The sequence below is a fragment of the Campylobacter hyointestinalis subsp. lawsonii genome (genome assembly GCF_013372165.1).
In the GTDB taxonomy this organism is placed as follows: Bacteria; Campylobacterota; Campylobacteria; order Campylobacterales; family Campylobacteraceae; genus Campylobacter; species Campylobacter lawsonii.
Genome location: NZ_CP053828.1, coordinates 1,151,485 through 1,209,155 on the forward strand (window position 1 = coordinate 1,151,485; position 57,671 = coordinate 1,209,155).

A 57,671-nucleotide genomic window follows, 5' to 3' on the forward strand; every position below is an offset into this window, starting at 1 on the left:
GAAAAGTAGTAGAATGAAGCTAGGTAAATTAAAATCATTTTTTATCAAGTCATAATTTTATATATCAAATTAAGCCATTTTTAGGTAGGATAAATAAAAAAAGTTGAAGTGAGATTATGCAAAGAGTTATTGAAAGTAAAATATATCGTGAATTTATTATCATTTATATTTCTATATTATTTATATTTTCTATTATATATTTATATTACGGGATAACATTTTTAGCATTTAACAAAATCACTACTTTTGTGATTGCAATTTTTATTTATATAGCGCTCCATAATCCAAAATATTTTCAACTCATAAATATTTATATGCAGTTTGGCGTCGCATACAATGTATCTTGCGATATCATCACATTTGGTTGGGGATACGGATTTGAACTGTATTTCATAGGCTTTGTTTTAGTTTATTATTTTTATATATTTAAAAATCAAAAACCAGAGATAATGCTTATAACGATTCAATGCTTATTGTGTCTATTTTTATATTTTATGACTAGAGATAAACAGATAATCTATGGAGATACTGGCTTTAAAGAAGCTATTTATATACTAAATTTTATCATCATAAGCTGTTCGCTTTTATATCTTCATAAAAATTTAAGCATAGTTCAAGCTACAAAGATAATAAATTTAGAAAAAAACAGAAGTAACTACCAAAAGATAGCAGAACACGACTTTTTAACTGGAATTTATAATAGGATTCCTATCCAAGAGATCATAAATCAAAATATTACGCTATTAAAAAATCATAAGATAAAGTCAATGTGTATTATACTTTGCGACCTTGATAATTTTAAAACAATAAACGATACATTTGGGCATATTTTTGGCGATGATATCCTAAAAAGCGTCTCTTCTTCGCTAAAAAGTAGTTTTTCAAAATACGGTGAGCTTGGGCGTTGGGGTGGAGAGGAATTTCTTATTTCTATAAAAGATATAGATGAAGCATATCTAAAAGAGATCATAGATTTAGCAAGGATAAAAATAGAAAATTTAAAACCTAATGCACTAAACGTAACTGCAACTTTTGGAGCTTTGTATATAACTGATATAAAGCCTGATATAAATCTATCAATGCTGATACATGACGTAGATCAGCTTATGTATCAAGGTAAAATAGAAGGTAAAAATAGATTGGTTTTCAAGCATTATGAATCAAAATAATAGAGACAATATAATTAAAAATTTACAAAAGATCATAGACGTATTTTGCATAATGTCTGTAGTGCATACACTTGTATTCTTTATAAGAGCTCAGTATGATCTGATGATCTTAAGCGTATTTAACATATTTGTTTATATGATCTGCTTATATCTATTTAGAAAAGAGAGTATAAATAACGCATTTTTGCTATTACATATCCAAATAATGATTTATATATCTATATGTATAATCAAGCTCGGATGGAACTGCGGATTTGATCTTATATTTATAGCGTTACTTTCTATCGTATATATAAACGTCTTTAAAAGCATATTTATATCTTATTTGGTCGCTTCATTAGAATCAGTAACTTACGTGCTACTTTATATTTTTACATTTGAAGAAAGAAGTTTTCATGATACACATCTGTTTTTAATAAATTTTGCATTTTTGATATTTCTTATGCCACTCTTATCCAAAACTCTTAGGATAATAGATATTGTGCATTTTTACAAACTACAAAATGAAGAGAATAAATTTAAAAATATGTCCCAAACCGATTACCTAACAGGGCTTTTAAACAAAAGAGCTTTAACTTCTATTATAAATGAAACTAGATATTTTGATATGATAGTCGCAATCTGTGATATAGATAATTTTAAAAAGATAAACGACAAATACGGACACAACGTAGGCGATGAGATACTAAAGCATATATCAGAGATACTCACGCAAAACTCTGCAAAAAATGACATAGTATCACGCTGGGGTGGAGAGGAATTTTTCATAGTATCATTTGATACAAAAAAAGAGATCTTTTTAGATAAAATTGAAAAAATGAGACGTCAAGCAGAAAAAATACGTGTAAATACACCTAATGGGGTTGTAAAATGTACTTTGACTTTTGGCGTATCTGATAGAAGCGATGATAAAGAAACGCTTATAAAACAAGCCGACGCAAGGCTTTATAAAGGCAAAAGATCCACTAAAAACTGCGTCGTATCAAGCGATGATGGCTCTACCCCCCCCCGTTTATTTCGCTGATGGATAAATTTAGATTATGATAGCTTATCTTTATTTGAGATAATTTCAAATGTCTTTTATATGTTCTAAAAACTCATTAGCACCTATAAATCCGACTATTTGCTTGTTTTTTAACTCTTTAGCATTTTTGTAAAAAATCAGAGCTGGCGGTCCAAAAACAGAGTATTTTTTCATCAAAGCAACATCATCTGCGTTGCCATTTGTTACGTCTATTTTTACCAAAGTAAAATCTTTTAGTCTTAGTAAAACTTTTGGATCCATAAATGTTATCTCATCTAGCTCTTTACAATTCACACACCAAGAAGCCCAAAAGTCTATCATTACTGGCTTATCGCTTAAAGCTAAGATATTATCAAGTTCTTTTAAATTTGATACTTTTATAAATTCTATATTATCTTGTTTTATAGCTGCATTTTTATTTATCAAATTTGGAGCGAATTTATTTATGCTGAAATTTACTACAAGCACTGATGAAACTATAAATATAAAAAGTCCAAAAGCTTTTATAAATTTAAGCCCTTTTGTGCTAGCTGGCTCAAACGCACCAAGACTTACTGCCCAAAATATTCCTAAAACTCCATAAAGAAAATAGCCTATCTCATCTCCTATCACCCTACTAAGCATCCAAACAGCCATACCTAGCATCAAAAATCCAAACGCTCTTTTTATCTCATCCATCCAAAATCCAGGCTTTGGAAGCAAGCGTGAGCTACCTATACCTACTAGCAAGAGAGGAATGCCCATACCCATACTCATAACAAACAAAGCGATACCGCCTAGCAGTGCGTCTCCGCTATTTGCTATATATAAAAGAGCTCCAGCAAGAGGTGCTGCAACGCAAGGCCCAACAACAAGAGCAGATAAAAATCCCATTATAGCCACACCAAGAATTCCACCTTTTTTCTCACTTTTTGAACTTATATAGCTTTGAAATTTTTTAGGAAGCTCTATATTATATAGCCCAAACATAGATAAAGAAAGCAACACAAATATAATACTAAAGCCTATAATAACAGCAGGGATTTGCAAAAGACCTTGAATGCTAGCACCAAATACACTTGCCAAAACACCTGCGATAGCGTAGGCCAAAGACATAAAAAATAGATAAACAAAGCTTATCCAAAGCCCGGTTTTTATAGATCTTTTCTCGCCACTTTTTGCGATGATTATACTTGAAACGATAGGTATCATAGGAAACACACAAGGCGTAAGCGATAGCAAAAGTCCATACCAAAAAAACGTTATGATAGTCATAAGTTTGCCATCGTTTGTAAATGAATTTGCTATTTTATCTTGATCAGAAACAGCTGCTTTAACTGGAGTTTCTGAACTTTGTGTTTTAGATATTTTTAGTTCTCCATCAGTGTTGCTTACTTCATAAGTAATTTCCATAGGTTTATAGCAAAATCCACTATAAGAACAGCCTTGATATTTTAGGTCTAGAGTTAGCTTATTTTTAGTAGTAAAGTTTGAAAGCAAACCAAATGGCACAAACAGATCAAACTCGCCTTTATATATCTCATAACCATCATATTTTTCATAATTTGGTAAATTTAAATACTCAGTTATATCATTCCCCAAAACGATAATTTTTAGTTTATCTTTATACAGATAAACACTCTCATTGACTTTAAAATTTAAATTTATACCTTGAGTTTTGTCGATACTTGCATTGATTTTAAAAGCATCATCTACACTAAGCACAGCACCAAAACTAAAGCTAAAAAATAAAAATAGCAAAACTAAAAACCTATACACTACGTTTCCTTTAAAAAATAAGTAAAATTGTACTTTATATTTATAAACATACTTTATCCTAAACGTAAATCAAATTTTAAATAATAAAATTTAAGTGTGTAAATTTTTATTAAATTTATATTTATTATTTTGATTTAAACAGAATTTTAATTAATAAACTATACAATAATATAATTATATTTTAAGGAAGTCATATGGAAAAAGATGATGATTTTGTGACCATCAAGGTCAAAAAAAGTAAAATAGAGTATGAAAAAGAGCTTAGAAAACTACAAATAGAATTCTTAAAATTTCAAAACCACGTAAAAGAAGCCGGCTTAAAAGTACTCATTATCATAGAAGGAAGAGATGCTTCAGGAAAAGGCGGAGTTATAAAAAGACTTACTGAACATCTAAATCCTAGAGGCTGTAGAGTCGTCGCTTTGGAAAAACCAAGCGACGTTGAGCGAACTCAGTGGTATTTTCAAAGGTATTCAGATCATCTTCCAAGTGCCGGCGAGATCGTGATATTTGATAGGAGCTGGTATAATCGTGCAGGAGTTGAGCCTGTGATGGGATTTTGTACGCAAGAAGAGCATAAAGAGTTTTTAAGGCAAGTACCTAAATTTGAAGAAATGTTGGTGAGTTCTGGAATTTTACTATTTAAATTCTACTTCTCAGTTTCAAAAGACGAACAAAAAAAACGTTTCAAAGATAGAAAAACAGATCCTTTAAAGCAGTTTAAACTATCTCCAGTAGATCAAAAAAGTCAAGAGCTATGGGATCAATACACAATAGCAAAATACTCGATGCTACTAGCTTCAAATACACCTTACGCACCATGGACTATCATAGTAAGCGACGACAAGAAAAAGGCTAGATTAAATACATTTAGATATCTACTAAACAAAGTCGATTACCCAAATAAGATAGAGGCCAAAGAGATAAAGATCGAGGAAAAAATCGTCAAAAGTGGATCTACTGAGATAAAGCTTATGGAAGAAAATCTAAAAAGTGAAAATTTAAAACAGATGCACGGATGAGTAAATTTAAGTGCCAAACAATCGGCACTTAAACCGATAAACTGAAGCAAATAAAAGGTTTTAAAGCCGTTTTAATCATTTTTAAAAGTAAAACAGCAGATCGAAAAATCCCAAAAAAATCGGCAATAAAAAGAAATATTCATACAAAACGCCATTGCTATCTCATCTATAAAAGTTTTTAAACAGACACAAAATGCCGATACGCACAGATACGCACCAAAAGCGAAAATAGTTAATATTATTTTATTGTTTATTTTTAGCCTATAGATTATATTATTACAACTATATCACAAGAATTACGAGTAAATTTATAAGTATTTTTTAAATTTAGAGTTACGAATTTAATCGCAACTCCATTTGCAGAATTTACAGAAAGCTTATTCGACTTCTGCGTCTATGACGTCATCATCTTTTTTCTTTTGCTCACCACTTGTCGCACCTGTATTTTGCTCTTTATACATAGTCTCAGCTAGCTTATGACTAACTTCGCTTAAAGCTTTTACTTTTACGTCAATTTGCTCTTTTGATGCATTTTCATCTTTTAACGTCTCTTTTAGATCATTTAATGCCGCTTCGATTTTAGCTCTATCTTCGTTTGGAAGTTTCTCACCAAGCTCATCAAGAGATTTTTGAGTTTGATGAGCTAAGCTATCAGCGCCATTTCTAGCTTCTACGGCTTCTTTTCTCTTTTTATCCTCTTCTTTGTGAGCTTCAGCGTCATTTACCATTTTATTTATCTCTTCTTCGCTAAGACCGCTTGAACCACTTATAGTGATGTTTTGAGCCTTGCCACTAGCCTTATCTTTTGCTGAAACTGTTAAAATTCCATTTGCATCTATATCAAATGTAACTTCAATTTGTGGCACTCCTCTTGGTGCTGGCATAATTCCTTCAAGATTGAAATTACCTAAGCTTTTATTGTCTTTTGCAAACTCTCTTTCTCCTTGAAGCACGTTAATAGTAACCGCACTTTGATTGTCTTCAGCAGTTGAGAAAGTTTGAGACTTTTTAGTAGGGATCGTAGTGCCTTTTTCTATCAATTTACTCATAACCCCGCCAAGAGTTTCGATACCTAGGCTAAGTGGTGTAACATCTAGTAAAAGCACGTCTTTTACGTCGCCTTTTATAACAGCACCTTGTATAGCAGCTCCGATAGCGACTACTTCATCAGGATTTACTGATTTGTTTAGCTCTTTACTAAATGCTTTTTTGACTTCTTCTTGTACTAGCGGAACGCGAGTCGAACCACCTACCATAACTACTTCTTTTATATCGCTTTTACTTATACCAGCATCTTTTACAACTTCATTGATTTTTGTGATAGTTTCGCTTACCAAGTCGTCTATCATACCCTCAAATTTAGCTCTGCTAATAGTTTTTGTAAGGTGTTTTGGGCCAGTCGCATCAGCTGTGATAAACGGAAGATTTATAGTTGTCTCCATAGCACTACTTAGCTCTTTTTTTGCATTTTCAGCAGCTTCTTTTAGCCTTTGAAGTGCCATTACATCACTTTTTAGATCGATTCCGGTTTCGCTTTTAAATTCATTTACCAAAAAGTCAATTAAGCGGTTATCAAAGTCATCACCACCTAAAAACGCATTACCGCCTGTTGCTAAAACTTCAACTACGCTATCGCCTGTTTCAAGCACAGTTACGTCAAATGTTCCACCGCCTAAGTCATAAACTACGATTTTTTCAGCCTCTTTTTTATCAAGACCATAAGCAAGAGCTGCGGCTGTAGGCTCATTTATGATTCTAAGTACATTTAGCCCTGCTATAGTTCCTGCTTCTTTTGTAGCTTTTCTTTGGCTATCATTAAAGTATGCAGGCACAGTTATAACGGCATCCACAACACTCTCGCCTAAAAACGCCTCTGCATCTTCTTTTAGTTTCATAAGAACTTTAGCAGAAATTTCTTGTGGAGTATATGTTTTACCAGCTATCTCAACAGCACACGCACCGTTTCTATCTACTATATGGTATGGAAGACGGCTTTTTGCCTCTTGTGCGTTTTTTTCGTTCATCATAAGACCCATAATTCTTTTTATAGAAAATATAGTCTTTTCAGGGTTTGTTACTGCTTGACGTTTTGCAGTATCGCCTACTAAAATCTCACCTTTATCAGTAAAAGCTACTACTGAAGGAGTTGTATTTTTACCCTCTTTGTTTGGTATAACTTTGCTTTCGCCTCTTTCATATATGCTTACGCATGAATTTGTTGTTCCTAAGTCTATTCCTATTACTTTACTCATTTTTTTATCCTTTTAAATTTAATTTACTTAATTTACTTGGCAATTACGACCATAGATGGTCTTAAAACCCTATCATTATACAGATAACCTTTTTGATAGACAGCAGCTATCTTACCGCTTTCTACCTCATCTGTTTCTATATAATTTATAGCGTTGTGAACTTCTGGATTAAACTCTGTATCGGTGCTAATCTCCTTAATTCCATATTTTTCAAAACTTTTCTTAAACTGCTCTATAGTTAAGTTTATACCATCTTTTATCTTATTTGCTATCTCATCATCTCCACTTTGTAAATTTGAAGCGATCTCCAAAGCATCAATGACTGGAAGAAGATCTCTTGCAAAACTCTCATTTGCAAATTTGACAGCTTCGCTCTTTTCTCTCTCTAAGCGTTTTTTGATATTTTCAAAATCCGCAGTAGCTCTTATCAAATTCTCTTTAAGAGCCGCTATCTCTTCATCTTTAGCATCGCAAATTTTTTCTTCATTGTCGTTTTGTATCTCCGTATCTTCTACAATCTGCTCTTTTATCTCTTCGCTCACGCTACCTCCTTTATGCTGGTTAAAAATTTTTCATAATCACTATAAACACTACCGGCACATATCATAACTGCACTTTTCCCCTCAAATATCACATCTGTTTTTAAGCCCATAAAACCAGGCTCAAACACTGGATTAAACGCTAAATTTGTTCTAAAAATATGCTCAAACGATGGTTCTAATATGCTTTTTATTCTATCGTCTTTAAACATTTCAAACGCAACTTTTTCATTTTCTTGAAAATATATGCGATTTCTTTTTAACTCTTTTATCTTGCTTCTAAGCTCGCTTAATCCAACTTGCATAGAAACTTTGTTTAAATCTTCTAGGCTAATGCCTATTATATTATTTAGAAATTTTTCTACTTTAGGGTTATACTTTAAAACAATACTCTCGCCTACAAAATCAAGAATCAAAAATCTATTTTCCACATTTAAAACTTCACTTAGAACTAATTTACTAACTCCAAAAATCATACAATAAAGACCGAAATCATAAACCAAAAAATTCAAAACATCGCTATTTGTGATATTTATAGGACTATTAAATTTAAGTCTGTCTTGCCAATAAAGTTTCATAGTAGCAAATGTAGGAATTCGCCCACCGCTTATGTGAAGTTGTGTTATAGCTCCCTCATCACTGAGCTTTTTAAAATATACTCTGATAGTTGATGCTGGGATACTAACGTTCATACGGATACCTAGCTCATTTGAGCCAATCGGCTCATTTTCTTCAAGATAAGCTTGTATGATAGACTCTAATATCAAATCTCTTTTATCTACTTTCACTTTTAGCACTCTTCCTATTCAATTGCTAAAAGAATTATACAACATTGAGCCTATATTTGTCAAGTCTTTTAAGTATAAAACTTTAGATATAGTTTATAAAATTTCATATTTTGGCAAAAATAAAATATATTTATACATTTTTCCGTATAATTTATATATTTTATTAATTTAAATATAATATATATTTTGTATTAAATAAATTATAATAGATATTATATAATTTTTAATATATATTTAATACAACTAAATGTATAATTACGCCCATGGCAGAAATCAGCAACATCTTTAATATTTTACATAACGCTGTTGAAAGTAATAACTTAGGTAAAAAGATATCTCAAGCACAAATGGCAGAGAAACTCGGAGTTTCTATGAGAACATATCAAGATTGGAAGCTAGGTATTGCTAAACCACAAGCAGCTCTTGCTGTGTGTAAAATGCTTTGTGAATTAGATGATGATGAACTAATCTATACAGTAAATAAACTAAAAAAAGTCATAGGGGATAAAGTTGGATAGACTAACAAATAAAGAAAGAAACGACTTAGAAGCAGTTTTTGCAGTTATTTATAGAGATAATAATTCTAAATTTATGAGCTTTTATAAGCAATTGCATCGTGATTTTTATAAAAAGATAAAATTATTTAAATTTAAAAACCTCTCAAAAAAGAGGTAGGCTGTTTTTATTTAAACAGCTCTTTGAAGTTTTTCTTCATAAACTCAACTGCTTCTATGATTTCATCTACGCCCTCTGATTTAGAGTTTTCTAAAGCATTATCTATATTTTCTATATAGATATCACAAGCATCTAAAAGTCTGTCTTTTTTAACTCCTGCAAAATAAAGCATACCTTGCATCATCAAGTCAAGCTCATAGCTCATCTCTTCTAGTGTTATTTCATTTTCATAATCTTTCATTTTACTCTCCTGTTTTTTTATTTATAAGTTCAACTATTTGAGCTTTTATAGGCTCATAAGCAAAGCCATCTTTAAATCCTACAAATAGACCTCCACTAGCATTTATATGCCCTCCTCCGCCTACAAGTTCTGCTGCCATTTTGCTAACATCTAGTTTGCCATTTGCTCTAAAGCTCATAGTCTTTTTACTAGTAATATCTAAAAAGAAATCATAATCATCATTTGCACTCAAAAAGTCATTACCTATAACAGAAGTACTTCCTATATTGTGAGTTAGTATGCCTTTATGACCTCTGTAAAGTACTGTAAATTTCTCTTTTGCATCGCTCAAAAGTCTAACTAAATACGCAGAATTTAGATTACTCAAAGTATCGTCATTTTTAAATTTAAAAAAATTTTTTTTGATCTTATGCGTGTCATTATCTAAAGCGATATGGGCGTTATTTAGTCCGATATAGTTCATAAAAGAGTTTATAAGATAAAAAACATACTGAATATGCTCGTTTTCAAATAGTATTTTATTTATCTCTTTTGCTCCTGATATGATACCCATACAGACTTTACCAAGCTCAAAATCTTCGCTATCTTTTAGCCAGATATCTACGGCATTTACTACATTACAGTAAGCACTAAGCCTATCATCTTTACCAAACAAAGAGCTAAAAAAATCATACGTGATCTTTGTAGCACTTCTAGAACTATCTAAATAGTACCATTTAAATTTATTTGAACACTCAAGCCCAGTTTGATGATGATCTAATAGCATAAGTTTGATATCTTTTCCACTTATAGCATTTTCAAAGTTAGCACATTGAGCTAGACTCAAATTTAGATCAGTTATCAAGATAACGGCTTTTTGTTCATCTATATCTTTTAGTATTTGACTAAATTTTTCGTCGATTTCTTTTCCGTAGTTTGAATTATAGAATTTAACATTTTTCAGATAAAAACTACTTACAAATTGACACGAATATCCATCTAAATCAGTATGACTAAGATGATAAATTTTCATATTTTTCCTTTTAAATTTCTGGTATTTCTATCACGCCAAGAGTCTCAAACTGAGTATTTGGCGCGATCTCTGCGAAACTAAGAACAACTATATCAATTCCAAAGTTTTGCACTATATTTGCTATAAATTTACGCAGACTAGGCTCTACGCAAAGTAGCATAGCGCCTTGTTCGCTCACACTTCTGTTTGCTCTTTTTTCTCTTAAAGCAGTAACTATAGCCGAAGTTTGAGCCACATTTATCATAAGATGATAAGCGCCGTCTTTGTAGCTTAGACTATCGATTAGTTTTTGTTGTACTGAAGCATCAAATATATAAAAATTCAGCTGTCCTTTTTCATCTGCGTAAAGAGATGTTATAACCCTGCAAAGCGCAGCTCTGACGTGTTCTATTATCATATCTAAATTCTTACTTACTTCTGCGACGTCACTTGTTGCTTCGAGTATGCTTAACATATCTTTTATAGGGATATTGTCTTTAAGCAATGCTTTTAGTATCTTTTGGATGAGACCTACGCTTGCGACTTTGAGCGTATCTTCTACAACGACTGGATAGTCTGATTTGAGCTTTTCTAGTATATTTTGAACTTCTTGTTTTGTTAGAAGCTCACTTGCGTTTTGTTTAACTAGTTCGCTCATATGAGTAGATATCACACTAGCAGGATCTACGACCGTATAACCACTTAAAATCGCGTCCTCTTTTACACTCCCATCTATCCATAAAGCATCAAGCCCAAAAGCAGGCTCTTTTGTAGCGATTCCTTCTATATCGTTGCTTACATATCCACTATCCATAGCTAAAAATTTATCCGCATAAATAGTTCCACTAGCTATCACGACCCCTTTTAGCTTAAACCTATACTCGTTTGGCGGAAGTTGTAAGTTATCGCGTATCCTGATCTTAGGCATCAAAAAGCCAAGCATCGAAGCTATGTTTCTACGCATAGCCCTTATCCGCTCTATAAGATCACTATCTGCTAGCTTTAATAGCCCATAACCAAGATCTAGTTCTAAGATCTCGATCTTTAGTATATCATCTATTTTGCTTTGCTCTTCTCTTGCTACTTCTTCGTCGCTTTTTTTGATAGGTTTTTCAGATGTTTCGTTTTTTAAATTTGGATCTTGTTGCTTTTTCGTGTTATCTTGTGTAACTGAAAAATTAAGATTTCCGTCTTGAATTTGCTTCATAAGATACCCTATACTTAAAAACAATACCGCCATAAAACCCAAAGAAAACGTAGGAAGTCCAGGAACCATAGCAAATATAAATAGTATAAAACCTACTATAAGCAAAGTTTTATACTCGCCAAGTAGCTGAGATACGACGCCATCAGCAAAGTTATCTTCATCTTTACTAGCTCTAGTTATGATAATGGCTGTTGCAGTAGATGTGATGAGCCCTGGAATTTGGCTTACTAAGCCATCTCCTATCGTAAGTATCGTATAGCTCTGAGCTGCCGCACTCATATCTAAACCATGCTGAAACGTGCCTATCAAAAAACCACCTATAATATTTATAATAGTGATGATAATGCCAGCAACCGCGTCACCTTTTATAAATTTAGACGAACCATCCATAGCGCCGTAAAAATTCGCTTCTGAGATGATCTCTTGACGGCGTGAGCGTGCTGTTTGCTCATCGATAAGTCCCGCATTTAGATCAGCATCGATAGCCATCTGTTTTCCAGGCATAGCATCAAGGGTAAAACGAGCTTGAACTTCGCTAACTCTTGTAGAGCCTTTTGTTACAACCATAAAATTTATAAGTACAAGTATGCAAAATACTATGACACCTATAACATAGTTACCGCCGACTACAAACTGACCAAAACTAGCGATGATCTCGCTAACTGCTTCTGGTCCGTTATGACCTTCACTTAGTATCATACGAGTCGTAGCGATATTTAAAGATAGCCTAAAAAGCGTAATTATAAGTATCAAAGTAGGAAATGTGCTAAGATCAGTAGGCTTTGGTATATATATCGATATAAGTACGATCAAGACTGATATAGAAAGTGATAACGCCAAAAAAAAGTCTAAAACTACGCTTGGAAGCGGAACTATAATAATGGCTAAAATAGCGACGATAACAAAAACAACGGTTAAACTTTTAGCTTTTACAAATGGCGCTAAAAATGGAGCGACCATTGTTAAGATATTGCGTTTTGCCAAATTTACTTCTTGATGATATCTGCCAAAGTAATGCCGTTTAAAAAGTCATCTACTTTAAGTTGTAAGGCATTAAACATAGGCCACATTTTGCATACACTTCCTTTATCACTCGGGCAGTCTTTACGATCGATACTGCACTCAAATACATAAGCTTTTCTTTTTTCAGCACTTTCTAAAATTCGTCTTATGCTGATATTTGAAGGCTTATCGGCAAGTATAAAACCGCCGTGTGCGCCTTTAAATGAATTTAATATGCCCTCTTTTGCAAGATTTTGTAGAATTTTAGCCAAAAAACTTTTTGAGATCCCTAGTTCACAAGACATTGCATCTACATCTTTTGGGGAGTTGCTTTGAGATAATAATATCAAAGAGAGTAACGCATATTCACTAGCTTTTGTAAAAAGCACTTGTGCTCCTTTAATTATTTAAATTCAGTAATTTTAGCAAATTTTGTTTTAATATTGACTAAGTTAGTCTAAATTTAAAAAAAGCTTCTATTTAAGCTATATTTTTGATTTATTTAGCTAAAATCACCATTCAAAAATTTAATACCGCTCAGGAGGTCAATTATGGCTTTAGATTCGGCTAAAAAAGCAGAAATAGTTGCGAAATTCGCTAGAAAAAGCACAGACACAGGTTCTCCAGAAGTTCAAGTAGCTCTTCTTACTGCAAGGATTATTGAACTTACCGAACATTTAAAAACAAATAAAAAAGATTTTAGTTCTCGTCTAGGTCTTCTTAAACTAGTCGGCAGAAGAAAAAGACTTTTAAAATATTTAAAAGCTAAAAACTACGAATCTTATACAAAACTTATAGCTGAGCTTGGCATCAGAGATAAGTAAAAGAGCCCTATTAGGGCTTTTCTCATGCTCTATAAATTCCCTAAAAATCAGCCTTTCATAGCTCTTATTAGCTACGATACCCCAGAGCAAAATATCATCACTCACCCCGAAAACGCAAAGAAATTTGGCATAGAATTTAAGCTAAATGTAAAAAAAGCTAGCCCTATAAATCATTTTATAAAAAAATATCCTATAAACTTTGATACATACAAAAAAAGCTTTGATAAAGTCATAAATCATCAAAAAAACGGAGATAGTTATCTTTTAAATTTATGTTTTTCTACCAAAATAGAAACAAATTTAAGTTTAAAAGATATATTTGAGCATGCAAAGGGCGAGGCTATTATCTATAAAAAAGATGATTTTGTCTGCTTCAGCCCTGAGCCATTTGTGACTATAAAAGATGGTTTTATCCATGCTTTTCCTATGAAAGGCACGATAAATGCAGCACTTCCAAAAGCCAAAGAAAGGCTTTTAGGCGATCCAAAAGAGTTTAGCGAATCAGCTATGATGCTAGATCTCATGAGAAATGATCTTGGCGCTATTTCTACTGAGGTTAAAGTAGAGAGCTTTAGATACATACAAAAAGTAGCGCAGCTATATCAAACTAGCTCACATATCAGCGCAAAGCTGAAAAAAGGGATAAGTTTTGATGAGATTTTCTCTAGCTTACTGCCAGCAGGCAGCATAACAGGGACGCCAAAGCAAGAGACAATGCGCATCATCAAAGAGTGCGAAAGAGAGCCTAGGGGATTTTACACAGGAGTTTTTATATATTTTGACGGAGTAGTTTGCCAAAGCTTTGTTATGATAAGGTTTGTCAAAGAGCGTTCTAATGGGCTGTATTTTTTCAGCGGTGGCGGTATTACGGTAATGAGCGAGGCAAAAAAGGAGTATGATGAACTCATCCAAAAAGTCTATTTTCCTTTTTGAGACTATAAAAATTCAAAACGGCAATGTTTTAAATTTAGATTTTCACATCAAAAGAGCTCAAAATTCCGTCTCAAATGAGCTTAAATTTGACTTTACAAAGATCTTAAAGCCAAAATCAGAGGGAATTTACAGAGCCAAAGTGATATACGATGAAAACGGCGAGCTTGTAAGTGTGGAGTATTTTCCATACAAAATGCGTGATTTTTACGAGTTTAAGCTAGTAAATATAAGCTTTAGCTACGATAAAAAATATTTAGATAGAAGCGACATAGATAAAGCCAAAAACGGCTTTGATGAGATAATTATGATGAAAAACTCTCTCATCACAGACACTAGCATAGCGAATTTGGCTATTTTTGATGAGAGTTTGGGCTTGTGGCTGACTCCAAAAACTCCGCTTTTAAAAGGCACTTTAAGACAAAGGCTACTTCAAAATGGCTTTTTAACACCAAAAGACATAAATAAAAACGAGCTCTTAAACGCCAAAAAAATCGCTTTAATGAACGCTATGATAGGCTTTGTAGAGTTGGATAAGTTTAAAATAATATAAAAAATGCATTTTGTCTGGTAGAAAAATTTCTAAAATTTTAGATAAAAATTTAGATATTTTCTATTTTAAATATTTTGGGGGTGTGGGGGTTTATTTTTTTATATTTTCTAGGAATTCCAGTTTGGAATTTTAGTTCGAAATTCTAGTTTAAAATATAGAATTCCTTAGAATTTGGAATTCCAAAAATCTTTTATTTATCACTTTTGCGTCTATTACACTCTTTACACAGCATTTGGCAGTTTTCATCATTTGTTTTACCGCCCTGGCTCCACGGCGTTATGTGGTCAGCTTCCATTTGTTCTATTTGAAATTTCTTTTTACACATAGGGCAAATTCCTTTTTGTTTTTCATAGGTTTTGCGTTTTTGGCTATCGCTAAAAGCTCTTAAATTTAAATGCCTTTCATCATGGCTTAAAGCGTAAGGATAAATGCCTTTTTTATTTGTTACTTCATCATCCATTATTAGTTTTTCTAGCAAGACTTCTAGCTTTTTAGCATCAAGGCTTTTATCTTTATATTTATTATATAGTTCGCCCCACGCTATACCTTTCATCTCTTTGCGATATTTTGGGAATTTCAGCTCCACCCAGTCTATCACAGCCCTAAAATACTGCCACAGCTCATCAGCATTATCATCTTGCTGATGTATGCTCATATATTCTTCTATTTTACCATTATTTATCCAGCTTATAGCAGTTTCTAGGTATTCTTGTCTTATGGGCGAGCCACTCATATATTTTTCGCCTATTTTATACGCCACGCAGCCAGTTTTGCTAAATTTTTGCTTTGCCGAACTTAGCCAAGGTCCAGTATAAACAGCATTTCTTAGCTCTTGATTACTTAATTTTTCACCAGCTATATTTATGGTTTTAAACCACTCTAATTTCTCGCTATCTGTCCCATCGCAAATATAAATAAATAATTTATAATCCAAAATTTGCTCTTTTTGGTCGTTTGTGAGATTGTGAAAATATTTTTCATCTACGCTGAAATTCCCCACCACATACTCACAAAAGCTAATCGTCCTTTGCTGACCATCTAGCACTTCGTAGTTATCATCATTTTTTACCCAGTACATTACATTTAGCGGAAAGTCCTTGCGTATAGTATCAATTACTGCGTTTCTTTGAGCTTCTTTATAGACAAACTCCCTTTGATACTTTGGGCGGATATCTAGTCTGCCACCAAAGGCTACCACGCCTTCTTCATCATTATTTTTATAGCCATTTACTATATCTCTAATAGTGAATTCTTTTGCTTCAATTTTCATGTTTTATCCTTTTGATTAGAATTCTTGCGTAAATGCTTTGGTATAAATCACCAGTTTCGCAATCTTTAAAAGCAGGTGGTTTTTTATCTATATTTTTATCCCATTTTCTATATAAAGTGCCTTTTGCGTTCATAGTAAATTTACCAGTAGCATTACCGAATTTATCTAAAATCTCCATTTTTTTATTACAAGTAAAATTACAGCTGCCGACAATACCTAATTCTAAAATTTCAAATTGCTCAGGATTATATTTATCCAAAAAAGTAATAGGCACGCCCATAGGCTCATAGTAATCACAGGGAATTTCAGAAGTTTTATCTACATTTATAGCATTATAATTATCGTATTTTGGGAATTCTTGCGGATTATATTTTTTGTATAAATCTAAAAATTCGTGGCGTTTTTTAATATCAAGGTTTGTAAACCAAGCGCAATTTCTAAATTTTACTAAGCCAGTATTTTCATCATATACACCACTAGCAAATTCTCTTAAATTAACACTTTTAAAATAAGCATTGCCACCTTTAAATCCGTGACCCAACCACAATTTATTATCTTTTATAAGTGGAAAAATTTCTTTGTAAGAAATAGCATTTAAACTACCGATAATTAGAAATTTTTTATCATACTCTATAAGCTGAGCTACATACTCTCTAAATAGTGAAAAAGGCGGATTTGTTACTACGATATCGGCTTGTTTTAGTAGCTCCACGCACTCAGCAGAGCGAAAATCACCAGCTAAATAGTAAGTTTTGTCTCTCTCGCTTGGCGTGTCGCCCCCCCCCCGCAATAATCTAGCTCTTGGCTTTATAATGGCTTTTAGCTCTTCTTTGCTAAGGCTAGATTTGTCCTTCATATCTTCAAGATAGCTTATTGTGACTTTATAGCTTTTCCCCGGACTAATCAAAAATTCTTTATTAGCAATGGCTGAGTCTGAATAACTCGTAGTAATTAGCTTTTTAAGCCCTAAATGGTTAAAATTTAGCACGAAATATTGAAAAAAATTGCTCTCATAAGGGTCATCGCAGTTACAAAAAACTACTTTATCTTTAAAATGTTCTTTGTAGTGTTTAAGCTCGTTTTCTATATCGCTAAGCTGAGTATAAAACTCATCATTTTTAGCCTTTTTGGCATTTCTTAAATTATCACCACCAGCCATTTTTTGCCTTTGTTATGAAGTTTTTATAAGATCAATTTTAGCATAATTTTAAAAATATTATAGAAGTTTATCTATTTTAAAATTGCCAAATTCCAAAATTTGGCGAAAATTTTAAAGATATTTTAACAATACAAAAAACTCATAAAAGCTATCCAAAAAGAGTCTATAAAAGGCGTAGATAGCTACCTAACCAAAAATATAGCCACCACAAAAGAGATAATCAAAAGGTAGATAAATTTAAAGATAAAATTCATTAATCCGCCGTTTTATAATTATCAAATTTAGCCTTAAATTTGATAATTTATCTCTTTTTATCCCTTTTTATCTCATTTATCTCAAAATATAATTTTATTAATCCGCCTTTATACCAAGTTTTGGTGGCTTTGATAAGGGCTTGGCCTAGTCTGTATGGTGCGCTTTGTTTTTCAGCTAGGGCCGATCTGTAATCTTCGTAATGATCTATTGGTGGAACTTTTAAATTTGGTTTGATTTGAATGATTTGGAGATATTCTATCTTTTGGCGTCTATGCTTTAAAGCGATAGCTAATAAAATAAAAGGCAATTTAATCTTGCCAAATATAGTTGTGTGATTTTCTATCATCGCATAACCAAGTTTGTAAGCTAGGTGATATCTTATTCTCTCTATGGCGTAATTAGCTTTACAAATGAAGCCACCTTTATACTCGCTGCCACCGCATTTTAGCCATTTTTGGTAGTATTTATCCCAAATTTCGCCCCAAAATTGATAAACTAGCTCATTATTCCAAAACCGCCCATCTCGCCCCCAAGCGTGGATTATCGATGCTCCTATGCTTTTACGCCAAAATGTGCTACTAGTGTATTCATAGCCTAGATTTTTGACTTTAAATTTATTATTTAAGATTAGTAAGCTAAGGACGCCCTGGTCGTTGGCGCCATATTTTGCGCTGTAATTGTAAATTTGATTATAGCACTCTTTTGGGTTTGGGATTGTATCATAGTAAGCCACAATCCCACTCCTATAAACTCTACAATCTTTAAATTCGCCATTATAATCCATAAGAGTTGGATTTAAAAGGCTCTTACCTCTATGAGCGCTAAAGTGATAACCCTTCAATCTAAATAGCTCGCTAATCCCTTTAAGTAACAAAATATCAAAATCAAGATACACTATACACTCACACTCATCAAGCAGCAAAAGTGGCTCAAACATCCCATAAGCCATATGTGTCCAGCGAGAGAAAAACGGCGAATTTAATATATTTTGGTTATTTGTGTGCGGCTTTAATCTCTTAGCAAAATCATCCTTGGTAAAACTAATAAATTTAATTTTCGCCCCATCACTGATCCTAGCAAAGGCATCTAGCTCACCTTGAGTAAATCCATCATGAACGATATAAAATATATCAACTTCACCGCTCATCACCTCAGTGATATTTACCACCATTGTCCCAATAGCAAAGGCGTAATTACTAGTGGCTGCTAATAAAATTCCGTTTTTATATGGTTTTTTGCTAAGCATTAATATCTATGTTCATCAACGATAGCACGAACTAGCCTAACAATCCCAAAAATCAGCGTCAAAATCACAAAAATCGTGACAATATTGTAAATCTTATCTGGATATTTAGCGCTTTGTGGCACATATGGACTTTGGATTATTACTACTTGTTTAGCCTTTCTGCCGATCTCAATTCTAGTCGTCTCAACCGCTGTGATAGCTGTCTTATAGACATCTTCAGCAAAGCTTAAATTTAGATACAAGGCCTCAAATTGTGCCACAACATCATTTAATTTATCTTGAGAAGCATTGGATGCTACCTTGCGTCTTTCTTTTTCTAACTGCTCTTTATTCGCTTTTAATTCAGCTTTCAAAGCTACAATTTCAGGTGCATTTTCATTTAAATAACTTCTCATAGTGTTTAATTCGGTCTCTTTTTTAGATATTTGAAGCTCTATTTCGGTGATAAATCCAGCCTTTGTTTTAGCTAGGCTTTGAGGGTCAAAAACTCCATATTGATTTTGGAATTCCAAAAGCTTATTTTTAGCATCTTTATACTTTTGTTTAGCACTTTCTAGCTCACCTTGGGCAAATCTTAGCTGCTCTCTAGCGATATTGTGCGAAATTTCGTTTATAAATCTCTCACACTCTTCTAAAATAGTAGCTGAAATAATGCGCGCATCTTCTGGGCTAAAGCCCTCTACAGCGACATTTAATAGCCCTGTCTTATCATCAAATAATATATGAATTCTATCTCTATAATACTTCAGATAGCTCTCTTTGCTAGTTGATGAGTAGATACGGAAAAATAGATCTATTTTTTGCTTTTCATAAAGCGATCTTAAATTTATCTTTTCATCAAGTTTTTGGAGCATATCGAGGGATTTTATATACTCTTGTAAAAGCTTGATATCCTCAGTTGAGCTAGATGCCACTCCCACTAAACTCGCTATCCCACTTAAAGAAGAAACTGGCGAACTACCACCATCTGTGGATTTAACGCTTAGAGATACCTCGCTCACATATCTATCAGCAGCGATAAAGGTATAGTAAAATATCACCGCAATCATTATATAAATAACAGTTTTAAAACTATCAAGTCTATTTAGACGCTCTTTGTGTTGTTTTATATCTTTAATTGATCTTAAAATCATAGCTCTTTTACTCAACTACATATCCTTTTATACATTTCAATTCCCTCTTTGACATCGTCATAAACCGTCGTCATACCGCAATTTACCAATATCACCTTATCGCACCACTGCTCTATTTCACTCATATTGTGAGAGACCATTATTACCTTAGAATTGCTTAATTTTTCTTGATAAATTGCGTCGCTTTTTTGTTTAAATTTAGCATCACCCACAGCCCCAGCCTCATCTATCAAATAATAATCAAAGTCAAAAGCCATACTAAGCCCAAATCCAATTCTTGATCTCATACCAGAAGAGTAAGTATTCATCGGCTCATCAAAGTATTTGCCAATCTCAGCAAACTCCTCTATATATCTCACCTTCTCTTCTAAAGCCTCACCCCTATATCCATAAACTCTAGCTACAAATTTAACATTATCCCTAGCTGAAAGTGCGTGTTGAAATCCACCAGCTAGACCAACCGGCCATGAGATTTTCTTATCCGTGATGACTCTGCCAGCATTTGGGATATCAGCTCCGCTCAAAAGTCGCATCAAAGTGGATTTACCAGCGCCATTTCTACCGATCAATCCAATACTACAATCATCAGGAAATGTAAAGGTAAATTCACGGAAAACAAAGTGCTTATCACCATTACTTAATGGGTAAAATTTGGTTAAATTGTCTAATTTTATCATGGTCTGCTCGCTACAAGTTCTCTTCTTTTATAATAGTAAAACCAAAATCCTATAAATAATAGCACTACATTAAAAACCAATGGATAGATCAAATTCACCCCATCAGCTAGCGGATATCCATCAAAATAATAATATTTTATACTCTCACAAATATGAAGCATAGGGTTATAAAGCATATATTTTAATATATTAGATGGAATTATCCAAATAGGAAAAATCACACAAGATAATATATACAAAGCAACTGTAAAATATGTCAAAACAATCTTAAGTGGCTCCATAAAATGCGTAATAATCGCAAAAATCACACCAAGGCTAAATCCAGATAACACCATTAACATCAAGCTAATAAACATAGCTAAAAAATCCCTAGGCACCACATCATAACCTACAAACCACCCAGCCAAAATCATCACGCACAAAAATATCAAAGAGTACATATAAAACTCAAGCAAAGTTCTAGCTAAAAATACATGAATTGGTCTAACAGGTTTATAAAAAAATAGAGTTAAATTCCCAGCTATCCCACCCATAAGCTGCGTAACGATATTTCTAAACATAAAAAATGGAATAATCCCACAAGCCAAAAACATAAAAACAGGAGTCCCACCAGGGACAACTAAATGAGTAATATGCTCACGAATTAAAGCTACTAAAGTGGTAATTACTAATATCTGCATCAAAGGCTCACCAACCACCCAAAAGTATCCTAGATGCCTATTTTTGCCAAATCTAGTCTTTAACTCTCTAAAAAATAGCGCCCTTATAACATTTAGCACTATATCCTCCGCAAAATTGTTTTAAGGAATTATATCAAAATAATGTTGTAAATAAATTCAAAATCTATTTAAATTCCACCCCATCTTTTAGATAATAACTCCCAATTATCTGTGTATTATCTATCAAATATGCCCTAAATTTGGCATAAAGCTCACTATCAACCTTAGATTGAATAGTCCAAAATTTATCTAAATTTATATCCTTAGTAGTAAGCCCCTTGATATCATACATAGATTTTCCAAGACAAATTACAGGCTTAGAGTAGCTTAGGGCATTTAGCCCAACGGTGCTATTGATTAAAATTACAGCTTTTGAGTTTTTGATTATCGTAGGCAAATGAGCCTCAAATACAGCCATCACACGCCCTTCAACCTTGTAAATTTGAGCCAAATACTTAATATATGAGCTATAATTTTTCTTGCCTCTATCCATAGGATGATGCTTAAAGATCAAAATCATATCCTTAGGCGCATTCTTAGAAAATGATGAGATGATATACTCTATAAAACTTTCCATAGTCTTAAATCTAGAGTGAGTTCTAACCTGAAAATCATCATAAGTCTGAAGCGCTACAAAATAATATCTCCCACTTAGCTCCCCATTTAAACGCTCATTTAAATCTTTTTCGCTAAATTTATATTTAATCTTTCTAAAAAGATTGCGAATTCCATAAAACCCCTCTCTAATAGGCGAAAAATCACGATGATGGATGTAGTTAGGATATAAAAAATAGAATATATTTGCTATGAGATAATACTGCGTCGCCCACCACGCCATCAAGGCATAAGTAGAGGTGGATTTAGCTGAAAATGGCTTGGTTATCGGCTTGTAAGCATCATAGAATTCCCGATTTCTAGGCATTTTAGAGTGGTTATTGACCCCGTAAGACTCCATTGTGATAAATCCAGGACGCAAATACCCCTCTTCAAAGACATAAACACTAATCCCCAAATTCCTAGCTATCTTAATAGCCATTTTGTGATAAAACCTACAATCCCCAAATAAAAAGACAATATCAATATTATTATCTTGATAAAATTTATTTATAAATTTAGGCCACTGCTTTGGCTTGGCTTTATATGCGATATAATTTTTGCTTTTAGAAAAATAGGCATCACCAGCATTAAAGCCAATTCTAGTTACAAAAGCGCCCTTTTTGGTACAAATATTATCAAGTTTATTAAAAAAATCCCCCATAGGACCTTGTAAAAGCAAGACATTTTTGCCTTTAATGCCAGTAATTCTCTCTTCTAATCTCATCTTTTGACCACAAATAAAACTACATATAAAATTTTCTGCCCTATTCTAGCATATAGCGACCAGATCTTATGTAATAACGCATTTATAGGCTTTTGAAGCTCTTGCTTTTGCTCTTGTAAAGCCAAAACCAAATCACTAGCCCCGCAAGGCTCTAAACTCGCCGGATGGATATATCTAGGATAGATTATATAGGCTCCAGCGATTAATTCATCTATATTTAAATTTCTACAACGCCTTGGAAGTGGCTTTTTATCATCGCTCAGCCCCCAACCAGCCCAAAACGGCCTACCATAGCAAATAACCCTTTTACCACGCAATATAGCCTCTAAGCCACTTGTAGAGGTCATCGTGTGAATTTCATCAGCTATATCAAGTAGCACAGGCATACTCACCCCAGTTACGATCTCATCGCAATATTTTAGCGCCTCGCTCTCATCTACTTGGCCTATTCTATTGCCACTTAGCACATCAGGATGAGGCTTGTAGATGATATGAGTTTTAGAAGAGCTTGATCTAGCTTGTTTGATTAGCTCGATATTTTTCATCCCATCAGCGCCGATTTTTACACTAGCGTCATCTTCGACTTGACCGATAACTAAGGCTATTTTTTTGCTATTTTTAGGCGCAATTATACCATCTTTATCATCATTATATTTTGAAATTTTGCTATTTATCAAATTTTGCTTTAAAACTCTAGCCTCTTCTAGCTCATAAGCGCTGAATTTATGATAATTTAATATATTTTCTAATCTACTTGGTTTTGTGGTATCAAAATATATCCCAACATCATCAAAAACCAAAGAATAAGGCCTAGTAAGATCGCTTCCTAGCCCGATTGATCGGATAAATCCATCTTCTACCCTTGTGATACTCACGCTATTTTCATCGCACCATTTTTGTAGTTTTGGATACTCTTTTTTGCCCCAGATATAGACTAGTGAGCTAGGATTTAATCCCTTTTTTAGTGCCAAAAGAAGTGGATCTTTGCTAAATGTGCTTATAAAATTTAAATTTCCACCCAAAAATGGCACCATAAATTTTCGCTTCCAAATAGAAAATCCAAATAAAAATTTTTTATTATTATCCATATTTAATTTAGAATTTTTTATGATATTTATCTGTGGCAAAAGGCTTTTTAAGCTAGTTTTCTCGCCTTTATATGGATCAATATATTTAGCATAAATCATATATGCCCCAGCAAAGAGCTGCTCTATGCTTAACTTTCTATTTCGCCTACTTGGGGCTTTTATCCTATCATCACTTAGCCCCCAACCAGCGTAAAATGGCATTCCAAAACAAACGCACTTACACCCACACATCAAGGCCTCAAAGCCCATGCCAGAGCTTTTAGTATATACCTTATCTATATGCTTTAATAGCGAAATTGGATTTATATCTTGAGTGATGATTTTGATTTGCGGGGGCAAATTTGATATATCTATATCAGATTTTTTCTTGCCATTTAGTGCGTCAGGATGGATCTTTAAAAGTATATTAGCACCGATATTTTCATCTATAGCAGCCCTTATCATCTCATCGCTACTAACCCTATCCCCAAGACCATAAATCAGCGACGCATCGCCTCTAGTTTGGGCTATTATAAGGATATTTTTGCCTTTATTTAGCTCATATTTTTCTATTAATTCTTGGGTGATATTTGGAGCGTTATTGTATTTTGAGATATTGTGCGTGATGATAAAATCCATACACCACCTAGCCTCTTGTAAAATCTCATCGCTAAATTTGAAATTTGCCAAAATCTCTTCTAGCCTGCTTGGCCTAGTGGCATCATAGTAAATCCCGATATCATCTTCAACTATGCTAAACGCCCTAGCACCATCAACTCCAAGCCCAACCGAGCGGATAAACCCATCTTCTAAAAGCCGAAATTCTCCATTAAATTTATCTGATAAATAGTTTGCGAATCTTCCGGTTTTCTTTCTACCCCAACCATAAAATTTTCTTTTACCAAAAATACTTAAAATATTTTTAATATAAAATATATAGCCATTCATTTGATTATTCTACCTATCACCGCTATAAGTATAGATGATTTTGATATTACCAGCGTTAGCTATTAAATTTGGATTTTTACTAGCATCGGCAATGACTATTTCAATTTTTGGATGATTGCTAAATTTGTTAATCAATTCCACAGCTCTATCATATATAAAAGAATTATAATCTTTATAAAATACAGGCACGATAAAACTAAGCAATCCAAATCCTTCAAAAATATAAAATTTGGCAATTATATCTAATAAAAAATAAAATAGATATAAATAAATTTAATACAAAATATATCCAAATTGACTAGATTGCTAACCAAATTCAGCCATATTTTATAAAAGTGCCATTATAATCCCTTAATCAAAAATAAATAGGATAAATATGTTTAAATTTAAATCTACAATTCTTATGCTATCTTTAAGTGCTACATTTGCTCTAGCTGATGGGTATTTCATCGGATTTAGTGGTGGCTTAAATCATAGCTTGGTCGATGAGGATAATTATGATTTAATATCAGACAATAATCTCTTATTATCACCTAAATTTGGCTATCAAATAGATAATACGCACAGATACTCTATATCATATGAATATGGCGGTAAATCAAGCGGTAGCAGAAGCTATGATATCGAACTAGGCGGCGTAGTCGTAGCAAATGAGTGGGAAAAATATGAATTTACTTCTCATAGATTTTTATTAGGATATGACTATACCCCATTAATACAGCCTAATTTAAGAGCCGATATAGGTGTATTTGCTGGATACTCTTTGGGTAAATTTGATGTAAAAAATAGCCTAATACAAGATATAGCCCAAGCAATTCCTAGCTATCTTGATGGGTTTAGCTATGGAGCAAAACTGGGTGCGTTGTATGAAATAGATGATAGATGGGATATAGAATTTGGTGCAAAAATTATGCGTACAATGTATAAAAGCAAAGATTTGGATATAAGCTTTGATTATGGTGGCAAAACCTATAAGATAGAAGATAAGCCATTTAGACTAAAACAGCTTGATATGGGGGCATATCTTGGCGTGAGTTATAGGTTTTAAATATCTACTATTAAAATAATAGGTTTTGATAGTTTAAATTAATGGCAAATTTAATAAATCAAATTTAAAACACATTAATAGCTTTTTAAAAGCCAAATTTAAACTATTCAAAAACATAGTATATAAACTAAAACCGCTCAATCAATCGGTTGTATGACAGCAGCTTCTCTGATTTCAGGCATAATAGCCCAAAGCTTTGGTAGATCTACACTAAAACCCTCTCTTAATTCGCATCTTAATATTCCTACTCTTTGCCATGGCTCTAAATTTGGGTTAAAAAATGTGCTTATACACTCCTTGCCACCTAGGACTAGTGACCTTATCTCTACAGCATCACTAAGCAGAGGTATTAGCTGAAATACAGTTTCAAACTTCTTTCTATCTAAATCCCCAATACAATTTTTTAAAGTAAAAAATCCACTCTCATCAATCCCAAGGCAACTATTTATATCATTAGCTGATACAAACTGAACATACTCTAAACCCAAATTCGCAAAGCTATCAACCCTTTTAATCTCGCTAATTATAGTTGGCTCAAATGCCTTAATCTCTCTTAGGTTATAATTAAAAGTTTCATCTGATTTACCTAAATTTACCACCAAAGGCATACCTGTATCAAGCGATCTTAGGCTTAGAGGCAAAGTAAATGGATCAAAGCCATCTTGATTATTTGAGTTGTTTGATTTTAAATTATTTGATTTTAAATTTGGTTTATCATTTAAATCACTGATTTTAATTCTATCTGGGGCTCTTGTTTCATATGGGGCTTTGCTTATATCTCCTGCAAATCCTTTAGAGCTATCAAGCTTTAAAAAGCTCATATTTTGCTTTGGTTGCTCTGGTTTAGCTCCGCTACAAGCGGTTATAAATATGGATATTATAGCTATTAAAGATATTTTTAAAGTTTTTATCATGGAAATCTCCTAAATGTTACAGGGAAGTGGTCGCTTGCTATATGAGTTCTAAATCCGCTAAAGAATGTGCTAGCTGAGATTTGAGGTAGCGGCGCTGGTGCGATAGCTCTATTAGAGTTACCTACTACAGCGTAATCTAGAGTTCTTCTAGCGCTTATTTGAGTGATGGCGTTATTTGTAATTATTCTAGTTCTAAGTCTTAATTCTAGCTCAAATGTGCTAAGTAGATCTACAGGCTCTCTATTAAAATCTCCCATTATAATCCAATTAGTATTAGCTAGGGTTGGTGTGCTTTGAAAGAATAGATCTATATTATGAACGATAGCTGAAGCATCAGCTCCACCATTAGCTAATGCGTGAATACTAAAAAATGCATCATTATTAATTCTAATTCCAATCATAGGTCTTGAAACTGTAGTTGGAGGTGGAAGTAAGAATACTTCATCAGCTTGTCTTCTACTAGCTAGAGCTAAATTTACTCTATTACCACCTAAATCTGTCCTAGCATAATATATAAAGATTAGATCAGGTCTTAGTCTTGTGCCGATATTCCACACATGCTCAGTTACAACTACTTGTGTGCCAAATGCTCTAAACTCCCTTCCTGTTGGCTCGGCTGTAGCGGGTAAGGTGCCAGCTTCTTGGATAGCTAAGACATCAAGCCCATTTGCTCCTGAGAACATTTGAGCTACGCTAATGCTCCATTTAGCCTCGCTACTAGCACTTGAGCCTTGCATATTCCAAGTGGCTGTTTTAAAATCGTCTATATTAGCATATAGACTTATAAAGCTAAATAATAAGATTAATAGATTTTTCATTGTTGGTATCCTAAGAGTGGAGAAGTTGGTGCGGCCTCAGGGATAAATACCCATTGTTGATTGAAATTTGGCTTAAAATTACACTCTCTCATGGCAAGACTATAATAGCTGCCAGTTTGAGTTAGTGAGCCAAGATCTGTTGTGATGCACTTGCTTGAAGCACTAGATTTTATCTGAATGGCACCATTGTCCATAGCTGATAGATGCCATTGTTGGGATTTGTTATTGATATCGCAATTTCTATGAGTGATACCACTACCTTCATCGTGAATACAAGTATTTGTAAGAAAATTTGATATTAATACTATATCATCGCCTAAATTTATAACTTGCCACGATCTAGCTGCTCCAAAATCCTTTGAGTTATCTAAGGTATATCCCCATAGCCAATTACCAGGAGCTAATGCCCAAACAGTTATTGCTGAGCCGCCCTTTGGGTTTATTATAGTTAGTGGAGCTGATTTAGACCCAAGAGATGTGGATAAAGATAAATTTAGCAGTGGGCTGCTATTTGAATTGTTTGAGTTATTACCCAAATCAAATCTATTAAATAAATTAGATTTTAGATTGTTTGTAGTAGAGTTATCATCTATCGCAAGTGGTGCGTATGGAGTTTTAGTCCCAGCACAAGATATAAAAAATATAGATATAAAGAGCAAAAATAGCAAATTTCTCATTTGTGGCCTTTGGGAATTTGATAATTGATTTTAAATCGGATTGTAGCTAAATTTAATTTAAAATAATATAAATTTTGGTACAGATGTATTAATTATATCTATAACCATATTTGCTATACAATATTACTTTTATGATTATATTTTTGTATAAATATTTTCTATACAATATTTTTATATTCAAACCCAAAATTGGATAGAAGCTGTTTGCTTTTGAAACTTAATATATCAGATATTATTATTCTAGCCGCTTCTCCCCATCTCCATTTTTCTAAGTCATTTTTTACTTCTAATTTAAGTGTAAATGTTTTATCTATTATTTTTATGCCATGATAACGCTTTGACATATCAATTGCCTCATTATTTAAATATAGATAAAATCTTTTGTTTAACTCATTGCTTGCGTTTATCATGTCTAAATGCAACAAATTATAAGACCAATTTGACATTAAATTCGCTTCTAGTAAATAACCATCTGTTTTCATTGGTGGATTTTTTTTAATATATATATCAATATACGAATTGGAATTATCCAAAACTATATCTTCATCTAATAACTTATTTAGCGTCAAGTTGCAGCTTTTTATATATGCTTTAGTGTAAGAGTTATTAAACGATGGCTTATAATTATCAGAGCTTGTTATAAGGTCATATATATTAACATTTTCTTTATTTGCATAATGAATAAATTCTGGTTGATTTTTTTGATTAAAATAACATATTTCATTACCTAAATGCATAGAAAAAGGTGGTTCATCTTGATTTATTATATCTTTTATATCCATAAACGCATAATCAATAAGTTCTTTTGGATAAGTATTGTACATAACTTTTGGGTAAAAAGCGTCTGGATTGCTTAAGTGTTGATTATTTCCATAACGATTTAATAAAATTTTAAAATTTTTATTTGCGTCATCTGTTTTAAATTTAAAATCACTTAATTTACTTAAACAAAACATAAAGCTATCAAAATGCAATATAAAATCTAGCTCTGCAAAATATTTTAAATTTGAATTTTCTTTTAGTTTATTTATTATTTTTAAAATATATGGACTTTTTGCAAAAAACCATTCTACATCTATGTCATTTTGCTTGATATCATAATACATACAATACAAAACAAACTCGGCACATTTTGTGCAGTTACAACAATATTTTACACTTTTATCAGCCACTGCTTCGCACATCACTATTTGTTTATAAAATAGTGGATTTTTCTTATAAAGATAGTAGAAGCTAGACATTTCACTCATATGTTCGTTTGCATTAAATATATCTACTTTGTTAAACAAACTAGTATAAAACTCACTCATAGCTTTCATAAAACTTTGTTGAGATCTCTTAAAACCATATTTGTTATTAATGCCTATCTTATAATAATAATGACAATATTCATAAGAAAAAGTAATATATCTAAAATATCCAAGATATATCAATACTCCGATCGGTGCTAGATATAAATCTAAATGATATCCGCTTATAATACCACGCAAATTGGTTCTTATTTTTATGATATCAATATCTTTAAAAATTTCTTTTGTGGGTTTTAACATATTTTCGTCTCTGCGTTTTTCTAATTCATTTATATTTACGCCGATTTCAGGTATAACGAAAGAGATAAGTGAAATTTTTTTAATAGCTTTATTGTTCATTAAGCTATATAATGCATAACTAGAGTCTTTGCCACCGCCATAAAGTATGCCGCACCCCCCCCCTATTTCTACATTTGCGTTTCGCTCGGCAATTGATTGTTTTGTAGTGTTTGCAAAAACTACATTATTTAGTTCATGATAAGATAGCCAAAAATTTACTATATCTAAATTTACTTCATCTTGAGTAATTACTATCGTTTGCATATCTAGCCCTCTTAAATGATTTAACAATAATCCTATAATAGAGTTATAATGCACTTGCAAAGGAACTTGGCTGATATCTACTGCGTCATAATCTATATAACCACTATTTGCGGCACTTTTTACGATATTACTATAAGTTGATTGCCATTTGAAATATACAATATTGCCAATAACTTGCGGTCTGTAAATAGATAAAATATTTTTCAATTCTATTCCTTATTTATTAAATTTATTTGCTATTTTTTTACATTTAAACCATAGAGTTAGGTAGCCTAGTTTAGACTTATCAGCATTTATTAAAGCCTCTCCAAGTTTGTAGCTTAGATGCTCTTTTATCTTTATAGCCTCATTGTAATCTGGATATAATTCAAGTGGCGGAAGCTTTAAGCTTGGGTTAGCTTTAATCTTTTCTTGATAGAATTTTTGATTTTTTTGGTGAGTTTCTTTGATATAACTTAGGATATAAGGCATTTTTATATATCCCCATATGCTTTTTGAGTTTTTAATCATAGCTTCGCCTAGCTTGTATGTTAGTTGGTTTTTGATGCGGGATTTGGCTGTGCCGTAATTTAAAACAAAATATAAATCGGTATTTAGCTTTTGTAGCTTTTGGTTTTCTGATTTTATATTGTCATTTTGAGATGATAAGCTTTTGATTTCTAATATTAATTTGTCATTTTGTAGTTTAATATTATCTAACATTTTAGATTTTTCAACTCTTTTTGTGATAATTCTTTAAGATTATCGATTTCCAAGCTTAATTGTTTTATTCTATTTTGAATAATTTTTTTTAATGTTGGATTTGTAATTTTATTATTTATTAAAGTATAAATAGCATTTGCACTTTGAGTTTCTTTTTTATACTCCATTATTCTTGCGGTTATATAGCAAGTGTATGGAAAATTTAAATCAATATTATTTATAAAGCTATCAAATACATTATCAAACCACTGCCCAAACCAATCTTTTGCAAGCAATAGCTTTATGATTTCTTCGCCATTTTTATATAACAATATTTTAGAAATCTCCTCTGCTTGAGTATAGTTTTTATTATCCAATAAAACTTTTATCATATTGATTGTATATTTGTGATTATGAGGATCGTAAAATAAAGCCATTTTTAGATGATTTATCAATTTCCCCCCCCCATTAGCTAATCGATATTCTGAAGTATTGTTACCAGCCAAGTAATGATGATACACCAAAAAAGCAAGCTGTGCTTCATTTAAATTTGATAAAATAGGCAGATTTCTAGAAATTTGCTCATATTGTTCTTTTTGACTAAAAACAGCCGATGAGTAGTTATTATAAAATATTAAATTAGCATTTAATAAGCGTGCAAATCTCACAAGAGCTGAGTTTGTCCCATAGAGTTTTGTAGCCATACTCATTAAAGATAAGATCATAATAAAAACTTTGCGCATTTGATATGTGTTCAATGGGTCTAAGAGTATCTGCAAATATCACATTTTTATTATTTATTATGCTAACAATCTCTTTACAAGCCCCAGTGTCATCGCCAAACAGGACAATCTTACTATCTCCATCTTTTAGGCATTTTCTAATGAGTTCCAAAATTAGACTAGCGTGAGTTGCGTGATATACTGACTTATTTCCTTCTAATCGAATTGAAGTATAAAAATGGATAATATCTCCGCTTCTAAAGTGAATCGCACTAAAGTTTCCAAGATTTAGAGCGTCATTTTGTGCTTTTTGGATATATTGTTTTATTTGCGGTGCAAAATCTATCTGTTGAAAGCAATATCTGCAACTATTTTTATACTCTTTTAACTCTTCTTCGTTTTGACATAGATAGTCAAGCTCTCCTAGGCCTACTGGGAAAAAAATTTTATCACTTTGTCTTATTTTTTCTTCTAATTCTAAAAAATTATTACATTTTCTTTCTCTTATCACATTATCGCTATATGGGTTAGTATTTATTTGGTTTTCATTTATTTCTTCATTTATATTTGCTTCTTTATAATCATTGTTGGTTATGAAATATTTATCTATAAAATTTTTATTAAAGATATTTTCTTTTGCTTCTATGCTCATTCCTATGACATTTATGCCATCTTTATCACCTCTAAAATTTTCGCCAAGTTCTTTGTGTAATCCTACCATATTGGGCCAAATAAATCTAAAATCTCCTATATTTTTAAATCTATTAGATAAGTACATAGCATTTACTAAACTAAAAATTCTAGAACCACTCCCATCACTCCTATTTGCTACAAAGTATTTCATCAATCTCTCCTTTTTTAAATCAATTTAATTGCTCTTATTGTTTATTATTAATTTTTCCAATATCTTATCTTTTTCATCAAATTCAGATTTGGTTACTAAAACTTTTTTAGCAAATTCATTAATATACCAATTATTAGTGTTTAATTTTGATACAATGTATTTTGCACATTGAATATTTCCAACATCATATAAAATTCTAGCACTCATATATGATAAATATAAATAATTAAGATTTGTATTTTCAATTAATACTTTATGACAATCATACATAGTATAACCATAATATAATTTTTTTAGCAGTATGTATAAAAAACCATCATGATCTAATAATATAGATGATCTAGCTATATATTCTGCCATCTCAAATTTATTATCTTGGATTAAATGTTTAATTTCGTAAATTTTGTATTTAAAATTTAAAGGATCTAGTAAAAATGCTCTATTTAAATTTAAAATAGCGCTATTAAGTCCCAAATTTAACTCACTCTATTAATAAAGCTAATGAAAAACATACTATAGCTATTCCTAATGAGTGTGAATATATCAAATTTGGATTAAAACTAGTTGGAGGTGGAAAAGCTCAAATAGAAAAATTGATCTTAGATAATCTTATTCTTAATCCATACGCCTTACTACCAAAATCAAAAACCCTAATCTTATCAAAACAATACCCAAGCTATGATGATCTATATAAATATGGATTTTTACATAGCAGAGTAAGGTCTTATAAAGATTCGAATTTTTTAGTAGATATATTTAGAATAAACAATCAATTTAATGAACCATTTAGAGAGTTTCAAGGTATAGATGTAGCTAGTGGAGACTCCACTCTTTTAGAAAACACCTTAAATATGGGTTATTATGATAAAGTCTTAGTTCATATGATTGACTCTAATATGTGGAAAATACTTGAAAAATTCATAGATAAAATAAAAGTTATAGTATGGATCCATGGTGCTGAGATACAAGTATGGCAAAGAAGAGCCTATGAGTTTGAAAGGCTTAATCCTGATGAGATAGATAGACAAAAAAGACTTAGTGCTAATAGAGTTTTTAAGATAAAAGTCAAGAATTTTTATACTTTTTTTTAAAAATTATACTTTAAATTAAGGATAATTTTTTAAAAGCATATCTATCTTGCCTTTTATCTCTCTAAGAAGTTTAAAAGCTTCTTGACTTGTCTTTTCAAAATCTTCAAGCCTTGTTACTCGTTGTTCAATAAGACTTATCCTTTGCTTTATGAGCCAATTTAAAGCGGTTAAGATAATAACCGCTAGAGTGATGATAGGCTCAATATATTTTAATAAATCCATAATTAGAACTTAAGACCTATAATATAAACTTCTTCAAACCTAACGTTATTAAACGTTTTATTTTTTAAAGCAGTTTTTATCTCATCTTCGTTAAAAGTACTTTTTGCTATAAAGCTAAAAGTATGTTTATTGCCTTGTGCATTCTTACCTGTTACAGTAACCTTTGTTCCATCGGCTTCGCCTTTATCAATAGTCTCTTTAGCTTCATATATCTCATAAAGACCATCGAGATTGTTTGCGCAAAAAGTTGAAGCTGTATCATAATCGCAAGGAAGATTATATCCAAATGTTTTTTCGCCTAGATAATTTCTAACTAAAACCTTACTCATTTTTCTATCCTTTATTATTTATCGAATTTAAGATTTACGTAATCAGCTTTAATAGCTGTTTCGTAATTCGCATTAAATTTATTTTTAATATCAGCCGCAATCTCATTTGACATTTTAGAAGCTTTTACGTGAGGAAGCGTAATCATAGTTGAAAGTCTTCCAGAATTTTCTGTTGATTTAGCACCCACAATAAACACTTTTTTATTTAATTCTTGTGGTAAATCAGCTCGTGTTCCACCTTGCCCTTTTAAATCAAATTGTGTTATTTCGCCAACCATAAGACCAAGTAAAGCGGTTATATCTTCTTCACTGCCATTTGCATTTATATTTATAGTTACGCCTTTTACCTTTTGTTTTAGCATATTTGCTCCTTAAATTTTTATTTTTTTTAAAGCCTTTTTATAAGGCACAGCCATTAAAAACCATTTATGATATATCATTTGTGAAAGTTTATTAAAAAATTTAAATATGGAATATTTTATTTTTCAAATACCCTTAAAAACTATGTTTGATAAGAATGAGTAGTAAACGAAAAATATAAAAAAATTTAGCAGATTAAAGACTATTTAGAAGATTTGACGAATTTAGAGAATTCTACCCGCTTTTACTTATTTCAAGCAAATATAACAAACGCTTTTTTAAAAAGTAAAGGACTGCGGCTTTTATGAGCTTTTAGGCGTAGAACGCCCGCAAGCTCATAACAGCCTTGCGAGTTAAAATCCTTGACTTTTTAAAAGCGTTTGTTCAATGCTTTGCATAAGCGAAGCGGGGAGAATAAGCCACTCTTTGCTCTGCAAAGAGAATATGTGTCAAGGGTTAGAGTGGTAAAAAGACAAAGATAGATATGCTACCTGGTAAGAGTGAAAAAAGATTTATTTCATAAAAAGTCTGCAAGTAATGCCCTTTATAGGAGTATTATTTACTTCAAGATGAGTTTTTATTAAATTAGCCATCTCTTTTTCATTAATTGCAGGTTTTACGTGATGAACTAAAACCTGTTTAGTGAAATTTTGGTTATCACTTACAAAGGCTTTATACTGCTTATAGTAGTTCATATCATCAACTGGAGTATTATCGCTAAAATCTTCATATTCTACTTTATATATGCAAGTTACTTTAGCGGTTGAAACAGCTTCTAAGAATGCTTTACAACTTGCAAGGTTTTTTGCTTCAAGTGTGGAAGTTATTGTTTTACTTCCTTGTTTTTGAGTTATTTTATAGGTTGGCATTAGGAATTCCCTTTAAGAGCATAATTTTGAAACAGGAAAAGATAAATCAATAGAAAAACCAAAAGTAAGACGCAAACGATCTTGAATAGTACTAGGTGGAAATTTAATAACAGAAGATTTACCCCAAGGAATATGTTTAGTAGAATAATTATAAGGTTCAAATTTATAATTTGAACGAACGAAATCAACCATTTTATCAAAAAAAGGATTAAGATAGCTAATAACAAAAGAATAAACATCAGAAAGCTTTACATAACCGCTAAAAGAAGGAATATCAATTTTGTAAGAGTCCTTAAGTTCATCAGAAACTTCCCACTCGTTAATCAAAGAATAATAATCAGTAAATTTAAAAACAAGACGTAGAGAATAAAAATCAATTTTACCTGTAATCTTTAAAAAAACTTCATCACCAAAAATTTTATTAGAAATACGACTACGACTATAAACATCAGAAAAAGGCAAAACAGTATTCCAATCAGAACCATCATAATCAGCAATTTTATCAACAGTTAGACAACTAAGAATTTCGTCTAAAGAAATTTCTGGAGGTATTGAATAAGTAGTACGAATATAGTAGCCGTCTCCCCGAAAGTCAGAAAAATCAACACCAGGATATTCAACTAAGAAACTTTTACCAACATAATAATCAACATAATCATAAGAAAGAGAACTGCAAATAATAGGAGCAACCATTTTAAGCCTTAAAATCTTCGCCACTTAAAATTTTATAAATAGCTTTTAAAAGATTAGTATTTAATTCCAAAAGCTCAATCTCTTTTTTTATATATTGTTCACATTTATTACTATCAACTGCCATATTTATCCTTTGTTTTGTTTATTGTTTAGGTAACCAAGTCCGTTAAGCATAGTCATAAATTGCTCTGTAAGACCTGTGATATTTCCGCTATCATCTGTAACATACATAAAATTTGCTATTTTATTGAGGTTATCTATATCGACACTCTGAGAACCAGTGATTTTTTTAATCATAGCTACATCATCAGCAGTAAATCTTTGAGTAAAAAGCTTTAAGAGTAAGCTTTTATGAGTGGCATCTAATTTAGCTTTAGCGTAGTCGAGTTTTTGGGTGTTGGAAGAAATATTAATATTAGGAATGCTTGAAAGACTACTACTAGCACCGCCGTAAGTATTAGAAACTAATTGACCATTATGAATCATAGAACCATATTCTACATAAAGTTTAGCCTTTGAGATACGTTCGTCCATACTAGCAGAACCAGCACGAGAAGCAATTTTAAGCTTACGACCAACCATACGAGATAATTTACCCTTAATTTTTGAACCAATACCACTAAGAGAAGATACTACAGAATAAGAAATAGAAGCAAAAATAGCAGTTATAAATTTATCTTGCCTTTGCATCCAAATCATTAAAGCACCGCTAAACATAACACTTAAACCACTTTGAACGGCATCTTTTAAATAGCCGTCATCGAGCGGAATTACTTTATTAAGTTTATTATAAATTTCTCCATAAGCAACATTGTAGGCTAAATCTTCAAAGACTTCATTAACGCCCATTTGAGCAATATTTTTTAAATCAGCCATTATTTAACCTTTTCATTTTTTATATCTTCTAGCTTTATAATATCAGAAGCTAAAAAACCATCAGAAATAAAAGTATAAACACTATAAACAATAATAAAAAAAAGAATTAAACCAACTAAAATTTCAAAAATATATTTAATCTTTTCGAGCATTCTTTATCCTTGAGTATTCTTAATATCAGAATTTAGAATAATATCAGTAGCAAGACCAGGCTTGAGAGTTTTAAAAAACTCAGGTATTTCCAAATCAAAATTGCCAAAATCTATATCATCAGATGTTAAAGTATTCTCATCAGTATAAGTCCTTGCAAGAGTAGCTTGATGAGTTAAAGCCATTTCACGAGGAATAGCGTTTGCAAGTTCATTTCCGTCCATATCTCTTATAACCCTTGGCTTTGTAAGGAAATCAGTTTTTTCTTTAAGTATATCGTGAGCCTCTTCTTCACGTTTAGCCCTTGCATCTTCTAATTCCTTTAAACCAGTTTGAGCGGCAACTAAATCGGAAAATCCCTCAATAGTCATCGGCTTACTCATATCAAGAGTAACGCTTTGATTTTTTTTGAGCTTCTAAAATAGAGCGTTGAACAGCAACTAAATCACCAAATCCGCTTATAGTCATAGGCTTAGAAAAATCAATATTTATAGATTGACTGCCACTAGAATAATCAGAAGTGTTTGTTTTAACAGAAGCATCTATTAACTTACTAAGCTCGTCGGAATTTGCTAACTTTAATTCACCTGTAAAAGAGCCAGTTTTACTTGCAACTTCTTCAGTAGCAGATCTTAGATTAAATAGAGTTTCCGAAATAGTATTTAATTTAGCGGTGCTTTGATTTATAGCGCCTATAAGACCTCCTGATGAAGTAGAACTATCAGAAGCACCCGTCCTAATAGAGCTTATTTGATTTTGTAAAGAAAATATAGAGTTGTTAAAAGTCTCTTTATCTATATAGCTCGATAAATTGCTTTGAAGCGAAGATATAGTATATTTTAAAACAGCGATATCCTCTTTTAAAGATACTATCTCGTTTGAAACCGTTGCGTTCGTAGTAGAATCCAAAGTATAAGAAGTTTTATCGTTGGTTGCGTTATGAATATTTACGCTATATCCGTATTTTTTTAAATGAGCTCCCTCAGACTCCGTCATAATCCCAGTTCGCTTAATTCTACTTAGCATACCTTGAATACCCATATACACATCACGAGTCATAGACAAACCATTAGGACTTATAATAGTATCATCGGAAGTAGCGGTATTATTCGTAATATTTGAATTTAGAGATGAAATTTTACTAAATTTAGATACAGCGCTTTCGTATTCACCTGGATTAAAATCGCCTTTATGCTCCTCGATTTGTTTATAAGTCATACCTACAACACCAGCACCCAAAGCAGAAAGCCCAGCGATAGCCGCAGGGTTGGAAAATGCGGAAATAGCAACAGCAATTAAAGGAACAGCCATAAATTAACCTTTTTTGCTTACTAGAGAAGACGGAATATAAACGATATTATGAACGTCTTTAACGCTGATTAAAACATATACAAAAGTATAATTGTTAAAATCAGTTTGTAAAATAGTAACTTTTTTAACCTTAAATTCATCTTTTGGATATAAAGAACAAGTTACGATTTCATCTTTAGAAAAATTACCCAATCTGCCACTAAAGTCATCATCAGCTACAAGAGAATTATTTTCAATAGCCATATCTAATCCTTACGAAATTATTTTATAAAATTTATCTAAAGCAGTATCAAGAGCTTTAAGATTATTTGATAAAGCTTGAAGTTCATCAAGCTTAGGTTTTTTACCAGCTTCTATATCAGTGATAATTCTATCCAGGATTATATTTGTAGAACTAAGTCCTATAATATCTTTTGTATCTTTATCATCAACTTTTGATAAATTTGATAAAACGTCTCCTGCTAAAGCAATAGGAGTACCAAGAGCCGGTTTTACAACACCAAGAATTTTACCCAAAGAACTTAACAAAGTTCCTGCACCATCAGCTAAATCAGATATTTTAGCTTTATTAATACTTTCCATATTTTAATCCTTTTACATTAATTTTATTATGGGCTCTTTTGTAGCCAAATCATAATCAAAATGCACAAAACTCTTATATATAAGTATCCTAGATTTACCAAGCGTATCAAAATCTAAAATACTTTTAATAATCTTATGAAGTTCTATACTATCTTTATAAGCAATATCAACCGCTAAACCTTTTAAGTGCTTAGAGTTTTTTGCGCCACCTACAGCTTTATTATGTTCTTCACAGCGATAAGCTGAATTAATTATAAATGGTATTTTTGCGTGTTCTCTGATATCAATTAGCAAAGCTAAAAAATTATCATCAATCTTATTAACACCGCAACATTTACAGCTTAACTCTTTATTACTAAAATAACTGTTTTTAAACATTTCAAATCCTTTTTTTATGAAAGTTTATAAAAAATTACTAATATGGAATATTTTATTTTTCAAATACCCTTAAAAATGATATTTGAACAAGGTAAGTAGTAAACGAAAAATATTAAAGAATATCTAAAAACAGCTTTATACAAAAAAATAAAATAGACAAATTTAGAGTTAATAAAAAAAATATATTATCAAATATCTTCATTAATAAGTTCCTTTATAGATATTATGCAAGATATCAAGAGTTGATTTTAAAGTGTAGTAGTTATCATTTTTTGTTTTTAGATTATATTTTAAATCTGAGAAGAGATTATAAATATCCAAAATGTTTTCTTCAATAACAGGTTTATAATGGTTACTTCCCTTTATTCCTTGCTTATTAAGTTTTCTTTCAGTGTCGACAAATCTTCCACAAACTTTTATAAGTCCATATTCGTGAAGAGTTAAACCCTCTTCTTCTAAATCTCTTTTCGTTTCATTAAACACATTAATAAAAGCATTCAGATCATAGCCAACATTTGAGTAAGTTGCAGATATGAAAGATTTTAAAGCGTTTTTTGCTTTTATCATATCTATTTTAGATATTAACTCACTTTTTTGCAAATTTGTAAGAGTATCATCTTCAAATCTATTTATAAAAGCCCATAAATCAAAGCGATTTAAGTCAGTTTCACATTTTTTGTAATAGTTATATATTGAAGTCCTAGCAAGTTTATTACTATTTATATTACTAATTTCTTCATCTTTTAAATCGTACCATTTAACAAAGCCTAAGCTATATCGCCAAAAAAAGCCCAAATTTGCAAATAAAAACTCTACTTCGTTTTTATAATCATCATTAGGAAAAACGATATCTTTTATGAATTTTCTAAATATAGGTCTATGGATCTCACTCTCAAATCTAAATACACTTTTATGAACCCCTGGATTAAAGCCGTTCATCTGCCATTTAAGCATTATTAGAGTGCTTATCTGTTTTTGGCTTATTTGCTTTAATTTATCGTATATCCTAAACATAAAAGGGCTTTTGCCAAAGCTAAAGCCATCAGTTTTTAAATATCTTGAATAATTCAGTCCGTCGGTTGATTTCATATCTAAATTTAGCTCTTTATCTACGTCATCAATTAGAAAATCTTTAATATCAGTATATTTAGCGACTTTGCGAAGTGTTTGAAACCGAAGCAGATCATCAGTTTGAAACATTACACCAGCAACGTCAGTCGCAAGGTCAAATCGTAATATAAAAACTTCATACCGAGTTAAAAATATTCTTTGAATAAACTTTTCTACATAATCATAAGCTTTTTTGTGACCAAACTGCAAAAGAAACTTTGAGCGAAACTCAATCTTTAGATGATATCTGTTTGATATAGAGTTTGCATTTGCAAAATATACGCTTATATCATTATTTTTTACATAAGCAAGGTAATCATTACTTGCGCGACTAGAAACAAAGAAATCTCCAAAGCCTAAATTAAGATCTGATTTTACAAATTTTTCGCCAAAAGTTTTTATTTGTTTAGCATTTTCCTTTAAAAGCCTGATTTCTTTAAGCAAATTTGCATAAGTTCCATTTATTATATTTGCATCAAAACACCTTACACCGATAACTAAAGTATCTAAACACTGATTTACTATTTTTATTGTCTGTTTGTCAAAAATCATCTCATAACATCCTTATTTATATCTTCTAAAGTTACCTTTGCTTCATTAATTGAAGAATTATAAATTTTTTTAGATTTTATAGATTGAGTAGGTAGAATAGACTTATTAGGCACTATTTGGTTTTTTCTATTAAAGAAGAGTTTTCTTTGGGTAGGAAGTTTATCTAATATCATCATAAATCCTTTTCTAAAGAAGAAATTTGTTTTTTAATTCTTTTAATATTTTTCTTGATAAATATAGTTTCATTAAAGCTTTTAGAAGTTTTTAGGGCGTCTTCTAAAAGGATTAAATCTTCTTTTAAAATTTTTATTTGAATATATTTTTGAATCATCTATTTTCCTTTTGTATAAGAATATTTTTTTGAAGTGTGGTAGTTCAGTAGACTATATTGTTAATCAGGGCGGAAGCAAAGTGCTAACGCCCTAATTTTCAAGCTTTGGAAGACTTTGGGCTATCCTTAAAAATAGCTAAAGCCTCAATTAGGTTATCTCTTTCAGAAACAAATTTATCAAAAACTATAACTGGAGTTGAGTTATAGTTATCGCCATATACTTTATATTCTATATGACCTTTAGCTATGTAGTTCTTACCAATTTCAAGTTCAACAAAAAGCGGTTGAGATACTGAAGTTGTATGACTTCCGCTAGAGTTTATAGAATTGTAAGTTACATAATACTTAGTATCCCAACGCTGAACTTCACCAAATTCATTTACTATTACCTTGCCGTCTTTGTCAGTTTTTTCCTTACCTTCTGCTTCTCTAAGACCAGTTATCTTTATTTTTTGTTCAAATTTGTCATTGTTTTGATTAAGGTTATCGTATAATGATAACAACTCATTTGCTGTATCGCTTAAAATAGGTTTCATTGTTTATCCTTTAAAATTAAATAATTGTTTTTTATTAACTTGCTTAAATAACTATTGCTTATATCGCAATGAACTAAAATATCTTTTCTTGTGCAGTATCCTTTCTCTTTGATGTTGTTCAAAGTAATGAGTAAAATTTCTTTATATCGTCTATTCATTTTTAATATCTGAAATATTGATTTTTTAGGTGTCTTATTATTTTATTGCAAACTGCGACTAAAGCGACTTTTTTGTTTTTGTTTTGAGTAAGTAAATGTTCATAATATCTTTTAAATTTAGGGTTATATCTAACGCAAGATAGAGATGATAAGAAAAGAGCTTTTCTTATATTTGAATTTCCTTTTTTATCGATAATACTTTTCTTTTTTACACTGCTACCGCTTTCAAAAACTTTTGGAGATAGACCTAGATAACTAATAATCTGTTTATAGTTTTTATCTTGATTGAAATAAAATACCGGGAAAAGGTATATTGCAAGATTTTTACCTATGCCTTTCTCATTTTCTAAAATAGTCTTTGTTTGAGGTAGTAGATCACAAACTAAATCAAAGGCTTTATCTTCAAGCATTCTTTTATTATCATTAGATATATCAAGAAATTCGTCTATTACGGATTTAATGTTTTCGTCATAAATATGAATTTGGCTATCATCGTAATTTTGTATTTGAACGTTTATTTTATTTAGAAGTTCGATAAGTGTTTGATAACTTCGTAAGAGCTTTGATTTATCATTGAATGAATCAAAAACGATTTCATTTTCAAATTTTAAAGAATAATAAGCTAAATTGTAACTATCTATTTTATCATTTTTCTTATTGCTTATGTATTTTAAAAAGTGAGAAACTTTTAAAGGATTAAGTTCTGAATATTTTATTTTTAAATCAGTTAAAACCTTTGCAATGTTATAGCTGTATGTAGAAGTCGTTTCAAAGACAACAATTAAATCATTTAGATTTTCAAAAGATATAAAAAAATCTTTGATATCTTTTTTATCGTTTTTTATTTGTTTAAAATCTTTACTATCTAAAGATTTTAATATGCAGATATCTAATTTAAGCTTAGATACATCTATACCAATATAATACTTCAAAAATAACTCCTTTTATAAATTTAGGGAAAACCTATACTTATATGCGGTCTTTTTACAGACAAAGTTTTTAATCAGATTTATCCCCTTTTAGGCTTAGACTCTATTGCTGTCTTGTTACAGACATAGTAAGTTAACAAACCATAAGGGGGATTTTAACTAAAAAATAACTTAAAAAGTATTTTTTTAGTTGGAAGAATTATATAAGTAAAGTTATGGCATAAACTAATCAATAAACCAAATCAAAATCTACATTTTGTGTTTGTTAGTGAGCATTTTAAAGATGAATCTTTGGGCGATTTGGGATTGAGCTTATCAAAAGATAGATACTCCATAATACATAATTATATAGATGAAAATATATTTAAATATCAAGAAAAATCAGAAAATTTACGAACCAAAATTTTAACCATACGGCCATATCATTCGCGTACTTACGCGAATGATATGGCCGTTAAGGCAGTGCAAATACTATCCACAAAACCATTTTTTAAAGATTTAGAGTTTTGTTTTGTGGGGGATGGGGAGTTATTTGATGATACTACAGAACCTTTGAAAAAATTTAATAATGTAAAGATAGAAAAAAGATTCTTAACTCAAGAAGAGATAAAGTCATATCATGATAATTATGGAATATTTCTAACCCCTACAAGAATGGATTCTCAAGGCGTAAGCAGAGATGAGGCTATGAGTAGTGGATTAGTAGCTATCACGACTAATGTAGCTGCTATACCTGAGTTTGTAGATAATAGCTGCGCTATTGTAGTAGAACCAGAAAATCCTAAAGCCTTAGCAGATGCTATAGAGTATCTATATCATAATCCAGATGCCTTCTTAAAACTATCAAAAGCAGGAAACAATAGAGTTAAATCTCAAAGTGGATTTAACCAAACTATATTGAAAGAATTGGAGCTTGTGAGTGGGTAAGGCAGATGAAATTTTAAAAACTGGTATATACAATATTGATTCAATTTATATTATAGATTTTAATAAACTTGATTATAATAAGTCTGATTATGGTATAAGTATCATAAATAGAACTCATTTATTTCATATACATAAAATGAGTTACATCAATATATTAATAGAATATGATAAAAGCCATATAGGTAATAATGGGTTGGAATTTGTTTTTAAATTTTTACAACCTTGGTGGAATGTATTTAAAAATAAGATTAATGACAATGCTGCTTGGCATGATCATGCCACTGCCTTGCGTGGGCAAAATTTAGTAAATTTATATAATCATATAATAAATATAAATTATATGGATATTTCAAGAGTAAATCTTCTAAAAGATATATTGTTATTCCATAAAAGTATATTATTAGACAATGAGTTTTATTCTGAATTTACAAATCATGGGTTAGATCAAAGTTTGGCTTTATACCAAATTGCTTGTTTGTTTAAGGATAATAACTCAATAAATATTGCTAAGAATAGAATTCAAAATGAGATAAATCACGCATTTTGCGAAGATGGAGGACATAAAGAAAATAGCCCTGCATATTTAAATTATGGCTTAAATCAATTGTTAAATGCGTTTGATGTTATCAAGCAAAATGGTTTTGATAATAATGGTATTGACTTTCCAGATAAAATTTTAGATAGAGCTATTCTTGCTCTTGGTTTTTTTACTCTGCCAAATAGAATGCTTCCACTAATAGGAGATACTAGAGATTTTATTGTTAAAGATATTTTTGGCAGTAGATTTGAGTCTAGTATATATTATTTAAATTTTCTTTACTCTATTTCATTAGGAAATAACGGCATTAAGCCTAGTAATAAAGATTTGCTACTACCTATTAGCGGATATGCAATATTTAGGGAAACTTGGGAGAAAGCAAATTTACCAAAGAGCTTACATATTGTTTTTAAAAGTGGATATTTAAGTCAATATCATAGACAAGATGATGATTTGAATATAACTCTTTTTTATGATGGCGAGGAGTGGCTTGTAGATGGAGGTGAGTATAAACATGACAATAAAGATCCATATAGGATTTATTTTAGATCAGCTGATAGTCATAATATAACAAGACCTAGGTATTGTGCAATTTGTAGATCAATTGATGAAATAAAAAATTATGGAGATAGCAAGATATATGATTACTACACTGATGGGGAAACATCGATTATTAATGGAGTTTCATATATTTTTAAAGGCTATAAAAATATAAGGAAATTAACCTATGATAGACGCAATCGTTTGATTGAATTACACGATGTATGTGCTCCAGTAAATATGAGCGATAAATTAGATGAGTTTATTACTAGATTTCATATTCCTATAGATAAAGCTATCAATGTAGATAATGTTAATAATACAATTAAAATAATTGGCAAAAACCGCACAATGAATTTATCGTCTCCAAATTTCAAAGGAAGCATAAGAGTTGTTAAAGGTAAGCAAGAGCCTAGGCCACTAGGCTGGAGATCGAGAAAAAGCGGAGTACTGGAAAAATGCTACACAATTGAATTTTATCATGAGAAATCTCAAAGTCTCGATCAAGTTTTCTTAATACACTTTACATAGGATTAAATATGTCAAATATCAATATACAAGCATATATAGATAACAATACATGTAAGGCTAAAATCTCTACTGATGTATTCTCTAAAGATGATAAGTATGCATTTTATCTTTATGAAGATGGAATTAAAATAGAGCAAAAATGGTATTCCAAAGAGAGCATAATCCAATTTGATACCAAACTTGATAATTGTAAAAATTATAGCATTACTGGTTTTGTAAGAGATAAAAACAATAATATTTTATTTAGAAAAACCATAAAAATAAATCATAATATGACTATAATATCAGCAAGAACCGATGGTATAGGGGCAAGGCTTAGAGCAATTATATTTGCGATTTATCTATCTAGAAAATTAAATTGTAAATTTAATTATATCTGGAGTAGTATAGATAATTATATTTACTGTCCTGAAGAAATGGAAATGATGCAAGGAAATAAAAAAAGGGATATTGATGATGAAAATTGTATATTTGATGAAGAATTTATACAAAAATACTCTTATAAAGATAAAATTAAAATTACAGCAGGGAATAATACAAAAATAGCCAAAATAATTAAAGGCGAAATCCAGAGCGATGAATCTATATATTTTGCTGATAATGTAGAAGTAGGATTGAGAGTATTAAAGGATAAAAAGGCACTTGAAGATTATAAAAAAATATTTGATGAAATAAAATTTAATAAAAATATTACTGATCTTTTTAATAAATCAAAAAACACCGTTCGTCAATATATGCCTTTTATTGCGTTACACTTAAGAACAGGCGATATATTTTATAGTCCTTTGAATTGGGATGTAGGAGATATATATATAAAGGCATAAATTTAGAAGTAGCATGTGAAATAATAGAAAATCAAATAAAGCTCAACAATAAGATATTAATATTTTCTGATAATAGCCATGTTGCTAATTATCTTACTTCTAAATATGGCAATAATCATATAATTGATTTTTATAATTTACAAAATGGGGGGTATAGCCTTACTTCTACACAAGAAGCATTATTTGAGTTAATAGCTATGAGCGAAGCAAAAATCATATATGGTACTGATAGTAATTTCTCTATATCAGCAAGCTATATAGGCGGGGTGGAATTTTTAAACATATATAGAATATTTGATCCAAAGCAATTATTTGACATAATAAAATTAAGAATAAATGATGATTTTATAGATAAGATATTTAAAGGATATTCTTATTATTGTTTGTATAGATTTGGTAAAAAAATAAATTTAAATTTAAAAGAATTGCTTACCTATATTAAAAAGGCAATATTTTACAATCCTAAAAACAATTCATATTACTTAGCAAAACTATCTCTTTTGCTAGAATTAAGAGACTTTAAAAGTGCTAATGAATATTTTGAGAGCTATAAAGATAAATTACTTGATTCTTATAGCTTGAAGAGAGTTGTTACAAACCATCATTTAAAAAAAGATATATGTTCTATTTTTTTTGATTATAAATTTATAAATATTTCATCGCTTGAAATTATTTTAAATATTAGAAAATTATTGGAGGATTACTATTTTACATCATCATTAGAGATGATTAAACATGATATTAGACATCATGTCGGTAGTTTATTTTTTAATTATAAAAAATGCTATATCAACATATTATATTTTACTTTTGAAATTAAAAAATTTCCAACTTATGATAATTCAATATTCTCATCCGAAGAAAAATTGAGTAAATTTAATGATTATAACACTTTGATAGTATCACAAGATTATTTTATATATAAAATAGGGGAAATTATATTTAAAAATATTAATAAAAATTTATATAAGCAGATAAAAACCTTAATTATTTTATATAAAATTATTAACAAAAAAGATAGCTATCAAGATAAAATTATTAAATTAAATAATATAAATATATAATTTTAATCATATATATAAATATTATTAATAATTAGGATATAAAATATTCGTGATAATGTGTTATAATACCTTATTAATATAACATATGAATTGGATTGTGTATGAAAATAGCATTAATTTCAGATAAACTCACTATGGACTCTCTATTTGCCGAAGATGGTATTAGCGTGGTTAATCTCACAAAGTATAACTATAAAAATATATTTAAGCAGTGGAAACCAGATATTTTATTTGTAGAATCTACTTGGCTTGGGTATAATAATCTATGGAAATACAAAATAGCTTCATATCCAGATTACCCTAAATGTAATAATAAACAATTAAAAAAAATTATAAATTTAATTAAGAAATTAGGATTTTTGGATCGCAATAATAATCAATTAAAAAAGTTAGTAGAATATGCTAAGGACTTAAAAATTCCAACTATTTTTTGGAATAAAGAAGATGGCGTACATTTCGATAGATTTATCAATAGTGCTAAATTATTTGATTATATATTTACTGTTGATGAGAATTGTATTGATAGATACAAGGCTATTGTTGGCAGCTCAGCTCAGGTTAATACGCTCATGTTTGCTATTCAGCCTAAATTTCATTATTTTACAGATTTTAATATTACAAATAATAGGGCTAATTTTGTAGGTAGTTACTCTACACATATTCATGACAATAGAAGACGATGGCAAGACATGATGTTTAAATTGACATCGCAAATATTTGGATTAGATGTTTATGATAGAAATTCTGAGAGAAAATCTAATATTTACAGATATCCCGATATAGATAATGTTAATATTTTTCCATCGGTGAGTTATAAAAAAACTGCCGATATATATAGAGATTACTTGATATCTCTCAATGTCAATACTATTGAAAATTCGCCAACTATGTTTTCAAGACGGCTAATTGAGATATTAGCATGTGGGAGAATAGCTATTACCAACAATACACCTGCTATAGAAAAATATTTTAAAGATTATTGCTATCCATTTAATGATGAAAGCCAATTACAAGATTTATTATATAAAATTAATGAATTTGGTATGGATAAACATACCAAAGAGAGATTGAGATCAGCAGCAGAGCATATAGCAAATAATTATACTTGGGAGCATAGAATTAAATATATAAAAGAGATAGTAGGAATTAAGTGATCAAATCTATATTTGGATAAATTTTGGTGTGTTCAAGCAGTGTTATACTGCTTGAAAGACTTAAAATCATTTACATCTCTTTTTATGCTCTTTTGTGATTTTTATTGCTTCAAATATAAATTTAATATATCCACCTTTATACCAATTTTTGCTAGCTTTTATCAAGGCTTGACCTAATTTGTAGCTTAGATAGTTTTTGGCATTAGACTTAGCGGCATTATAGGCCAGAGATAGATCGGTGTTTAGTTTTTGTAATTTTTGATTTTCTGATTTTATATTCTGTAATAAAATTTCATTAGATCTATTGATATCTATTTGTTTTTTTAAAGCTATTTTTTCATTTTCTAATTCAGATTTTAAATAGCTATCATTTTTTGTAGTAGTTTCAATTTGTGAATTTAATTGATTTATAGAGATATTTAATTTCTCGGCTATATTGATATAATGATTCAATAAATATTTTGATCCATCGTTTATCTCTAACCCCAATAAATAATTTTGTATATACTTCAATACACGACTTCTAGTTAATTTAGTATCTATAGATATTTTAGCAGCCATATATGAAATATTTAAATATTTTTCTTGCGAATATCCTATTATATTATTTACAAATACTTTATATATTGAATCTTTATGCTTAATAATATACTTATACATCCAATCAAAATCTTTTAAATCAAATAATAAACCTAATGTATTATTAGCTTCGTCGTATTTTTTTAAATACATGTAATGATTAAACATATGCACAAGAAATGCACAATTATTTCTATCATAATTTATACCCTGATTTAAAATTGATATCAATTCATCTCTAGATATATGTTGCATAAGACATAAATTATGTAAAAACAGTAAAGAGTAAGATTTTTGATATTGATGCAAATTTAAATTATAATTAAAATATTTTTTAATTATAATTATCATTTCATCTATTGAAAAGTGAGTAAAATAATATTTAGGTATTTTGCCTAAACCTATGTACGATGCTGTCTTAGCAAATGAACTGCCTCCAGAGTATATCTCTTTGGCTTTAGACATAAATACAATGTCAAATATTACTCTTTTAATATCTATTATTGTATCATCAATAAAATCCTCTATCAAATATATTTTATTTTTATAAAATTTTTTAAGTTCTCTTAGTTGTGTAAAATCATCTCCAAAAAGTACAATATCATTATTAATTTTTAAATTTTCATCTATAAGAGCCATAGCAATTTCATTTGGCATCATTTTTCTATAAAAAGCATCCAAACCGCTTCTAATATAATCATAAACTCCATCTCCAGCTCTGATATGTATAGCTATAAATTTATTTGGAAAATATTTTTGTACTTTTTGGTTTACATTATCTATTATATCATTAACTGGTTTAGTAAATTTTATAGATTTCCATAATTTTGGATATTCCCTTAAATAATATTTATCTAATCCATTTAGTTTCGATATATCATATGATATATGATATCCGAAATTTTCTTGGTGAGGTCTTTTTAAATAATCTTGTATATCATGATTTTCTGCGGGAATGTTTGCTGGAGAGATTTTACCTAAGTAAGAATATAAATTTAAAAATTCCTTATCAAATATAAACTCTTCATTTCCACCATATAGTCCTGCTAATTCATTATTATCTAATTTTTTTAAACTTGTTTGATCATAAGATGATTTTGGCCATACTATGCCAAACTTATATCCCAATTTATTAGATAAATACATTGCATTTAAAATAGGCATAAATCTAGCACCAAATCCATCGCTTCTAGACGCTACCATCAATCCTGGAAATTTTCTATTTAGTATTTCTATTTTTATTTTATTTATATAATTTTCATCTTTAATGTTTAATTTTATAAATTTTATTTTATATTTCTCATTAAGGTTAATTTCTATTCTATTTGATTTATCTAAAATAAAATTTTTATTAGAAATTTCTATCCACTCTATATTATCAAAAGAAATTTCTAATTTATTTATAATCTCCATCCACTCATTTAAGCTTGCTATCGTATCAGATGAGAGACGCACGCACTCAACTAATCTATTATCTATATTGAGTCTATGCCCATTGGCCTTAACATTAGATAAATCCAAATATATGTTGTTTTCTATAATATTAATTGTCGCTTGATTTGATATATCAAATAGATCTATATCTTTAAAAATCATAGTTTTAATCCTTATAATCTACATTTATTTAATTTTTTTTAATTGCTCTATTGTTGATTGATAAAGTTCATCGCAGTAGTGATACGGCGCCCCCCCCCATTTATGATTTGGGTCGCAAAAAAAGAGATTATTATCGTAGGTTATAAATTGACTCTTGGGTATATATTCTCTTATCTTTTCATACATTTTAGATAGAAAAGCATTTGATTGCTCGAGATAATCTTGTGATATTAAATTTAAATTATTACTCCAAAAAACTTCATTTATATATATTTTGTCTAGTTTGTTTAAGGCTTTTAAAATACTTATCAGTCTTGAAAAACCCCTAAACCATAAATTAAATTTCTTTTCATGATATCTATTAAGTAGCTTAACTTTATTTTTTTGTGCGTTTTTATACTCTGCAGAGTAGGTTAGCATAGAGCCATCTTCATTTAAAACTAGATGAAATCTCTCATCAATCAAATCTACAAGCAAAATATCAAATTCATTATTTTTAATATAATGATAAAAGCTCTTATTCATATCTTGTAAAACCATCTGTTTTTGAAATTTCGACTCAATAGAATTTATAACTTCTAAATCTATACATGGTTTTGAAATTAAAGAGGCAAAACTGCTTCTAGCAAAGTGTCCTACCAACTCAAATGAGTTATCTTTATCATATTCCAAAGCATCACGACTAACACAGGAGCCAAATATAAGCACTTTGCTCTTACTCATTTATTAGCTTCATCTCTTTCAATATAGTTTGGTTAAATCCACTTTGAGATTTAACTCTATTGTTTCCTGCTTTTGATAGTTTTAAGAAGGCATCTGGATTATGATATAGATACTCTATAGCATCTGCTAAGGCTTTAGGATTTTCTGGTTCTACTACAATAGCGCAGCTATTATCTACAAACTCAGGTATAGCAGCTACATTAGTCGTGATAGCTACTAATCCACTACTCATAGCCTCATCTCTGCTTACGCCTTGAGAATCCATTCTTGTAGGGGTTAGAAATATTCCATAATTATCATGATATGACTTTATCTCTTCTTGAGTTAAGAATCTTTTTTCTATCTTTACATTATTAAATTTTTTCAAAGGTTCTGTAGTATCATCAAATAACTCCCCATCCCCCACAAAACAAAACTCTAAATCTTTAAAAAATGGTTTTGTGGATAGTATTTGCACTGCCTTAACGGCCATATCATTCGCGTACTTACGCGAATGATATGGCCGTATGGTTAAAATTTTGGTTCGTAAATTTTCTGATTTTTCTTGATATTTAAATATATTTTCATCTATATAATTATGTATTATGGAGTATCTATCTTTTGATAAGCTCAATCCCAAATCGCCCAAAGATTCATCTTTAAAATGCTCACTAACAAACACAAAATGTAGATTTTGATTTGGTTTATTGATTAGTTTATGCCATAACTTTACTCTATTAGCACTAAGTCTTTTTTGTCTATCTATCTCATCAGGATTAAGCCTTTCAAACTCATAGGCTCTTCTTTGCCATACTTGTATCTCAGCACCATGGATCCATACTATAACTTTTATTTTATCTATGAATTTTTCAAGTATTTTCCACATATTAGAGTCAATCATATGAACTAAGACTTTATCATAATAACCCATATTTAAGGTGTTTTCTAAAAGAGTGGAGTCTCCACTAGCTACATCTATACCTTGAAACTCTCTAAATGGTTCATTAAATTGATTGTTTATTCTAAATATATCTACTAAAAAATTCGAATCTTTATAAGACCTTACTCTGCTATGTAAAAATCCATATTTATATAGATCATCATAGCTTGGGTATTGTTTTGATAAGATTAGGGTTTTTGATTTTGGTAGTAAGGCGTATGGATTAAGAATAAGATTATCTAAGATCAATTTTTCTATTTGAGCTTTTCCACCTCCAACTAGTTTTAATCCAAATTTGATATATTCACACTCATTAGGAATAGCTATAGTATGTTTTTCATTAGCTTTATTAATAGAGTGAGATATCTTATCGCCATTTATATCTTGAAATTCAAATACAGTGTATAAGTTTTCTAAAGTAAATGTTGAGATAAGATTAATTGTGCTATTTGTAACTAAATTTAGTTCTTCTTTGGTAAAGGCTTTATCAAAGTATATGTATTTATGCTTTTTTGTAGATAGGTTGCTTTCTATTATTAATTTATTATTTGATAGATTAATATTTAGATGTGAAGATGAGTTGTGCTTTAATAATTCATATAATCTATCAGATGGTATGTTAAATAGATTATCATCATTATAGATTTGGATTCTAGGCGGTATTTTATCAACTATAATAGATATGTTTTCATCAAAGCATATCCCACTATCAGCTATTAAAATATCTTGGATATAGGTTTGTATATCGTTAGTAGATGCTTTAATACCATTTTTGCAGTAATTAAACTCATCTATAGATAGCATATTTTCAAAATTTATGGTGTTAGTTGTGATGATATTTTCTAATTCATCATTGCTTAAATTACCAACTTTAAATAACGCAGATGTAGTATATAGATTGCTAGTATAGTTATATCTATGTTGTTCGTTGTTTAATTTTATTTGATTGTTGAATTCATAATGACAGAATTTCCCAATAGCATCGCATTTGCTATATTTAGTAGCAAGAATAATATCATTTATATAGTTTTTCCCATAGTAATCATTTGGGTCAAATAGACCAATAAATGAGTTGCGATCGTTTATAGCTTTTAATGCCTCTTTTATATTTTTAAATATATGAGTATTTTGTTGTTGATTTTTTATATTATTTGGACTAATGATAAATAGCGTTTTATTTGGGTAGGTTTGGCTATTAAACATATCTAAAATTCTATTATATTCATCGTTTGTATTTACAATGGATAATATAATTGTATTTATAGTTTGGTTATTTGCGTTGTGATTAAAAACTTTAGATAATATAAATGAAAGCCTATCATAATATGTATGTTCTTGCATTACTTTTCTAAGGCCAAGCAATCTAAATTTTTGATAGTAGAGCTCATCATCACATATAGACTTAAGTCTGCTAACTATCTGCCCCTTATCATCTGATGATATAACTAAATCACCAAAAAAATTTCTAACACCCCTAGAGAAATTACTAACAACAATGGTATTTGATGCCAAAAGCTCAAATACTCGTCTAGCAAACATAGTTTGAGATTGTTTAATAGTATTCATATTTATGCCAAATTTATAACCTTTATAGGCTTTATCAATCTCGGTTGGAGATAATTTGCCTAAAATCATAGGTTTAAATTTAGGTGGGAATGTATAGTGCGGATGTGGATTGTCAAAATTTCTATCATAAATTTCTATATCTTTAAAATCTTTAACAGAGTTTATTAGCGTGTTAAAATCTATCTGTCGTTGCGGATATCGCAGATAATATGAACCGGCAAAATTAAAAGCATCTTTTCTTTTATATTTTTCAATAGGATTATGAATATCTGGTTGAGCAGCAAATGGCAAGAGATAGACATTGTTGTGTTTGAGATGGTATTTGTATATTCCAATACAATCAATATCGGTAGTAAAAACATAATCTACTATTTTTGCTACATTTAAAAATGTATTAAAATGTACTGGGTCTTCTTTATTCCAAAAGATGGTTTTTATTTTATTATCATTACACCATTGGATAAGCTCTATAAGCTCTTTTGAGCAGTTACTTATTTTTGTCGCCCAAGAATCATCTTTGCCTTTCCAAGCAGACTCTATAAACACCATATCTGGATTAAAATTCGATATCTCATTTTTCCAGTTATTTAAGGTCAGTTGTAATAAATCACACTCATATTTGAATGAATTATAGGTAAATTCATCCATAATGGCAGCTATTTTAATCTTTTTTATATCATCTATGTGATCTATATTTTTTTTGGTTTTAAGATCTATTTTATTTTGTGTAATGTAATTTATATTTTTACTTGTAGATTTTATATATGATTTATATTTTCTATATTCATTATAGAAACTAAATGGGAGCTTTATAAAGCCTTTAAATGATTTAGTAGATTGGATAAGGGTATGCCCTAGCCTAAATGATAACATATTTTTGATTCTATAAATTTCATCATCTTTTTTGGATATAGTTTCTAATAGCTTTTTATTTCTAGCTTCCATGCCTTCGAAATTTGTTTTTAACTTTTCAATGCTATTATTTAGGGTTTTATTTTTGGCTGATACGCTATTTTTATCTTGTAATTCTTTTTGATATCTAGCCTTCATTCCAATGAAATTTGTTTTCATTTTGTCAAAGTCATTTTCTAGAGTTTCAATTTTGTCTTCTAATCTAGATTTTTCATACTTAATCTCTACTAATTCTTGATTTTTCTCATCTTTAATACTTAAAAAAGATTCTTTTTCTTTTTCTAGGGTTTTGATTTTGTCCTCTAATTTAGATTTTTCATACTTAATCTCTAATAATTTTTGATTTTTCTCATCTTGAATACTCAAAAAAGATTCTTTTTCTTTTTCTAGAATTTCAATTTTGTCTTCTAATAATTTTATACTTTTAGTAGATAAATCTATCACTTTATTAATATCATTTTGATGTCTTTTACTGTAATTTAATGATTGTTTGATTCTATAAGATTCAAATATCTGATGATTTAAACTATTAGTTAAAATATCTTTTTCGCAAATAGTTTCTTTAGGTAAAAATAGATGAGTAGGCGTAGCATTAAAAGTATCCCAATATACATAATTTAAATCATTTAATATATAAGATATATTTTTAAAAGAATCCATATTGATTGCTTCGACATAGAGCAATGGTCTATCTTTGGCGATTAGGTTTTTAGCGCCATTTAGAACATTACACTCCATCCCCTCAACATCTATTTTTATTACTGCTACTTTTCCATGGAAATCTACATTATCTAAAGGAATAGTAGGTATATCGCCATCATTTGAAATTTCTAATGACTGACCACCGAGATTTGTTTCATCAAATGTTACAAATTTAGCCTTAGAAACTGAGTCCGAAACTGCAATATTATAACATTTTGTAATATTTTCAAATTTGTTAAGTTTAATGCTATTTATCATTATGTCAAATAATATAGAATTTGCTTCAAATGAATAAACAAAAAGATTATTTGCAGCAAAAAATAGAGTATGGTTGCCAACATTTGAACCAACATCTAGTATTATATCATTAGATTTACATCTACTTATAATATCTTTAAGCATTGTCAATTCATATGGTTTAAGCTCTTCATAAATCTTTTTTTGTATGTAGTCGGTATCTTTATTTGGTAAATACATCATATATGAAATACCCCCCCCCATATCAATATTCACAACATCTCTATTATCTATATTCATACTATTTCCTTACAAATTCACAAAATCTACAATTTTATTTGATTTAAGTCCTATAAATTCATTATGTTTTACAAGGGCTACTATAACACCACAATCTTTTAATGCTATATCTAATGAAGTTAGATGAATGTTATCTTTGTTTAATTGTTTTGGTAGAGATTTTATATTTGGCTCAACTGCGTAAATTTGAGAATTTGGAATTTGTGATAACTCCTCTGTTATCAAAACAGCTGGGCTCTCTCTTAAATCATCAATATTTGGTTTAAATGCAAGACCAAGGCAAGCTATTTTTGGATTTTTTATATCTTTTATTTTTTCTTTTATTTTAGATATTACATACTTAGGTTTAGAATCATTTACCAATCTAGCTGTCTTTATAAGTTTAGAGTATTCAGGCACATTACTACATATAAACCAAGGATCTACTGCTATACAATGGCCTCCTACTCCACATCCAGGTGTCAAAATATTTACCCTAGGGTGTTTATTAGCAAGTTTTATAAGCTCCCATACATCAATATTAAGCTTATCGCAAATTAGTGATAACTCATTAGCAAAAGCTATATTTACATCTCTAAAACTGTTTTCAACTAGCTTACTCATCTCTGCTGTTTTAGCATCTGTTTGTAATACTTCACCCTTGACAAAGCTCTTATAAAATAGAGCTGTTTTTTCTGTAGCTTCTTTGGTTATACCACCTACTATTCTATCGTTATAAACTAGCTCTTTCATTATATGTCCTGGCAAAACTCTCTCTGGACAATGAGCTATAAATACTTTATCTATATTGATTTTATTATCTTTTAATATATTAGCTATCATATCTGTTGTCCCAACAGGTGATGTTGATTCTAATATTATTATGTTTCCATCTTTTATATAAGGAAGTATGGATTGTGTGGCGGCTGTTACATAGTCTAAATTTGGAGTCTTGATATCATCATTATTGTGATGAAATGGAGTTGGAACTGCTATTATAAATACATCTGCCTCACAAGGCTTGGTATCAGCTTTTAATTTGCCAGATTTTACAGCGTCATATACAAATTTATCTAACTCTGGCTCTACTATATGTATTTTACCTTCATTTATAGTATTAACTGCGTTTTGATTAATATCAACACCATGAACTACATAACCATTATTAGCTAGTAAAGCAGCAGTAGGTAATCCTATATAACCAAGACCTATTACGCAAATAGATTGTGGCTTATTCATATTTATCTCCTTATTTTTATCTAATCTGTTTTATAAATTTTGTTGTAAAAAAGCGATTATTTTTTTAGATGCTTTCCCATCTCCGTAAGGATTTATGGCATTTGACATTTTTTTATACTCGTTTTCATCGTTTAATAGGATTTGAGATTGTTGGGTGATTTTAATAATAATACAAGAATATATTTGCTACAATTACAAACTTAGTCTAAATATAGGGGGGGGGTAGTGGCGTTGCTTCGATTGCTATTCTTTCGTATTGGTACTAATATATTTTGTTTTGAATTTTTGGTATTTTGATTTATATATTACATAGCAATTATCGGAGAAATATATGAAAAAAATATTAGTTGTATTTGGTACTCGCCCTGAAGCCATAAAGATGGCTCCACTAATTAAAGAGCTTCACTCTATCTCGGATTTTCAAACCAAAGTTTGTGTAACGGCTCAGCATAGGCATATGCTTGATCAGGTTTTAGAATTATTTGATATTACTCCTGATTATGATCTTGATATAATGAAAAAAGGTCAAAATTTACT

Annotated in this window: 63 protein-coding genes (1 of these 63 running past the window's edge); 15 read left to right on the forward strand and 48 right to left on the reverse strand. The window is 30.4% G+C overall.

The features are described from left to right. Window positions 1–116 precede the first annotated feature (116 nt). Window positions 117–1,169 carry a GGDEF domain-containing protein gene (locus tag CHLWT_RS05845; protein WP_170253226.1) on the forward strand — a complete coding sequence of 351 codons (1,053 nt, stop codon included), beginning with the start codon at window positions 117–119 and terminating at the stop codon, window positions 1,167–1,169. After that, window positions 1,156–2,193 carry a GGDEF domain-containing protein gene (locus CHLWT_RS05850; RefSeq protein WP_112000308.1) on the forward strand — a complete coding sequence of 346 codons (1,038 nt, stop codon included), beginning with the start codon at window positions 1,156–1,158 and terminating at the stop codon, window positions 2,191–2,193. Before CHLWT_RS05845 ends, CHLWT_RS05850 begins: the two co-directional genes overlap by 14 nt. Before the next feature lie 45 nt (window positions 2,194–2,238). Here CHLWT_RS05850 and dsbD read toward each other — a convergent pair whose 3' ends face one another. Then, window positions 2,239–3,951, reverse strand: coding sequence for a protein-disulfide reductase DsbD (gene dsbD, locus CHLWT_RS05855; protein WP_112000309.1), 1,713 nt, complete (start codon window positions 3,949–3,951; stop codon window positions 2,239–2,241). 194 nt (window positions 3,952–4,145) lie between these two features. Between dsbD and ppk2 the strand changes: the two genes are divergently transcribed. Continuing rightward, window positions 4,146–4,973 carry a polyphosphate kinase 2 gene (gene ppk2 / locus CHLWT_RS05860; RefSeq protein ID WP_111948460.1) on the forward strand — a complete coding sequence of 276 codons (828 nt, stop codon included), beginning with the start codon at window positions 4,146–4,148 and terminating at the stop codon, window positions 4,971–4,973. Window positions 4,974–5,350: 377 nt separating this feature from the next. Here the strand turns inward: ppk2 and dnaK are convergent, their stop codons facing one another. The 3 genes from dnaK to CHLWT_RS05875 are packed head-to-tail and all read right to left on the reverse strand — an operon-like array spanning window position 5,351 to window position 8,552. Beyond that, window positions 5,351–7,225 carry a molecular chaperone DnaK gene (gene dnaK, locus CHLWT_RS05865; protein ID WP_112000310.1) on the reverse strand — a complete coding sequence of 625 codons (1,875 nt, stop codon included), beginning with the start codon at window positions 7,223–7,225 and terminating at the stop codon, window positions 5,351–5,353. Window positions 7,226–7,257: 32 nt separating this feature from the next. Next, a complete protein-coding gene (locus CHLWT_RS05870) occupies window positions 7,258–7,755 on the reverse strand; it encodes a nucleotide exchange factor GrpE (protein ID WP_373924813.1) in 498 nt (165 codons plus the stop codon). Window positions 7,756–7,763: 8 nt separating this feature from the next. Continuing rightward, window positions 7,764–8,552 (reverse strand): HrcA family transcriptional regulator, encoded by a 789-nt coding sequence (locus tag CHLWT_RS05875; protein WP_063998975.1) that lies wholly within the window; start codon window positions 8,550–8,552, stop codon window positions 7,764–7,766. Between the two features lie 263 nt (window positions 8,553–8,815). Here CHLWT_RS05875 and CHLWT_RS05880 point away from each other — a divergent pair, with 263 nt between their 5' ends. Continuing rightward, on the forward strand, window positions 8,816–9,070 hold the full coding sequence (locus CHLWT_RS05880) for a helix-turn-helix domain-containing protein (RefSeq protein ID WP_034962699.1): 255 nt from the start codon (window positions 8,816–8,818) through the stop codon (window positions 9,068–9,070). A gap of 164 nt (window positions 9,071–9,234) precedes the next feature. Here CHLWT_RS05880 and CHLWT_RS05885 read toward each other — a convergent pair whose 3' ends face one another. Genes CHLWT_RS05885 through CHLWT_RS05900 form a run of 4 tightly spaced genes read right to left on the reverse strand, consistent with a single transcriptional unit; the run spans window position 9,235 to window position 13,057 of the window. Beyond that, window positions 9,235–9,468, reverse strand: a complete 234-nt coding sequence (locus tag CHLWT_RS05885) for a hypothetical protein (RefSeq protein WP_111948462.1) — start codon at window positions 9,466–9,468, stop codon at window positions 9,235–9,237. A gap of 1 nt (window position 9,469) precedes the next feature. Beyond that, on the reverse strand, window positions 9,470–10,480 hold the full coding sequence (locus tag CHLWT_RS05890) for a DHH family phosphoesterase (protein ID WP_112000311.1): 1,011 nt from the start codon (window positions 10,478–10,480) through the stop codon (window positions 9,470–9,472). 10 nt (window positions 10,481–10,490) lie between these two features. Next, window positions 10,491–12,650, reverse strand: a complete 2,160-nt coding sequence (gene flhA, locus CHLWT_RS05895) for a flagellar biosynthesis protein FlhA (RefSeq protein WP_244948766.1) — start codon at window positions 12,648–12,650, stop codon at window positions 10,491–10,493. Between the two features lie 2 nt (window positions 12,651–12,652). After that, window positions 12,653–13,057: an Rrf2 family transcriptional regulator gene (locus tag CHLWT_RS05900; RefSeq protein ID WP_063997983.1), complete on the reverse strand. Its 405-nt coding sequence runs from the start codon at window positions 13,055–13,057 to the stop codon at window positions 12,653–12,655. 162 nt (window positions 13,058–13,219) lie between these two features. Between CHLWT_RS05900 and rpsO the strand changes: the two genes are divergently transcribed. From rpsO to CHLWT_RS05915, 3 genes are read left to right on the forward strand one after another with little or no spacing between them, the layout of a single operon-like run. Continuing rightward, the gene (gene rpsO, locus CHLWT_RS05905) at window positions 13,220–13,492 is read left to right on the forward strand and encodes a 30S ribosomal protein S15 (RefSeq protein WP_111949901.1); all 273 of its coding nucleotides are present in this window, start codon (window positions 13,220–13,222) and stop codon (window positions 13,490–13,492) included. A gap of 24 nt (window positions 13,493–13,516) precedes the next feature. Continuing rightward, complete coding sequence (locus CHLWT_RS05910; protein ID WP_112000691.1) at window positions 13,517–14,425, forward strand: aminodeoxychorismate synthase component I; 909 nt, start codon at window positions 13,517–13,519, stop codon at window positions 14,423–14,425. Beyond that, window positions 14,391–14,975, forward strand: coding sequence for an aminotransferase class IV (locus CHLWT_RS05915; protein WP_112000692.1), 585 nt, complete (start codon window positions 14,391–14,393; stop codon window positions 14,973–14,975). Before CHLWT_RS05910 ends, CHLWT_RS05915 begins: the two co-directional genes overlap by 35 nt. 190 nt (window positions 14,976–15,165) lie before the next feature. Here CHLWT_RS05915 and CHLWT_RS05920 read toward each other — a convergent pair whose 3' ends face one another. The 9 genes from CHLWT_RS05920 to CHLWT_RS05960 form a co-directional block, all read right to left on the reverse strand. After that, a complete protein-coding gene (locus CHLWT_RS05920) occupies window positions 15,166–16,245 on the reverse strand; it encodes an HNH endonuclease family protein (RefSeq protein ID WP_112000693.1) in 1,080 nt (359 codons plus the stop codon). Then, window positions 16,235–17,404 carry an adenine-specific methyltransferase EcoRI family protein gene (locus tag CHLWT_RS05925; protein ID WP_112000694.1) on the reverse strand — a complete coding sequence of 390 codons (1,170 nt, stop codon included), beginning with the start codon at window positions 17,402–17,404 and terminating at the stop codon, window positions 16,235–16,237. The genes CHLWT_RS05920 and CHLWT_RS05925 overlap by 11 nt, the downstream gene beginning before the upstream one ends. 301 nt (window positions 17,405–17,705) lie before the next feature. Next, on the reverse strand, window positions 17,706–18,905 hold the full coding sequence (locus tag CHLWT_RS05930; protein WP_112000695.1) for a DUF8374 domain-containing protein: 1,200 nt from the start codon (window positions 18,903–18,905) through the stop codon (window positions 17,706–17,708). Then, entirely contained in the window at window positions 18,905–20,053 is a 1,149-nt protein-coding gene (locus tag CHLWT_RS05935; RefSeq protein ID WP_373924823.1) for a KpsE/RkpR family capsule polysaccharide export protein, read from the reverse strand. Before CHLWT_RS05935 ends, CHLWT_RS05930 begins: the two co-directional genes overlap by 1 nt. Next, the gene (locus CHLWT_RS05940; RefSeq protein WP_111949891.1) at window positions 20,050–20,715 is read right to left on the reverse strand and encodes an ABC transporter ATP-binding protein; all 666 of its coding nucleotides are present in this window, start codon (window positions 20,713–20,715) and stop codon (window positions 20,050–20,052) included. The genes CHLWT_RS05935 and CHLWT_RS05940 overlap by 4 nt, the downstream gene beginning before the upstream one ends. Further along, window positions 20,712–21,494 carry a capsule polysaccharide transporter KpsM gene (gene kpsM, locus CHLWT_RS05945; RefSeq protein WP_112000696.1) on the reverse strand — a complete coding sequence of 261 codons (783 nt, stop codon included), beginning with the start codon at window positions 21,492–21,494 and terminating at the stop codon, window positions 20,712–20,714. The genes CHLWT_RS05940 and kpsM overlap by 4 nt, the downstream gene beginning before the upstream one ends. A 64-nt stretch (window positions 21,495–21,558) precedes the next feature. Continuing rightward, window positions 21,559–22,755: a capsule polysaccharide biogenesis protein gene (locus CHLWT_RS05950; RefSeq protein ID WP_112000697.1), complete on the reverse strand. Its 1,197-nt coding sequence runs from the start codon at window positions 22,753–22,755 to the stop codon at window positions 21,559–21,561. Beyond that, window positions 22,752–24,770: a capsule polysaccharide biogenesis protein gene (locus CHLWT_RS05955; protein ID WP_112000698.1), complete on the reverse strand. Its 2,019-nt coding sequence runs from the start codon at window positions 24,768–24,770 to the stop codon at window positions 22,752–22,754. Before CHLWT_RS05955 ends, CHLWT_RS05950 begins: the two co-directional genes overlap by 4 nt. 9 nt (window positions 24,771–24,779) lie before the next feature. Further along, complete coding sequence (locus tag CHLWT_RS05960) at window positions 24,780–24,974, reverse strand: hypothetical protein (protein WP_111949883.1); 195 nt, start codon at window positions 24,972–24,974, stop codon at window positions 24,780–24,782. A gap of 172 nt (window positions 24,975–25,146) precedes the next feature. Between CHLWT_RS05960 and CHLWT_RS05965 the strand changes: the two genes are divergently transcribed. Then, window positions 25,147–25,818, forward strand: coding sequence for a porin family protein (locus tag CHLWT_RS05965; RefSeq protein WP_112000838.1), 672 nt, complete (start codon window positions 25,147–25,149; stop codon window positions 25,816–25,818). Window positions 25,819–25,955: 137 nt separating this feature from the next. Here CHLWT_RS05965 and CHLWT_RS05970 read toward each other — a convergent pair whose 3' ends face one another. The 8 genes from CHLWT_RS05970 to CHLWT_RS06005 form a co-directional block, all read right to left on the reverse strand. Next, the gene (locus CHLWT_RS05970) at window positions 25,956–26,732 is read right to left on the reverse strand and encodes an RICIN domain-containing protein (RefSeq protein WP_112000789.1); all 777 of its coding nucleotides are present in this window, start codon (window positions 26,730–26,732) and stop codon (window positions 25,956–25,958) included. Then, complete coding sequence (locus CHLWT_RS05975) at window positions 26,729–27,550, reverse strand: cytolethal distending toxin subunit B family protein (protein WP_112000790.1); 822 nt, start codon at window positions 27,548–27,550, stop codon at window positions 26,729–26,731. Before CHLWT_RS05975 ends, CHLWT_RS05970 begins: the two co-directional genes overlap by 4 nt. Beyond that, complete coding sequence (locus CHLWT_RS05980; protein ID WP_111969454.1) at window positions 27,547–28,227, reverse strand: RICIN domain-containing protein; 681 nt, start codon at window positions 28,225–28,227, stop codon at window positions 27,547–27,549. Before CHLWT_RS05980 ends, CHLWT_RS05975 begins: the two co-directional genes overlap by 4 nt. 158 nt (window positions 28,228–28,385) lie before the next feature. Next, window positions 28,386–30,287 (reverse strand): hypothetical protein, encoded by a 1,902-nt coding sequence (locus tag CHLWT_RS05985; protein WP_112000791.1) that lies wholly within the window; start codon window positions 30,285–30,287, stop codon window positions 28,386–28,388. Between the two features lie 9 nt (window positions 30,288–30,296). Beyond that, a complete protein-coding gene (locus CHLWT_RS05990) occupies window positions 30,297–30,782 on the reverse strand; it encodes a DUF8374 domain-containing protein (protein ID WP_112000792.1) in 486 nt (161 codons plus the stop codon). After that, window positions 30,776–31,429, reverse strand: a complete 654-nt coding sequence (locus tag CHLWT_RS05995; RefSeq protein WP_112000793.1) for a hypothetical protein — start codon at window positions 31,427–31,429, stop codon at window positions 30,776–30,778. Before CHLWT_RS05995 ends, CHLWT_RS05990 begins: the two co-directional genes overlap by 7 nt. Then, the gene (locus CHLWT_RS06000) at window positions 31,401–32,327 is read right to left on the reverse strand and encodes a hypothetical protein (protein ID WP_112000794.1); all 927 of its coding nucleotides are present in this window, start codon (window positions 32,325–32,327) and stop codon (window positions 31,401–31,403) included. The genes CHLWT_RS05995 and CHLWT_RS06000 overlap by 29 nt, the downstream gene beginning before the upstream one ends. Window positions 32,328–32,351: 24 nt before the next feature. Then, on the reverse strand, window positions 32,352–32,801 hold the full coding sequence (locus tag CHLWT_RS06005) for a hypothetical protein (protein ID WP_112000795.1): 450 nt from the start codon (window positions 32,799–32,801) through the stop codon (window positions 32,352–32,354). A gap of 119 nt (window positions 32,802–32,920) precedes the next feature. Between CHLWT_RS06005 and CHLWT_RS06010 the strand changes: the two genes are divergently transcribed. Beyond that, complete coding sequence (locus CHLWT_RS06010) at window positions 32,921–33,418, forward strand: hypothetical protein (RefSeq protein WP_151062182.1); 498 nt, start codon at window positions 32,921–32,923, stop codon at window positions 33,416–33,418. A 15-nt stretch (window positions 33,419–33,433) separates the two neighbouring features. On the opposite strand, the gene CHLWT_RS06015 is transcribed toward CHLWT_RS06010, so the two are convergent. From CHLWT_RS06015 to CHLWT_RS06095, 18 genes are all read right to left on the reverse strand, one after another. Beyond that, the gene (locus tag CHLWT_RS06015; RefSeq protein ID WP_111949133.1) at window positions 33,434–33,640 is read right to left on the reverse strand and encodes a hypothetical protein; all 207 of its coding nucleotides are present in this window, start codon (window positions 33,638–33,640) and stop codon (window positions 33,434–33,436) included. 2 nt (window positions 33,641–33,642) lie between these two features. Continuing rightward, window positions 33,643–33,969, reverse strand: a complete 327-nt coding sequence (locus tag CHLWT_RS06020) for a hypothetical protein (RefSeq protein ID WP_111970600.1) — start codon at window positions 33,967–33,969, stop codon at window positions 33,643–33,645. Between the two features lie 14 nt (window positions 33,970–33,983). After that, entirely contained in the window at window positions 33,984–34,331 is a 348-nt protein-coding gene (locus CHLWT_RS06025; RefSeq protein WP_112000823.1) for a hypothetical protein, read from the reverse strand. A gap of 510 nt (window positions 34,332–34,841) precedes the next feature. Then, window positions 34,842–35,198: a hypothetical protein gene (locus CHLWT_RS06030; RefSeq protein WP_112000824.1), complete on the reverse strand. Its 357-nt coding sequence runs from the start codon at window positions 35,196–35,198 to the stop codon at window positions 34,842–34,844. Window positions 35,199–35,210: 12 nt separating this feature from the next. Then, a complete protein-coding gene (locus tag CHLWT_RS06035; protein ID WP_112000825.1) occupies window positions 35,211–35,891 on the reverse strand; it encodes a hypothetical protein in 681 nt (226 codons plus the stop codon). A gap of 1 nt (window position 35,892) precedes the next feature. Next, window positions 35,893–36,015, reverse strand: a complete 123-nt coding sequence (locus CHLWT_RS09580; protein WP_258521938.1) for a hypothetical protein — start codon at window positions 36,013–36,015, stop codon at window positions 35,893–35,895. Window positions 36,016–36,017: 2 nt separating this feature from the next. After that, window positions 36,018–36,767 carry a hypothetical protein gene (locus CHLWT_RS06040; protein WP_151062181.1) on the reverse strand — a complete coding sequence of 250 codons (750 nt, stop codon included), beginning with the start codon at window positions 36,765–36,767 and terminating at the stop codon, window positions 36,018–36,020. Further along, window positions 36,767–36,919, reverse strand: coding sequence for a hypothetical protein (locus tag CHLWT_RS06045; protein ID WP_155589538.1), 153 nt, complete (start codon window positions 36,917–36,919; stop codon window positions 36,767–36,769). The genes CHLWT_RS06040 and CHLWT_RS06045 overlap by 1 nt, the downstream gene beginning before the upstream one ends. A 3-nt stretch (window positions 36,920–36,922) precedes the next feature. Further along, window positions 36,923–37,300 (reverse strand): hypothetical protein, encoded by a 378-nt coding sequence (locus CHLWT_RS06050; RefSeq protein WP_112000800.1) that lies wholly within the window; start codon window positions 37,298–37,300, stop codon window positions 36,923–36,925. Window position 37,301: 1 nt separating this feature from the next. Beyond that, window positions 37,302–38,228 (reverse strand): hypothetical protein, encoded by a 927-nt coding sequence (locus CHLWT_RS06055; RefSeq protein ID WP_112000799.1) that lies wholly within the window; start codon window positions 38,226–38,228, stop codon window positions 37,302–37,304. 3 nt (window positions 38,229–38,231) lie between these two features. Further along, a complete protein-coding gene (locus CHLWT_RS06060) occupies window positions 38,232–38,471 on the reverse strand; it encodes a hypothetical protein (RefSeq protein WP_112000798.1) in 240 nt (79 codons plus the stop codon). 9 nt (window positions 38,472–38,480) lie between these two features. Continuing rightward, window positions 38,481–38,810, reverse strand: a complete 330-nt coding sequence (locus tag CHLWT_RS06065; protein ID WP_111970593.1) for a hypothetical protein — start codon at window positions 38,808–38,810, stop codon at window positions 38,481–38,483. 12 nt (window positions 38,811–38,822) lie between these two features. Further along, window positions 38,823–39,188 (reverse strand): D-Ala-D-Ala carboxypeptidase family metallohydrolase, encoded by a 366-nt coding sequence (locus tag CHLWT_RS06070; RefSeq protein WP_111970592.1) that lies wholly within the window; start codon window positions 39,186–39,188, stop codon window positions 38,823–38,825. A 201-nt stretch (window positions 39,189–39,389) separates the two neighbouring features. Beyond that, complete coding sequence (locus CHLWT_RS06075) at window positions 39,390–40,850, reverse strand: hypothetical protein (protein ID WP_112000797.1); 1,461 nt, start codon at window positions 40,848–40,850, stop codon at window positions 39,390–39,392. After that, entirely contained in the window at window positions 40,847–41,023 is a 177-nt protein-coding gene (locus CHLWT_RS06080) for a hypothetical protein (RefSeq protein WP_170253236.1), read from the reverse strand. Before CHLWT_RS06080 ends, CHLWT_RS06075 begins: the two co-directional genes overlap by 4 nt. Next, window positions 41,023–41,181 carry a hypothetical protein gene (locus tag CHLWT_RS06085; protein ID WP_170253235.1) on the reverse strand — a complete coding sequence of 53 codons (159 nt, stop codon included), beginning with the start codon at window positions 41,179–41,181 and terminating at the stop codon, window positions 41,023–41,025. The genes CHLWT_RS06080 and CHLWT_RS06085 overlap by 1 nt, the downstream gene beginning before the upstream one ends. Before the next feature lie 98 nt (window positions 41,182–41,279). Then, the gene (locus CHLWT_RS06090) at window positions 41,280–41,717 is read right to left on the reverse strand and encodes a hypothetical protein (RefSeq protein WP_176320867.1); all 438 of its coding nucleotides are present in this window, start codon (window positions 41,715–41,717) and stop codon (window positions 41,280–41,282) included. 160 nt (window positions 41,718–41,877) lie between these two features. Continuing rightward, window positions 41,878–42,807, reverse strand: coding sequence for an IS110 family transposase (locus CHLWT_RS06095; RefSeq protein WP_112000796.1), 930 nt, complete (start codon window positions 42,805–42,807; stop codon window positions 41,878–41,880). Between the two features lie 288 nt (window positions 42,808–43,095). On the opposite strand from CHLWT_RS06095, the gene CHLWT_RS06100 reads away from it, so the two are divergent. The 5 genes from CHLWT_RS06100 (at window position 43,096) to CHLWT_RS06120 (ending at window position 48,382) form a co-directional block, all read left to right on the forward strand. Next, window positions 43,096–43,731 carry a glycosyltransferase family 4 protein gene (locus CHLWT_RS06100; protein WP_176320868.1) on the forward strand — a complete coding sequence of 212 codons (636 nt, stop codon included), beginning with the start codon at window positions 43,096–43,098 and terminating at the stop codon, window positions 43,729–43,731. Continuing rightward, window positions 43,724–45,340 (forward strand): heparinase II/III family protein, encoded by a 1,617-nt coding sequence (locus tag CHLWT_RS06105; protein WP_112000774.1) that lies wholly within the window; start codon window positions 43,724–43,726, stop codon window positions 45,338–45,340. The genes CHLWT_RS06100 and CHLWT_RS06105 overlap by 8 nt, the downstream gene beginning before the upstream one ends. Before the next feature lie 8 nt (window positions 45,341–45,348). After that, window positions 45,349–46,164: a hypothetical protein gene (locus tag CHLWT_RS06110; protein ID WP_112000775.1), complete on the forward strand. Its 816-nt coding sequence runs from the start codon at window positions 45,349–45,351 to the stop codon at window positions 46,162–46,164. Then, complete coding sequence (locus CHLWT_RS06115; protein WP_112000776.1) at window positions 46,131–47,228, forward strand: hypothetical protein; 1,098 nt, start codon at window positions 46,131–46,133, stop codon at window positions 47,226–47,228. Before CHLWT_RS06110 ends, CHLWT_RS06115 begins: the two co-directional genes overlap by 34 nt. Window positions 47,229–47,329: 101 nt before the next feature. Continuing rightward, window positions 47,330–48,382, forward strand: coding sequence for a CgeB family protein (locus tag CHLWT_RS06120; protein ID WP_112000777.1), 1,053 nt, complete (start codon window positions 47,330–47,332; stop codon window positions 48,380–48,382). Window positions 48,383–48,448: 66 nt separating this feature from the next. Here CHLWT_RS06120 and CHLWT_RS06125 read toward each other — a convergent pair whose 3' ends face one another. The 5 genes from CHLWT_RS06125 to CHLWT_RS09585 are packed head-to-tail and all read right to left on the reverse strand — an operon-like array spanning window position 48,449 to window position 57,317. Continuing rightward, window positions 48,449–50,557: a DUF8374 domain-containing protein gene (locus tag CHLWT_RS06125; protein ID WP_112000778.1), complete on the reverse strand. Its 2,109-nt coding sequence runs from the start codon at window positions 50,555–50,557 to the stop codon at window positions 48,449–48,451. Window positions 50,558–50,581: 24 nt separating this feature from the next. Then, the gene (locus CHLWT_RS06130; RefSeq protein ID WP_112000779.1) at window positions 50,582–51,280 is read right to left on the reverse strand and encodes a DUF6270 domain-containing protein; all 699 of its coding nucleotides are present in this window, start codon (window positions 51,278–51,280) and stop codon (window positions 50,582–50,584) included. Further along, window positions 51,273–55,916 carry an FkbM family methyltransferase gene (locus tag CHLWT_RS06135; protein WP_176320869.1) on the reverse strand — a complete coding sequence of 1,548 codons (4,644 nt, stop codon included), beginning with the start codon at window positions 55,914–55,916 and terminating at the stop codon, window positions 51,273–51,275. The genes CHLWT_RS06130 and CHLWT_RS06135 overlap by 8 nt, the downstream gene beginning before the upstream one ends. Before the next feature lie 9 nt (window positions 55,917–55,925). After that, window positions 55,926–57,134 (reverse strand): UDP-N-acetyl-D-mannosamine dehydrogenase, encoded by a 1,209-nt coding sequence (wecC, locus tag CHLWT_RS06140; protein ID WP_112000836.1) that lies wholly within the window; start codon window positions 57,132–57,134, stop codon window positions 55,926–55,928. 30 nt (window positions 57,135–57,164) lie between these two features. Beyond that, the gene (locus tag CHLWT_RS09585; protein ID WP_176320882.1) at window positions 57,165–57,317 is read right to left on the reverse strand and encodes a UDP-N-acetylglucosamine 2-epimerase; all 153 of its coding nucleotides are present in this window, start codon (window positions 57,315–57,317) and stop codon (window positions 57,165–57,167) included. Between the two features lie 148 nt (window positions 57,318–57,465). Between CHLWT_RS09585 and wecB the strand changes: the two genes are divergently transcribed. Next, on the forward strand, window positions 57,466–57,671 hold the 5' portion of the coding sequence (gene wecB / locus CHLWT_RS06150; protein WP_176320870.1) for a non-hydrolyzing UDP-N-acetylglucosamine 2-epimerase. Its footprint extends 931 nt past the window's final position; 206 of the gene's 1,137 nt are visible here — the first part of the coding sequence; the start codon lies at window positions 57,466–57,468; its stop codon lies off the right edge, out of view.

Excerpts from the sequence above, each read along its gene's own strand:
- ppk2 (WP_111948460.1), top strand. The coding sequence starts at position 4,146 with ATGGAAAAAGATGATGATTTTGTGACCATCAAGGTCAAAAAAAGTAAA.
- CHLWT_RS05880 (WP_034962699.1), top strand. The coding sequence starts at position 8,816 with ATGGCAGAAATCAGCAACATCTTTAATATTTTACATAACGCTGTTGAA.
- CHLWT_RS06065 (WP_111970593.1), bottom strand. The coding sequence starts at position 38,810 with ATGGAAAGTATTAATAAAGCTAAAATATCTGATTTAGCTGATGGTGCA.
- CHLWT_RS09580 (WP_258521938.1), bottom strand. The coding sequence starts at position 36,015 with ATGGCAGTTGATAGTAATAAATGTGAACAATATATAAAAAAAGAGATT.
- CHLWT_RS05890 (WP_112000311.1), bottom strand. The coding sequence starts at position 10,480 with ATGAAAATTTATCATCTTAGTCATACTGATTTAGATGGATATTCGTGT.
- CHLWT_RS05845 (WP_170253226.1), top strand. The coding sequence starts at position 117 with ATGCAAAGAGTTATTGAAAGTAAAATATATCGTGAATTTATTATCATT.
- CHLWT_RS06085 (WP_170253235.1), bottom strand. The coding sequence starts at position 41,181 with ATGATTCAAAAATATATTCAAATAAAAATTTTAAAAGAAGATTTAATC.
- CHLWT_RS06080 (WP_170253236.1), bottom strand. The coding sequence starts at position 41,023 with ATGATATTAGATAAACTTCCTACCCAAAGAAAACTCTTCTTTAATAGA.
- CHLWT_RS06075 (WP_112000797.1), bottom strand. The coding sequence starts at position 40,850 with ATGATTTTTGACAAACAGACAATAAAAATAGTAAATCAGTGTTTAGAT.
- CHLWT_RS06130 (WP_112000779.1), bottom strand. The coding sequence starts at position 51,280 with ATGAGTAAGAGCAAAGTGCTTATATTTGGCTCCTGTGTTAGTCGTGAT.
- CHLWT_RS06060 (WP_112000798.1), bottom strand. The coding sequence starts at position 38,471 with ATGGCTATTGAAAATAATTCTCTTGTAGCTGATGATGACTTTAGTGGC.
- CHLWT_RS05885 (WP_111948462.1), bottom strand. The coding sequence starts at position 9,468 with ATGAAAGATTATGAAAATGAAATAACACTAGAAGAGATGAGCTATGAG.
- CHLWT_RS05990 (WP_112000792.1), bottom strand. The coding sequence starts at position 30,782 with ATGTTAGATAATATTAAACTACAAAATGACAAATTAATATTAGAAATC.
- CHLWT_RS05940 (WP_111949891.1), bottom strand. The coding sequence starts at position 20,715 with ATGATAAAATTAGACAATTTAACCAAATTTTACCCATTAAGTAATGGT.
- CHLWT_RS06090 (WP_176320867.1), bottom strand. The coding sequence starts at position 41,717 with ATGAAACCTATTTTAAGCGATACAGCAAATGAGTTGTTATCATTATAC.
- CHLWT_RS06000 (WP_112000794.1), bottom strand. The coding sequence starts at position 32,327 with ATGAAATACTTTGTAGCAAATAGGAGTGATGGGAGTGGTTCTAGAATT.
- CHLWT_RS06055 (WP_112000799.1), bottom strand. The coding sequence starts at position 38,228 with ATGGCTGTTCCTTTAATTGCTGTTGCTATTTCCGCATTTTCCAACCCT.
- CHLWT_RS05910 (WP_112000691.1), top strand. The coding sequence starts at position 13,517 with ATGCTCTATAAATTCCCTAAAAATCAGCCTTTCATAGCTCTTATTAGC.
- CHLWT_RS06070 (WP_111970592.1), bottom strand. The coding sequence starts at position 39,188 with ATGTTTAAAAACAGTTATTTTAGTAATAAAGAGTTAAGCTGTAAATGT.
- CHLWT_RS06015 (WP_111949133.1), bottom strand. The coding sequence starts at position 33,640 with ATGGATTTATTAAAATATATTGAGCCTATCATCACTCTAGCGGTTATT.
- CHLWT_RS06120 (WP_112000777.1), top strand. The coding sequence starts at position 47,330 with ATGAAAATAGCATTAATTTCAGATAAACTCACTATGGACTCTCTATTT.
- CHLWT_RS06125 (WP_112000778.1), bottom strand. The coding sequence starts at position 50,557 with ATGATTTTTAAAGATATAGATCTATTTGATATATCAAATCAAGCGACA.
- wecC (WP_112000836.1), bottom strand. The coding sequence starts at position 57,134 with ATGAATAAGCCACAATCTATTTGCGTAATAGGTCTTGGTTATATAGGA.
- CHLWT_RS06045 (WP_155589538.1), bottom strand. The coding sequence starts at position 36,919 with ATGCTCGAAAAGATTAAATATATTTTTGAAATTTTAGTTGGTTTAATT.
- CHLWT_RS06025 (WP_112000823.1), bottom strand. The coding sequence starts at position 34,331 with ATGCTAAAACAAAAGGTAAAAGGCGTAACTATAAATATAAATGCAAAT.
- CHLWT_RS05950 (WP_112000697.1), bottom strand. The coding sequence starts at position 22,755 with ATGAGATTAGAAGAGAGAATTACTGGCATTAAAGGCAAAAATGTCTTG.
- CHLWT_RS06030 (WP_112000824.1), bottom strand. The coding sequence starts at position 35,198 with ATGCCAACCTATAAAATAACTCAAAAACAAGGAAGTAAAACAATAACT.
- CHLWT_RS05850 (WP_112000308.1), top strand. The coding sequence starts at position 1,156 with ATGAATCAAAATAATAGAGACAATATAATTAAAAATTTACAAAAGATC.
- CHLWT_RS06135 (WP_176320869.1), bottom strand. The coding sequence starts at position 55,916 with ATGAATATAGATAATAGAGATGTTGTGAATATTGATATGGGGGGGGGT.
- CHLWT_RS06110 (WP_112000775.1), top strand. The coding sequence starts at position 45,349 with ATGTCAAATATCAATATACAAGCATATATAGATAACAATACATGTAAG.
- CHLWT_RS05975 (WP_112000790.1), bottom strand. The coding sequence starts at position 27,550 with ATGAAAAATCTATTAATCTTATTATTTAGCTTTATAAGTCTATATGCT.
- CHLWT_RS05980 (WP_111969454.1), bottom strand. The coding sequence starts at position 28,227 with ATGAGAAATTTGCTATTTTTGCTCTTTATATCTATATTTTTTATATCT.
- CHLWT_RS05915 (WP_112000692.1), top strand. The coding sequence starts at position 14,391 with ATGAACTCATCCAAAAAGTCTATTTTCCTTTTTGAGACTATAAAAATT.
- CHLWT_RS05970 (WP_112000789.1), bottom strand. The coding sequence starts at position 26,732 with ATGATAAAAACTTTAAAAATATCTTTAATAGCTATAATATCCATATTT.
- CHLWT_RS06040 (WP_151062181.1), bottom strand. The coding sequence starts at position 36,767 with ATGGCTGATTTAAAAAATATTGCTCAAATGGGCGTTAATGAAGTCTTT.
- CHLWT_RS05955 (WP_112000698.1), bottom strand. The coding sequence starts at position 24,770 with ATGAATGGCTATATATTTTATATTAAAAATATTTTAAGTATTTTTGGT.
- rpsO (WP_111949901.1), top strand. The coding sequence starts at position 13,220 with ATGGCTTTAGATTCGGCTAAAAAAGCAGAAATAGTTGCGAAATTCGCT.
- CHLWT_RS05965 (WP_112000838.1), top strand. The coding sequence starts at position 25,147 with ATGTTTAAATTTAAATCTACAATTCTTATGCTATCTTTAAGTGCTACA.
- CHLWT_RS06035 (WP_112000825.1), bottom strand. The coding sequence starts at position 35,891 with ATGGTTGCTCCTATTATTTGCAGTTCTCTTTCTTATGATTATGTTGAT.
- CHLWT_RS05930 (WP_112000695.1), bottom strand. The coding sequence starts at position 18,905 with ATGCTTAGCAAAAAACCATATAAAAACGGAATTTTATTAGCAGCCACT.
- CHLWT_RS05920 (WP_112000693.1), bottom strand. The coding sequence starts at position 16,245 with ATGAAAATTGAAGCAAAAGAATTCACTATTAGAGATATAGTAAATGGC.
- CHLWT_RS05925 (WP_112000694.1), bottom strand. The coding sequence starts at position 17,404 with ATGGCTGGTGGTGATAATTTAAGAAATGCCAAAAAGGCTAAAAATGAT.
- CHLWT_RS06050 (WP_112000800.1), bottom strand. The coding sequence starts at position 37,300 with ATGAGTAAGCCGATGACTATTGAGGGATTTTCCGATTTAGTTGCCGCT.
- dnaK (WP_112000310.1), bottom strand. The coding sequence starts at position 7,225 with ATGAGTAAAGTAATAGGAATAGACTTAGGAACAACAAATTCATGCGTA.
- CHLWT_RS06020 (WP_111970600.1), bottom strand. The coding sequence starts at position 33,969 with ATGAGTAAGGTTTTAGTTAGAAATTATCTAGGCGAAAAAACATTTGGA.